61 protein-coding genes and 1 pseudogene (2 of these 62 only partly in view) are annotated in these 54,713 nt (G+C 63.0%); 43 read left to right on the top strand and 19 right to left on the bottom strand.

The window, feature by feature from the left end; genetic code table 11:
* Together WG900_RS14035 and WG900_RS14030 are read right to left on the bottom strand one after the other, a co-directional pair.
* Positions 1-674, bottom strand: the 5' portion of a protein-coding gene (locus WG900_RS14035; protein WP_339967902.1) for a MaoC/PaaZ C-terminal domain-containing protein. The gene continues 202 nt to the left of window position 1, outside the view; the window shows 674 of its 876 coding nt (coding positions 1-674); the start codon lies at positions 672-674; its stop codon lies off the left edge, out of view.
* Complete coding sequence (locus tag WG900_RS14030) at positions 671-1,603, bottom strand: alpha/beta hydrolase (protein ID WP_339967901.1); 933 nt, start codon at positions 1,601-1,603, stop codon at positions 671-673. Before WG900_RS14030 ends, WG900_RS14035 begins: the two co-directional genes overlap by 4 nt.
* A gap of 98 nt (positions 1,604-1,701) precedes the next feature.
* Here WG900_RS14030 and WG900_RS14025 point away from each other — a divergent pair, with 98 nt between their 5' ends.
* From WG900_RS14025 to WG900_RS14005, 5 genes are all read left to right on the top strand, one after another.
* Positions 1,702-2,490: a TetR/AcrR family transcriptional regulator gene (locus WG900_RS14025; RefSeq protein WP_339967899.1), complete on the top strand. Its 789-nt coding sequence runs from the start codon at positions 1,702-1,704 to the stop codon at positions 2,488-2,490.
* 78 nt (positions 2,491-2,568) lie between these two features.
* Positions 2,569-2,853, top strand: a complete 285-nt coding sequence (locus tag WG900_RS14020; protein WP_339967898.1) for a DUF1330 domain-containing protein — start codon at positions 2,569-2,571, stop codon at positions 2,851-2,853.
* Positions 2,854-2,865: 12 nt separating this feature from the next.
* The gene (locus WG900_RS14015) at positions 2,866-4,845 is read left to right on the top strand and encodes an oxidoreductase (RefSeq protein WP_339967897.1); all 1,980 of its coding nucleotides are present in this window, start codon (positions 2,866-2,868) and stop codon (positions 4,843-4,845) included.
* Between the two features lie 224 nt (positions 4,846-5,069).
* On the top strand, positions 5,070-7,625 hold the full coding sequence (locus tag WG900_RS14010) for a TonB-dependent receptor (RefSeq protein WP_339967896.1): 2,556 nt from the start codon (positions 5,070-5,072) through the stop codon (positions 7,623-7,625).
* 152 nt (positions 7,626-7,777) lie between these two features.
* Positions 7,778-8,866 carry a CaiB/BaiF CoA transferase family protein gene (locus WG900_RS14005; protein WP_339967895.1) on the top strand — a complete coding sequence of 363 codons (1,089 nt, stop codon included), beginning with the start codon at positions 7,778-7,780 and terminating at the stop codon, positions 8,864-8,866.
* A 15-nt stretch (positions 8,867-8,881) separates the two neighbouring features.
* Here the strand turns inward: WG900_RS14005 and WG900_RS14000 are convergent, their stop codons facing one another.
* Positions 8,882-10,054 carry an NADP-dependent oxidoreductase gene (locus WG900_RS14000; protein ID WP_339967894.1) on the bottom strand — a complete coding sequence of 391 codons (1,173 nt, stop codon included), beginning with the start codon at positions 10,052-10,054 and terminating at the stop codon, positions 8,882-8,884.
* Between WG900_RS14000 and WG900_RS13995 the strand changes: the two genes are divergently transcribed.
* The 5 genes and pseudogenes from WG900_RS13995 (at position 10,028) to WG900_RS13975 (ending at position 17,206) form a co-directional block, all read left to right on the top strand.
* Entirely contained in the window at positions 10,028-11,233 is a 1,206-nt protein-coding gene (locus WG900_RS13995; protein ID WP_339967893.1) for an acetyl-CoA C-acetyltransferase, read from the top strand. The two genes, WG900_RS14000 and WG900_RS13995, sit on opposite strands and share 27 nt — an antisense overlap.
* 4 nt (positions 11,234-11,237) lie before the next feature.
* Positions 11,238-13,385, top strand: a complete 2,148-nt coding sequence (locus WG900_RS13990; RefSeq protein ID WP_339967892.1) for a 3-hydroxyacyl-CoA dehydrogenase NAD-binding domain-containing protein — start codon at positions 11,238-11,240, stop codon at positions 13,383-13,385.
* 15 nt (positions 13,386-13,400) lie between these two features.
* Positions 13,401-14,558 carry an acyl-CoA dehydrogenase family protein gene (locus WG900_RS13985; RefSeq protein ID WP_339967891.1) on the top strand — a complete coding sequence of 386 codons (1,158 nt, stop codon included), beginning with the start codon at positions 13,401-13,403 and terminating at the stop codon, positions 14,556-14,558.
* Between the two features lie 110 nt (positions 14,559-14,668).
* A pseudogene (locus WG900_RS13980) lies at positions 14,669-14,986 on the top strand (transposase); the annotation flags it as partial.
* A gap of 729 nt (positions 14,987-15,715) precedes the next feature.
* Positions 15,716-17,206, top strand: a complete 1,491-nt coding sequence (locus WG900_RS13975) for a glycerol-3-phosphate dehydrogenase (protein ID WP_339967889.1) — start codon at positions 15,716-15,718, stop codon at positions 17,204-17,206.
* On the opposite strand, the gene WG900_RS13970 is transcribed toward WG900_RS13975, so the two are convergent.
* The 3 genes from WG900_RS13970 to WG900_RS13960 are packed head-to-tail and all read right to left on the bottom strand — an operon-like array spanning position 17,203 to position 19,297.
* Complete coding sequence (locus WG900_RS13970) at positions 17,203-17,634, bottom strand: acyl-CoA thioesterase (RefSeq protein ID WP_339967888.1); 432 nt, start codon at positions 17,632-17,634, stop codon at positions 17,203-17,205. The two genes, WG900_RS13975 and WG900_RS13970, sit on opposite strands and share 4 nt — an antisense overlap.
* Positions 17,631-18,755: an alcohol dehydrogenase catalytic domain-containing protein gene (locus WG900_RS13965; RefSeq protein WP_339967886.1), complete on the bottom strand. Its 1,125-nt coding sequence runs from the start codon at positions 18,753-18,755 to the stop codon at positions 17,631-17,633. The genes WG900_RS13970 and WG900_RS13965 overlap by 4 nt, the downstream gene beginning before the upstream one ends.
* Positions 18,756-18,757: 2 nt before the next feature.
* Positions 18,758-19,297: a TlpA family protein disulfide reductase gene (locus WG900_RS13960; protein ID WP_339967885.1), complete on the bottom strand. Its 540-nt coding sequence runs from the start codon at positions 19,295-19,297 to the stop codon at positions 18,758-18,760.
* A 43-nt stretch (positions 19,298-19,340) separates the two neighbouring features.
* Here WG900_RS13960 and argH point away from each other — a divergent pair, with 43 nt between their 5' ends.
* The 8 genes from argH (at position 19,341) to WG900_RS13920 (ending at position 25,163) form a co-directional block, all read left to right on the top strand.
* Positions 19,341-20,714 carry an argininosuccinate lyase gene (gene argH, locus WG900_RS13955; protein WP_339968140.1) on the top strand — a complete coding sequence of 458 codons (1,374 nt, stop codon included), beginning with the start codon at positions 19,341-19,343 and terminating at the stop codon, positions 20,712-20,714.
* 4 nt (positions 20,715-20,718) lie between these two features.
* Entirely contained in the window at positions 20,719-20,964 is a 246-nt protein-coding gene (locus tag WG900_RS13950) for a hypothetical protein (protein WP_339967883.1), read from the top strand.
* A gap of 20 nt (positions 20,965-20,984) precedes the next feature.
* Complete coding sequence (gene lysA, locus WG900_RS13945) at positions 20,985-22,247, top strand: diaminopimelate decarboxylase (RefSeq protein WP_339967882.1); 1,263 nt, start codon at positions 20,985-20,987, stop codon at positions 22,245-22,247.
* Entirely contained in the window at positions 22,244-23,008 is a 765-nt protein-coding gene (locus WG900_RS13940) for a precorrin-2 dehydrogenase/sirohydrochlorin ferrochelatase family protein (protein ID WP_339967881.1), read from the top strand. The genes lysA and WG900_RS13940 overlap by 4 nt, the downstream gene beginning before the upstream one ends.
* A gap of 98 nt (positions 23,009-23,106) precedes the next feature.
* Positions 23,107-23,286 carry a hypothetical protein gene (locus tag WG900_RS13935; RefSeq protein WP_339967879.1) on the top strand — a complete coding sequence of 60 codons (180 nt, stop codon included), beginning with the start codon at positions 23,107-23,109 and terminating at the stop codon, positions 23,284-23,286.
* 27 nt (positions 23,287-23,313) lie between these two features.
* A complete protein-coding gene (locus tag WG900_RS13930; RefSeq protein ID WP_339967878.1) occupies positions 23,314-23,913 on the top strand; it encodes a hypothetical protein in 600 nt (199 codons plus the stop codon).
* 54 nt (positions 23,914-23,967) lie between these two features.
* Positions 23,968-24,267, top strand: a complete 300-nt coding sequence (locus WG900_RS13925) for a hypothetical protein (protein WP_339967876.1) — start codon at positions 23,968-23,970, stop codon at positions 24,265-24,267.
* On the top strand, positions 24,264-25,163 hold the full coding sequence (locus tag WG900_RS13920) for a transposase (RefSeq protein WP_339967875.1): 900 nt from the start codon (positions 24,264-24,266) through the stop codon (positions 25,161-25,163). The genes WG900_RS13925 and WG900_RS13920 overlap by 4 nt, the downstream gene beginning before the upstream one ends.
* A gap of 9 nt (positions 25,164-25,172) precedes the next feature.
* Here WG900_RS13920 and ruvX read toward each other — a convergent pair whose 3' ends face one another.
* The 6 genes from ruvX to pyrE are packed head-to-tail and all read right to left on the bottom strand — an operon-like array spanning position 25,173 to position 29,465.
* Positions 25,173-25,616 (bottom strand): Holliday junction resolvase RuvX, encoded by a 444-nt coding sequence (gene ruvX, locus WG900_RS13915; protein WP_339968138.1) that lies wholly within the window; start codon positions 25,614-25,616, stop codon positions 25,173-25,175.
* Between the two features lie 20 nt (positions 25,617-25,636).
* On the bottom strand, positions 25,637-26,755 hold the full coding sequence (locus WG900_RS13910) for an AI-2E family transporter (protein WP_339967874.1): 1,119 nt from the start codon (positions 26,753-26,755) through the stop codon (positions 25,637-25,639).
* A complete protein-coding gene (lepB, locus tag WG900_RS13905; protein WP_339967873.1) occupies positions 26,752-27,678 on the bottom strand; it encodes a signal peptidase I in 927 nt (308 codons plus the stop codon). The genes WG900_RS13910 and lepB overlap by 4 nt, the downstream gene beginning before the upstream one ends.
* An 8-nt stretch (positions 27,679-27,686) precedes the next feature.
* Positions 27,687-28,091, bottom strand: coding sequence for a holo-ACP synthase (acpS, locus tag WG900_RS13900; RefSeq protein WP_339967872.1), 405 nt, complete (start codon positions 28,089-28,091; stop codon positions 27,687-27,689).
* A gap of 58 nt (positions 28,092-28,149) precedes the next feature.
* Entirely contained in the window at positions 28,150-28,881 is a 732-nt protein-coding gene (locus tag WG900_RS13895; protein ID WP_339967871.1) for a pyridoxine 5'-phosphate synthase, read from the bottom strand.
* A 2-nt stretch (positions 28,882-28,883) separates the two neighbouring features.
* Complete coding sequence (gene pyrE / locus WG900_RS13890; protein ID WP_339967870.1) at positions 28,884-29,465, bottom strand: orotate phosphoribosyltransferase; 582 nt, start codon at positions 29,463-29,465, stop codon at positions 28,884-28,886.
* Between the two features lie 199 nt (positions 29,466-29,664).
* On the opposite strand from pyrE, the gene coxB reads away from it, so the two are divergent.
* From coxB to WG900_RS13840, 10 genes are all read left to right on the top strand, one after another.
* The gene (coxB, locus tag WG900_RS13885) at positions 29,665-30,750 is read left to right on the top strand and encodes a cytochrome c oxidase subunit II (RefSeq protein ID WP_417597954.1); all 1,086 of its coding nucleotides are present in this window, start codon (positions 29,665-29,667) and stop codon (positions 30,748-30,750) included.
* A gap of 27 nt (positions 30,751-30,777) precedes the next feature.
* The gene (ctaD, locus tag WG900_RS13880; protein WP_339967868.1) at positions 30,778-32,448 is read left to right on the top strand and encodes a cytochrome c oxidase subunit I; all 1,671 of its coding nucleotides are present in this window, start codon (positions 30,778-30,780) and stop codon (positions 32,446-32,448) included.
* A 132-nt stretch (positions 32,449-32,580) separates the two neighbouring features.
* Positions 32,581-33,489, top strand: coding sequence for a heme o synthase (locus WG900_RS13875; RefSeq protein ID WP_339967867.1), 909 nt, complete (start codon positions 32,581-32,583; stop codon positions 33,487-33,489).
* A gap of 2 nt (positions 33,490-33,491) precedes the next feature.
* Positions 33,492-33,638, top strand: coding sequence for a hypothetical protein (locus WG900_RS13870; protein ID WP_339967866.1), 147 nt, complete (start codon positions 33,492-33,494; stop codon positions 33,636-33,638).
* A complete protein-coding gene (locus WG900_RS13865; protein ID WP_339967864.1) occupies positions 33,635-34,198 on the top strand; it encodes a cytochrome c oxidase assembly protein in 564 nt (187 codons plus the stop codon). The genes WG900_RS13870 and WG900_RS13865 overlap by 4 nt, the downstream gene beginning before the upstream one ends.
* A gap of 105 nt (positions 34,199-34,303) precedes the next feature.
* Positions 34,304-35,125: a cytochrome c oxidase subunit 3 gene (locus tag WG900_RS13860; protein WP_339967863.1), complete on the top strand. Its 822-nt coding sequence runs from the start codon at positions 34,304-34,306 to the stop codon at positions 35,123-35,125.
* Entirely contained in the window at positions 35,125-35,520 is a 396-nt protein-coding gene (locus WG900_RS13855; protein WP_339967862.1) for a DUF983 domain-containing protein, read from the top strand. Before WG900_RS13860 ends, WG900_RS13855 begins: the two co-directional genes overlap by 1 nt.
* A complete protein-coding gene (locus WG900_RS13850) occupies positions 35,517-36,122 on the top strand; it encodes an SURF1 family protein (RefSeq protein ID WP_339967861.1) in 606 nt (201 codons plus the stop codon). The genes WG900_RS13855 and WG900_RS13850 overlap by 4 nt, the downstream gene beginning before the upstream one ends.
* Before the next feature lie 11 nt (positions 36,123-36,133).
* Positions 36,134-37,534: a threonine synthase gene (thrC, locus tag WG900_RS13845; protein WP_339967860.1), complete on the top strand. Its 1,401-nt coding sequence runs from the start codon at positions 36,134-36,136 to the stop codon at positions 37,532-37,534.
* Entirely contained in the window at positions 37,534-38,418 is an 885-nt protein-coding gene (locus WG900_RS13840) for a class I SAM-dependent methyltransferase (protein ID WP_339967859.1), read from the top strand. The genes thrC and WG900_RS13840 overlap by 1 nt, the downstream gene beginning before the upstream one ends.
* Here WG900_RS13840 and WG900_RS13835 read toward each other — a convergent pair.
* The gene (locus WG900_RS13835; protein ID WP_339967858.1) at positions 38,415-39,146 is read right to left on the bottom strand and encodes a class I SAM-dependent methyltransferase; all 732 of its coding nucleotides are present in this window, start codon (positions 39,144-39,146) and stop codon (positions 38,415-38,417) included. The genes WG900_RS13840 and WG900_RS13835 overlap by 4 nt on opposite strands.
* A 145-nt stretch (positions 39,147-39,291) precedes the next feature.
* Here WG900_RS13835 and WG900_RS13830 point away from each other — a divergent pair, with 145 nt between their 5' ends.
* The 6 genes from WG900_RS13830 to WG900_RS13805 all read left to right on the top strand — a co-directional run bounded on the left by WG900_RS13830 (position 39,292) and on the right by WG900_RS13805 (position 42,214).
* Positions 39,292-39,663 (top strand): dihydroneopterin aldolase, encoded by a 372-nt coding sequence (locus tag WG900_RS13830; protein ID WP_339967857.1) that lies wholly within the window; start codon positions 39,292-39,294, stop codon positions 39,661-39,663.
* Positions 39,664-39,665: 2 nt separating this feature from the next.
* Complete coding sequence (locus tag WG900_RS13825) at positions 39,666-39,998, top strand: Rossmann fold domain-containing protein (protein WP_339967856.1); 333 nt, start codon at positions 39,666-39,668, stop codon at positions 39,996-39,998.
* On the top strand, positions 39,995-40,999 hold the full coding sequence (gene moaA, locus WG900_RS13820) for a GTP 3',8-cyclase MoaA (RefSeq protein ID WP_339967855.1): 1,005 nt from the start codon (positions 39,995-39,997) through the stop codon (positions 40,997-40,999). The genes WG900_RS13825 and moaA overlap by 4 nt, the downstream gene beginning before the upstream one ends.
* Positions 41,000-41,010: 11 nt before the next feature.
* Positions 41,011-41,253: a MoaD/ThiS family protein gene (locus WG900_RS13815; protein ID WP_339967854.1), complete on the top strand. Its 243-nt coding sequence runs from the start codon at positions 41,011-41,013 to the stop codon at positions 41,251-41,253.
* 2 nt (positions 41,254-41,255) lie between these two features.
* Positions 41,256-41,702, top strand: coding sequence for a molybdenum cofactor biosynthesis protein MoaE (locus WG900_RS13810; protein WP_339967853.1), 447 nt, complete (start codon positions 41,256-41,258; stop codon positions 41,700-41,702).
* 92 nt (positions 41,703-41,794) lie between these two features.
* The gene (locus WG900_RS13805; protein WP_339967851.1) at positions 41,795-42,214 is read left to right on the top strand and encodes a hypothetical protein; all 420 of its coding nucleotides are present in this window, start codon (positions 41,795-41,797) and stop codon (positions 42,212-42,214) included.
* Positions 42,215-42,250: 36 nt separating this feature from the next.
* Here the strand turns inward: WG900_RS13805 and WG900_RS13800 are convergent, their stop codons facing one another.
* The gene (locus tag WG900_RS13800; protein ID WP_339967850.1) at positions 42,251-42,781 is read right to left on the bottom strand and encodes a hypothetical protein; all 531 of its coding nucleotides are present in this window, start codon (positions 42,779-42,781) and stop codon (positions 42,251-42,253) included.
* Positions 42,782-42,979: 198 nt separating this feature from the next.
* Here WG900_RS13800 and rplU point away from each other — a divergent pair, with 198 nt between their 5' ends.
* The 3 genes from rplU to WG900_RS13785 all read left to right on the top strand — a co-directional run bounded on the left by rplU (position 42,980) and on the right by WG900_RS13785 (position 44,457).
* Complete coding sequence (gene rplU / locus WG900_RS13795) at positions 42,980-43,387, top strand: 50S ribosomal protein L21 (protein WP_310530987.1); 408 nt, start codon at positions 42,980-42,982, stop codon at positions 43,385-43,387.
* Positions 43,388-43,406: 19 nt separating this feature from the next.
* Positions 43,407-43,673 (top strand): 50S ribosomal protein L27, encoded by a 267-nt coding sequence (gene rpmA, locus WG900_RS13790; RefSeq protein ID WP_310534294.1) that lies wholly within the window; start codon positions 43,407-43,409, stop codon positions 43,671-43,673.
* A gap of 229 nt (positions 43,674-43,902) precedes the next feature.
* Complete coding sequence (locus WG900_RS13785; protein WP_339967849.1) at positions 43,903-44,457, top strand: GNAT family N-acetyltransferase; 555 nt, start codon at positions 43,903-43,905, stop codon at positions 44,455-44,457.
* 15 nt (positions 44,458-44,472) lie between these two features.
* On the opposite strand, the gene WG900_RS13780 is transcribed toward WG900_RS13785, so the two are convergent.
* Entirely contained in the window at positions 44,473-45,345 is an 873-nt protein-coding gene (locus tag WG900_RS13780) for a metal-dependent hydrolase (protein ID WP_339967848.1), read from the bottom strand.
* A gap of 30 nt (positions 45,346-45,375) precedes the next feature.
* Between WG900_RS13780 and WG900_RS13775 the strand changes: the two genes are divergently transcribed.
* Positions 45,376-45,966, top strand: coding sequence for a TetR/AcrR family transcriptional regulator (locus WG900_RS13775; RefSeq protein WP_339967847.1), 591 nt, complete (start codon positions 45,376-45,378; stop codon positions 45,964-45,966).
* Here WG900_RS13775 and ygfZ read toward each other — a convergent pair.
* Positions 45,963-46,658, bottom strand: coding sequence for a CAF17-like 4Fe-4S cluster assembly/insertion protein YgfZ (gene ygfZ, locus WG900_RS13770; protein WP_339967846.1), 696 nt, complete (start codon positions 46,656-46,658; stop codon positions 45,963-45,965). The two genes, WG900_RS13775 and ygfZ, sit on opposite strands and share 4 nt — an antisense overlap.
* Before the next feature lie 38 nt (positions 46,659-46,696).
* Here ygfZ and pyrC point away from each other — a divergent pair, with 38 nt between their 5' ends.
* Positions 46,697-47,731 (top strand): dihydroorotase, encoded by a 1,035-nt coding sequence (gene pyrC / locus WG900_RS13765; protein ID WP_339967845.1) that lies wholly within the window; start codon positions 46,697-46,699, stop codon positions 47,729-47,731.
* On the opposite strand, the gene rarD is transcribed toward pyrC, so the two are convergent.
* Positions 47,721-48,611: an EamA family transporter RarD gene (gene rarD / locus WG900_RS13760; protein ID WP_339967844.1), complete on the bottom strand. Its 891-nt coding sequence runs from the start codon at positions 48,609-48,611 to the stop codon at positions 47,721-47,723. The genes pyrC and rarD overlap by 11 nt on opposite strands.
* A gap of 200 nt (positions 48,612-48,811) precedes the next feature.
* Between rarD and WG900_RS13755 the strand changes: the two genes are divergently transcribed.
* Together WG900_RS13755 and WG900_RS13750 are read left to right on the top strand one after the other, a co-directional pair.
* Positions 48,812-49,273: a glycine zipper 2TM domain-containing protein gene (locus tag WG900_RS13755; protein WP_339967842.1), complete on the top strand. Its 462-nt coding sequence runs from the start codon at positions 48,812-48,814 to the stop codon at positions 49,271-49,273.
* 115 nt (positions 49,274-49,388) lie between these two features.
* Positions 49,389-50,090, top strand: coding sequence for a hypothetical protein (locus WG900_RS13750; protein WP_339967841.1), 702 nt, complete (start codon positions 49,389-49,391; stop codon positions 50,088-50,090).
* Positions 50,091-50,096: 6 nt separating this feature from the next.
* Here WG900_RS13750 and astD read toward each other — a convergent pair whose 3' ends face one another.
* Positions 50,097-51,509 (bottom strand): succinylglutamate-semialdehyde dehydrogenase, encoded by a 1,413-nt coding sequence (gene astD / locus WG900_RS13745; RefSeq protein WP_339967840.1) that lies wholly within the window; start codon positions 51,507-51,509, stop codon positions 50,097-50,099.
* Positions 51,510-51,543: 34 nt separating this feature from the next.
* On the bottom strand, positions 51,544-52,953 hold the full coding sequence (locus WG900_RS13740) for a protein adenylyltransferase SelO family protein (RefSeq protein WP_339967839.1): 1,410 nt from the start codon (positions 52,951-52,953) through the stop codon (positions 51,544-51,546).
* An 80-nt stretch (positions 52,954-53,033) separates the two neighbouring features.
* Between WG900_RS13740 and WG900_RS13735 the strand changes: the two genes are divergently transcribed.
* Positions 53,034-53,906: an alpha/beta fold hydrolase gene (locus WG900_RS13735; protein ID WP_339967837.1), complete on the top strand. Its 873-nt coding sequence runs from the start codon at positions 53,034-53,036 to the stop codon at positions 53,904-53,906.
* Positions 53,907-53,920: 14 nt separating this feature from the next.
* Positions 53,921-54,713 carry the 5' portion of a glycosyltransferase gene (locus WG900_RS13730; protein ID WP_339967836.1) on the top strand. 335 nt of this gene lie beyond the right edge of the window, so the window shows 793 of its 1,128 coding nt (coding positions 1-793); it begins with the start codon at positions 53,921-53,923; its stop codon lies beyond the right edge, outside the window.

Here is a 54,713-nt window from a genome sequence, read left to right as displayed (position 1 = left end):
ATCAGCGCCCGGGCAACCAGTCCCATGGTGGAAAGGCCGTGCAGGATGGGCCTTTCCCAGCCAGCGTTTCGCGCTATCTCCGGGTCGATGTGCAGCGGATTTCGATCTCCCGAAAGGCGGTAGATAGCAGCCTGGTTGACCGAGGTTGGCAAGTCGATTTGAAAATCCGGCGCGTGATCAGGCACACCGGGCAACGATTTCCCCGGTAAGTCACGTGGGCCGCCAAAGCCGCCGGCGCCGATTACAATCCACGTTTCCGTGGCTTCGGCGACCAGCGTCCCGCCCGGCGTGCGCAGCTCCTTTACCGAACGGATCAGCGCCGGTTTGCCCACGCCCTTGTCGGCCAGATCGGTTACCTTCGTTTCGCCGATGAGCGTTCCCGACGGATCCAATGGTTGGAACAAGCACAGCCGCTCCTCGCCGTGCATTACATTGGCCCAATCGATTCCGGTGGCTGGATCCATTCCCCAGAACCCCGGCGAGCCAAGTACGACTCCCATGGTGGGCAACACCTGAATCTGCCGTTCATACAGGAACGAGGTTTCATCAACTTCGTCGCTTAGCCCGGCGCCGGTGCCCAGCGCATAGAGAATGGCGTCACGCGGATCATAATCGTCGCGGGCCTTAGGGATGGTATAAGCCAGCAGTCTCGCTGTATCGAGCGGCGCCGTCATCGAGTGAAGACCCTGCGCAACGCTTCAAGGCTGTCCAGGTTGGCGCGCTGGCTGACCGCGGCGTCCTTTGCCATGCGAAAGCCATGGAAGCAGCCCGGATAGACGTTGAGCTCGGTCGGAACGCCTGCCCGGATCAGGCGGCCCGCAAAGGCAAGGCATTCATCGACGAAAAGATCCAGCGCCCCGACCATGATATAAGCCGGCGGCAATCCTTTCAGTTCCGTGGCTCGTGCTGCAGAGCCATAGGGTGAGGCAAAATTTTCACCGAGATAGGCTTCCCGGCAATAGAGGCTGTTTTCGGCGCGCCAGATGAATTCCCCTGTCGATGGGTTTGGCGGGTCGGGCAATCTGTCATCAAGCCGCGGCATTTCGAGATGCTGGAACGCAATGTCAAATTCGCCGCGATCGCGTGCCATCAGGCATAGGCAAGCCGCCATGGCCCCGCCCGCACTTTCGCCGCTGACGGCAATGCGGCTTCGGTCAATGCCCAACTCTGCCGCTGTCTCGTGCAACCAGCGCAAAGCGGCATAGCCATCATCCATTGGGCCGGGGAAGGGGGTTTCCGGGGCTAATCGGTAATCGACCGAGAGGATGAAGCAATCCAGTTCAGCCGCCCATTCCATGAGCTGGGGCTGGCTCATTTCCGGCGTGCCGATCACATGCCCGCCACCGTGAAAATGCAGGATCGCAGGGGCATTTTCCGGCATTGTATTGGGCTCTATCGCCAAGCAGCGGATTGTGCGGTCACTCTCGCCTGACGAGATATGCACCTCACGGCAGGTCACAGGCAGATCTGGCAGTGGCTGCGAAGACAGCAGGGCAATGATCCCGGTACGCATGGCCGGCAGCACCTCGTCAGAAAGATCCATCGGCGGAAAACTGTCGACCAGTGGAAGCAGTTCGGGATCGACAAGGTGTCGGGTTGTCATAGGAGATGCGTCTTTCTTGGCGGGTAGAATGGACTGCGCACGTTTGCGCCGATCAATATCGCGGCGATTTGCCTTGCAGATACCTATCGGCGGGTTGGTTGAGCATCCAGGCAGAGGACGCGCAAGTTGAACGGGCCACCAGTGCGACGCGTCGAATAATTATTGCGCTTGCGGTCAGCTGGTCATCATTGCAAAACTGTCGTCATGGCTATGGCGGACACATTTGCAGGCGCAGGTCTGTAATGACGGCAAGGCAGCGCCATTCTTCAGCTGTAACGCTGGATCGCATTTTGATGACAGCGCGTGATGCCTTTGCCGAGCACGGCTTTGATGGCGCGAAATTGGATAGTATCGCCAAGGCAGCGGGTGTGACCAAGCAGTTGGTCTATCATTATTTCAAGACCAAGGAGGAGCTTTACGGCGTGGTGCTGGACCGTGTCTCTGACGAGACGCTCGCCATGCTGGATAGCCCCGATTACGATCAGCTGCCTCCCCAGGATGCCGTCCGCTGCCTTATCGAGCGGATTATTCAGGCCTATGTCGAGCGCCCCTATATCGTCGGCATGACAGTCGATCAGGATCTCCACAAAGGCGAGCACATATCGCGCCGATCCAAATACATGCCGTCGGTACGAACCTTTGTGACAGAGCGGGTGGCGCCAATGCTGGAGCGGGGCGTGACAGAAGGCGTGTTCCGTCCAGGCGTCGATTCGCGGTTGTTCTACTGGTCGATATTCGCCTTGGCGACTGCCTGCTTCACGCAGAACTGGGCGATGTCGCAAAGTGCGGGCATCGATTTTGCCAGCGAAGACGGCATTGACCTGTGGCGTGAACATGTGACCAGCTTTGCCCTACAGGCGATCATGCTGCCCGCTTTACCGCGTTAAAAAGACCGCACTTCCTGTTTCTCCGCCTTTACCCAAGATATCCGTCAAGCCGCAAAGGCATTGGAGGAGAGGACGGAGATGGCATCCTATATCGTTGGCGTAGTGAGCAAGCACGATCTGGAGCGTTACCAGGAATATGCGATGGCCGGATTCCGGCTGATCGATGGGGTCGCTGTCGAAGTAGGTCTGACGGACCAGCCCGAAGTCCTGGAAGGGAACTTCCCCGGCAGCTCGATCATCATCATGAAATTTGCCGATAATGATGCGGCCCGCAAGTGGTACGACAGCGAGGGCTATCAGGAAGTCATTCCAATCCGGCAAGCGTCGGCAGATACGCACTTCGTCATCACGTTTCAGTCATAAGGGCGGTCGCAGATGGCTACCTTCAAGCACCTGTTCAGCCCGTTCAAGATTGGCGCGCTGGAACTTCGCAACCGCGTTTTTATGTCGCCGCATGGCATGGTGGGGCTCGGCATCGGCACCGATGCGCAGGTTGGCTATTTCGAGGCGCGCGCAAAGGGCGGCTGCGGCTTCATGGTCATCGCCAGCTGTCAGGTGGTTCCCGCGCCGCAAGTGCCGCCGGGATGGTTCATTGAAGCCTATAATCGCGATCATATCCCGGCGATTCGGCGCATCGTTGATGCCGTGCACGGCCATGACAGCAAGATTGTTGTCCAGGGCGTTTGGATGCAGGCCGATCCTGCCACCGGCCAGGCGTCGGGCATGGCCCCGCATACCGTTCTTAGCGATAGTCAGCCGCGCTCGATGACTGTGGCTGAGATACAGGCCCTGGTGGAAGCGCATATTGTGGCGGCCCGCCATGCCGAAGAGGCCGGAGCGGATGGCTTCGAATTTCCCATCGGTGGCGGTGCAGGGCTGCAGAGTTTTACCTCGTCGCTCTACAACCACCGGACCGACGAATACGGCGGCAATCTGGACAACCGGATGCGCATGGTGATGGAAATCATCGACGGCATCCGTACTCGCTGCAAACCGGATTTCGTGCTGGGCCTTGCCGTCAATGCCGATGACACGACACTGGGCGGAGAGGGATTGAGCGAAGGGCTAGCGATCTGCAAACTGCTGTCGGATAGCGGCAAGGTTGATTGGCTGCGTATCACCGCGCGTGGACAGAAGCCGCAGATGACGCACTTCCATTATCCATCGTCCTATCTCGGCGAGCAGGGCACCCATGTTTATGCCGCCGCCGAGGTGAAGAAAGTGGTCAATATCCCGGTCGTCAGTGGCGGCCGTATTCTTGATGCAGTCCATGGCGACAAGCTGATCGATGAAGGCAAGGTCGACATGATCTTTGTTGCTCGTTCAGTTATTGCCGACCCTGAATGGCCGAACAAGTCACGCAACGGCCAAAACAGTGAAATCCGCGCTTGCATCGGTGATCTGGAAGGCTGTTTTTTGCGTTCGTGCATCGGTCATCCGGTGGGCTGCACAGTCAATCCGGAAATTGGCAACGAGCATCTGCCGCCGCTGGAGCCAGCTGGGCGAATTAAGCGGGTAGTGATCGCCGGCGGCGGCCCTGCCGGGATGCAAGCGGCGCTCGTTGCTGCGCAGCGCGGCCATAGCGTTACCTTGCTGGAGAAGTCTGGTGTTCTGGGCGGCCATGTGACTTTGCAGGCGAAACTGCCCGGCCTTGAAGATCGCAGCGATATTATCCGCTGGCTGCAATTGCAGTTGGGCAAGCACGCGGTGAAGATCCGGCTCGACACCGAAGCCACGCCTGAACTGATCGCAAAGCTGGAAGCAGAGGCTGTCGTAATCGCCACCGGTGCAAACTATGCCCGCAACGGCGTGAGCAAGAGCCAGCTTGCACCGGTGCTCGGAACAGACCTTGCCCATGTCTTGACTCCGGAAGATCTGCTGCTGGGTAATGCCCGCACTGGCAAGCGCGTGGTCGTCTATGACAACACATCCTACGAGGTTGGGCCGGGTATTGCCGAGATGCTGGCCGACCAGGGCAAGGAAGTGATTTTCGTCACAGCCGACAGCGGTCTTGCCATGTCCGTGACCGAAATCGGCATCAACAAGGTAATCAGCAAGCGGTTGTTGCCCAAGGTGACTTTTATTCCGCAAACGGTGATTGCTGCAATTGATCCGGCAGATGTGACGCTGGTCCATGCTTATACAGGTGTCGCGACCGTGCTTGAGAATGTCGACAACACAATCTTAGTGACTTCAAAGCCGCCGAATGAATCGCTGTATCATGCGCTTGTGGCATCCAGTTCCTGCAAAGGCATCGACGTGCATTTGATAGGTGATGCAAGAGAGGCACGGTGGAGCACCTTTGCGACCGACGAAGCAATCAAGGATGGTAGGCGGGTAGGCCTGATCCTGTGACAATAAATTGATAAAAATATAATAATATCAATAACTAAATTCATCCGAAAAAATATTCACGTCAAAAAGAAGGCCCTGCCGATAGATAGGTGTGAAGGGGCATAGTCAGGATCAGCTACCGATCCAGCAGTAAAGCCATGCGCAGTAGCGCCGGAACAAACTGTGCCGGATCCGCCAGGGCAAAACCAAATTTGCATGGCACGAATTACTCGGGAGGGAAATGAATGGACATTCTTCTTAGCCGCAGCAAACTGCTTGCCACCACCGTTCTTTCGATCGGACTGTTGGGGAGCGCGCCTGCGTTTGCCCAGGCCACATCAGCACCACAGGCTGCACAAGCCGAAGATGATCAGAGCGGAATTGCCGACATTGTCGTCACGGCCCGTAAGTCTTCAGAAAATCTGCAGTCAGTCCCGGTGTCTGTTACTGCGCTCAGCGCCGAGGTGCTTGAGAGCAAGCAGGTCTTTGAGGTGACCGATTTGGCTCGCACCGCGCCGAGCCTGACCATCAGCACCGGCGGCACCGGCCCGGCATCGATCGTCTACCTCGCCATTCGCGGCCAGGCGCAGAACAGCCCGAACTCGCTGTCTGACTCCTCGGTCGGTATCTATGTCGATGGCGTCTATGTCGCTCGCCCGATGGTCGGCAACCTCGGCTTCCTTGACGCGGCAAGCGCCGAAGTCCTGCGCGGCCCTCAGGGCACACTGTTCGGTCGCAACACGACTGGTGGCGCGCTGAACCTGACCTCCAATCAGCCCGCGAATATCCTTGAGGGCAGCCTCAAGGTCGGGGCCGGCAACTATGACCAGCGCATGGTCGAGGGCATCCTCAACGTTCCGATGGGTGAAGAGCTCGCGGTCCGCTTTGCCGGCCGTTACAGCGAGCATTCGGGCTATTTCCGCAATCCGGTCGCCGGCTATCCGCAAGGCAGCGTGAACGGCGAATATGTTGCCCGCGCAACCCTGAAGTGGGAACCTGCCGCGCTGCCGATCAAGCTGACGATCACAGGCGAATATGTCGACTACAAGGATAATGGCAACGCGACAGCAGTTGCCGCCATTAATCCTGCGGTTCTCACACAGGCCACCAATGGTGCCTATATCAATCCGGCGTTTGCGGAATTCGTTACAGCCGCACAGCTTCCTTCGTTCACTGCGGCCAATTCCAAATGGACCGATACGTTTTCTCAGCCGCGCACCGGCGACCCGCTGATCGACCGCCTGCATAATACAAACCGGGTGAAATCGACTGCGGCTACGTTTGAATGGGACTTGGGCGGGGCCAATCTCAAGTCGATCACCGCCTATCGCACCTCGTTCACCGAGGACAGCCTTGATCTGCAGGGCGTGCCTTCCACCGTCGTTGCCGGCTCGCCGCCAATCGCTTTTGCACAAGGGTGCCTTGCTGGCGTGCCGGCACTGATCCCGGCTTGCACGGGCGCTTTCGGCCCAAACTTTGCAGTCGTCATACCCGCGGCGTTTGGTCCTTATGTTCCGGGTCTAGTGGATGCGCGTTCGGCCTTCGTCAGCACGTACAATCAGGAACAGTTCAGCCAAGAAATCCAGCTTTCCGGCAAGACTGGCAACCTTGATTGGCAGACCGGTCTCTATTACTTTGTCGAGACGGGCGACGAACAGTCGCGGTCGTGGGTCTTTGGCGGTTTGGCTCGGGCGCGAACGCTGAGTGATTTCAAGTCCAAATCGTTCGGTGCCTTTGCGCAGCTCAACTATCATCTCACCGATGCCATTCGGGTTACCGGTGGTTTCCGCTACACTTGGGACAAGCGCAGCATTAATCGCCGCAGCACCAATGACTGGTCGCTGCCTGACGATCTCGAGAAGTGCACGGTTGGCGCAAACACGGGCCTGACGGCTGCCGCTGCGCCTTGCACGGCTCCGGGAAGCGCCAGCTTCAAGTATCCGGCATGGACCTTCGGCATTGACTACCGTGTCAACGATCAGCTGTTCCTCTATGCAAAGACCAGCGGTGCATCGATGTCGGGCGGTTTCAACTCGCGTACCGTCCCCGCGCCGTTCACTCAGCAGTTCCAGCCTGAAACCGTGCGCGATATCGAAGTCGGCCTGAAGGGCGATTTCCTTGATCGCCGCTTGCGTACCAACCTTTCGGTGTTCACATCGTGGCAGGGCAACGTCCAGCGCATCGTCAACGCGCTGGTCGGAACGAGCCTCACGCAGTTTGTCACCAATGCGGGCAAGGTGCGCGCCAGTGGCGGTGAAATCGAAGTGACGGCCATTCCCTGGACGGGAATGGAACTGACGGGCAGCGCAGCCTACCTCGACGCCAAATATGTCGCAGGCAGCCGCTTCGAAAATCAGGGTACTGCTGCGGCGCCGATCCTGGTTGATCGTTCGGGTGAGCCTGTGACTCAGGCACCGAAGTGGACGCTGAATTTTGGCGCCACCCAGAAGGTGCCGACATCCTTCGGTGAGATGTCGTTCCACATCGACTATGCCTATACGACTGAAAAGGCCATGGACGCGTTCACGACGAAATCCATCGCGCAGGGCGGCACTCAGGCTAACATTGACGCAGTGGCAATTGCCAACCGGGCCTCGATCATCAAGGGCTATGGCCTGCTTAATGGCCGCATTACGTTCAATCTCGAAAATCCGAAGATTGAGCTTGCGATCTGGGGCCGTAATCTGGCCAACAAGGCATGGTTCACCAACGTGTTCAATAATTACACCGGGCTTGGTGCCACGGTGCAGTTCCAGGGTGCCCCGCGCACATTCGGCGCAACGCTTGGTTACAAGTTCTGATAGCCTAACCATCAGACTTGAAGACAAAGGAAAGGCCGCTCCGGATTTGGGGCGGCCAATCTTTTTCGGCATAGGAGTCGCGGGTTGAACGGTATTGCTTGCACGCCGTTCTGGTCATGCAAAACGCTTACGAATTGATCTGGAGACCATCCATGCCGACAGGCCCATTATCGGGAATTCGCCTCATCGAAATGGATGCGATTGGCCCGGTGCCGCTGTGCGGAATGATCCTTTCCGGTCTTGGTGCTGAAATCGTCAGAATTTGCCGGCCCGGAGGGCAGCAGGCCTGGAGCGATGTGGGCGATGCCGTCTTGCTGCGTGGCCGCACGAATGTTTCGCTCAACCTGAAATCAGAGGAAGATCGGGCGCTTCTGCTTGACCTTGTCGAGCGGGCTGACGGAATCATCGAAGGGGCACGGCCCGGAGTGATGGAGCGACTGGGCCTTGGTCCTGATGAGTGCCTCGCCCGCAATCCCCGTCTGGTCTATGGCAGGGCGACAGGCTGGGGGCAGCAAGGACCGCTGCGGCTGACTGCGGGACATGATATCAATTACATCGCGATGACCGGCGCATTGCACGCCATCGCGCAGGCCGGACAGCCGCCCACGATTCCGCTCAATCTGGTTGGGGATTATGCTGGCGGCACCATGTTTCTGGCTCTGGGGATGGTTTCGGCTATTCTTTCGGCAAAGGCTTCTGGCAAGGGCCAAGTGGTCGATGTGGCGATGGTCGATGGCGTGGCGAACCTGCTGAGCTTGTTCCATGCTTTCATCGCCACCGGCCTTTGGCAGGACCGGCCATCCGCCAATCTGCTGGATGGGTCAGCGCCATTCTATCGATGCTATACCTGCAAGGGCGGAGGCCATGTTGCTGTCGGCGCGCTAGAGCCGCAGTTCTTTGCGCAGCTGCTGGCTGGTCTCGAAATTCCCGCCGATCGCTATGACCAGAACGATCAGACGCAGTGGCCGGCAATGATTGCTCAGTTCACCGAAATCTTCCTGTCGCGACCTCGGGACGAATGGGAAGCCCTCTTTGCCGGGACCGACGCCTGTGTGTCGCCGGTCCTGTCCATGGGCGAAGCCATGGAGCATCCGGCAAATGTGTCACGACAGGTCTTTGTCACCCACGCCGGTGTCATGCAGTCCGTGCCAGCGCCAAGGTTCTCTGGAACTCCCGGCCAGATCAATGACAGTTCAAGCATGACAGCGCCTGATGTTCTTGCAGCCTGGCAGCAAGGATGAATTCGCGCTCGCCTATCAGAGCCTGACGATTCGCTTGCCCAGATTTTCCCCGCGGTAGAGCCCGGCCAAAGCGTCAAGGCAGGATTCCAGCCCGTCGGTCATGTCTTCAGCATAGTGCAATTTCCCCTCGCGGACCCAGGCCGTAAGGGTCGCTATGGCGCCGTCCCACAGGTCGAAATGGTTCAGCACAACGAACCCCTGCATTCTGGCGGATTTGACCAGGAGATGGCGTTCCACACGCGGCCCACTGGGCCAAGGGTCCCATTGCGCGATGGCGGCGGTACCACAAACCACAACGCGCGCGCCTTGGGCCAGACGGGGATAGACCGTGTCGCTGATCATGCCGGCAGTGTTGTCGAAGTAGACATTCACGCCATCAGGACAGGCAGCATCCAGCGCCTCGCCCAGGCCATCAGCCTTATAGTCCAGTGCATGGTCATAACCGAACAGATCCCTGCATTGCGCCGCTTTGACTGGACCGCCAGCAATTCCGACCGTTCTGCACCCCAGTATGCGGGCGAACTGGCCGACGGCTGAGCCGACTGATCCGGCTGCGGTGGAGACCACGACGGTATCGCCCCGCTTTGGTTCGCCTGCCAGTGTCAGGCCCAGCAAGGCAGTGACGCCATTGATTCCGAGCACTCCCAGCGCCAGCGATGCGGGCAAGTCTGTCTGATCGATCTTGCGGATAATGGCCTTCGCCGTCACCGTGGCGAAGGTCTGCCAGCCGAACCACCCGGTGACCATCTGTCCGATGGGCCAGCTGGCATCAGTGCTTTCGACGATTTCACCCACGGCGAGTGATTTCATGACCGCGCCAATTGCAACCGGCTCGGCATAATTGTTTGCATCGGCAATCCACCCGCGCATGGCCGGCTCCACCGAGAGGAACCGGTTGGCAATGCGGATTTCGCCCGAGGCAAGCGGGCTGAGCGGACTGTCCACTATCTGGAAATTTTGTGCTTGTGCGATGCCTGTCGGCCTCGAAACCAGGATTACCTGACGGTTCACGGGAAGCTCCTGAGTGTCGCGCCCAGTAAAGCCATGGCCATTCTGCGAGGTCCTATCGCAGGGTAGGTGTGAAAAGCAGGCTTGGCCAGAAAGGGAAGGCGTAAATGCCAGACTTTCTCTGGCTCGCCGGAATTCAGGAGAAGCCCGAAAATGCGCGATGTTTTCATCTACGACCATGTCCGCACCCCGCGGGGACGCGGCCGGCCCGATGGTTCGTTGCACGAAATCCCCGCAATCCAGCTGGTCACCCAGTTGCTGGAAGCGGTGCGGGATCGCAATGACCTTGACACGGCCCTGTTAGACGATGTGGTGATTGGCTGTGCCCAGCCAGTAGGCGAACAGGGCGGGGTTCTCGCTCGCGGTGCGGTGCTGAATGCCGGATATGCCGATACAGTGGGCGGTCAGCAGGTCCACCGGTTCTGCGGATCGGGGCTTGAAGCCGTGAACAACGTTGCCGGCCAGGTAGCCTCGGGCATGGCCATGGCTGGTATCGGCGGCGGCGTCGACTCGATGAGCCGCACGATCATGGGTTATGACAGCGGCGCCTGGGCTGCCGATCCCAGCGTGGCGCTGCACAATTATTACACGCCGCAGGGCATCGGCGCCGATCTGATCGCCACGCTCGAAGGCTACAGTCGTACCGACGTCGATAGCTATGCTGCCGAAAGCCAGCGCCGCGCTGCGGTCGCTTGGGACGAAGGCCGGTTTTCGCGCTCAATCGTACCTGTGCGTGACGTCATGGGCGAGGTCGTGCTCGACAATGATGAGTTCCGCCGCCCTTCCACTACGGTGGAATCGCTCGGTGCGCTCAAGCCGGCCTTTGCGGGAATGGCCGCGATGGGTTTTGGTCGCGTGGTGCGCGAACGCTATCCGCAAGTCGAGGAAATCAACCATGTCCACACCGGCGGCAATTCCAGCGGCATCGTCGATGGTTCGGGCGTCGTGCTGCTGGGCAATGCCGAGTTCGGCAAGGCAACCGGGCTGAAGCCGCGCGCCCGGATGCGCTCGTGGGCGTCGATCGGGTCTGAACAGACGATCATGCTCACCGCTCCGGTGGCCGTCGCGCACAAGGCCCTGAAAAACGCAGGGATGACGGCCGACCAGATCGACCTTTGGGAACTGAACGAGGCTTTCGCCAGCGTTGTGCTCCGCTTCATGAAATACATGGAAATCGATCATGAAAAGATCAACGTCAACGGCGGTGCGATTGCCATGGGCCATCCGCTGGGGGCAACCGGCGCAATGATCCTGGGCACCGTACTCGACGAGCTGGAACGCCGCGACCTCAATACTGCCATGACCTTGCTGTGCGTCGGCAACGGCATGGGCACTGCTGCCATCATTGAACGGGTCTGATACGATGCGACATATTGCACTTGAAACCGGCGCTGACGGCGTCGCCATCCTTACCCTGAACAATGCCGACGAAAGCATGAACGTCGTCTCCGACGACTGGCTGAGCGAAATGAACGAGGCCATCGCCCAGTTGCGCGCCAATGATGCGGTGACTGGCGTGATCATCACGTCCGGCAAGAAAGCCTTCATGGCGGGTGCCGATCTGAAGGCGTTGGTCAACGCTTATGGCAATCTGACGGTCAAGCAGGCCTATGAATTCAGCCAGAAAGCCACAGCGATGCACCGCGCGCTGGAAACGATGGGCAAGCCCGTGGCCTGCGCCATGAACGGCCTGGCGCTGGGCGGCGGTTTTGAACTGGCGCTGGCTTGCCATTACCGCGTTCTGGCTGACGATCCCAAGGCAGTGATTGGCCTGCCCGAAGTCAATGTCGGCCTGTTGCCGGGCTCGGGCGGCACCCAGCGCCTTGCGCGGATGATCGGCGTTCAGGCTGCTCTGGACCTGCTGCTGACCGGGCGTTCACTTGCTCCTGCCGATGCGCTCAAGGCAAAGGTCGTCGATGCGCTGGCCCCTGCCGGGGATGTCATTGCCGCTGCCAAGGCGTGGTTGGCGACCGGACCAAGTCCGGTGCGCAAGTGGGATGTAAAGGGTTATGCTGCACCCGAACAGCGTATGATGATCATACCGGAAGTGGCGATGGGATTTTCTAACGGCGTGGCGCAGGTCGTCGATAAGGCGGGTTACAACATGCCGGCTGCCCCGGCGATCCTGTCGGCGGTGTTTGAGGGTATCCAGTTGCCGATGGACAAGGCGCTGTCGGTTGAAAGCAAGTATTTCGCCAAGCTGCTGACCGATCCGGTCGCGCGCAACATCATCCGCACCACCTTCATCTCCAAGCAGGCCGCGGAAAAGGGCGCTCGCCGCCCTGCCGGTGTGCCCAAGACCACCTTCACCAAGGTTGGCGTGCTGGGCGCGGGCATGATGGGCGCGGGGATCGCGCTGGTTTCGGCGCAGGCCGGGATCGACGTGGTGCTGATCGACCGCGATGTTGCCACGGCCGAAAAGGGCAAGGGCTACAGCGCCAAGGTGTTCGGCAAGCTTGTGGCCAAGGGCACGATGACGCAGGATAAGGCTGATGCCATCCTGGCCCGCATCACCCCGACCGACGATTTCGCGGTGCTGGCAGGTTGCCAGATGGTGATCGAGGCGGTGTTCGAGGATATAGGCATCAAGGCTGAAACCACCCGCATGGCCGAAGCGGTCATCCCCGCTGACGCGATCTTTGCCAGCAACACGTCAACCCTGCCGATTGGCCAGCTGGCGCAGGCTTCGGCGCGTCCGGGGCAGTTCATCGGCACGCACTTCTTCTCGCCGGTTGACCGCATGGGGCTGGTCGAAGTGATCATGGGCAAGCAGACCGCGCCCGAAACGCTGGCCAAGGCGCTCGATTTCGTCGCGCAGGTGCGCAAGACGCCGATCGTCGTCAATGACAGCCGCGGCTTCTACACCAGCCGGGTGTTTCGCATGATGATCTTCGAAGGCGTTGCGATGCTGGAAGAGGGAATTGAACCCGCCCGGATCGAGAACGCGGCCAAAGCCGCCGGTTTCCCGGTCGGCCCGCTGGCGCTGCTCGATGAAGTGACGATGGAATTGCCGGTCAAGATCCTTGAAGATGCGGCTGGCGAAGCGGGTAACACCTATACCATTGAAAAGGGCATGGCCGTTCTCAAGCGCATGATCGCGCTGGGCCGGGGCAGCCGCAAGGCGGGCGGCGGTTTCTACGCCTATCCCGAAGGCGCGCCCAAGCACCTGTGGAAGGGACTGGCCGAGGAATTCCCGGTCGCCGCGCAGCAGCCCGATCAGGCCGAGCTCAAGGCGCGCCTGCTTTACGCGCAGGCCATCGAAACCGCCCGCTGCTTTGAAGAAGGCGTGATCGAAACGGCTGAGGACGGCGATCTCGGGGCGATCTATGGCTGGGGCTTCCCGGCGTGGACCGGCGGGACACTCAGCTATATCGACACGGTCGGCATTGCCGCTTTTGTGGCCGAGTGTGATCGGCTGGCCCAGCTCTATGGTGAGCGCTTCGCCCCTTCGGCCTGGCTGCGCGCCAAGGCGGCAAAGGGTGAAGGTTTCTACCCTGCTGCTGCGGCCTGAGGAGGCAATTTCAATATGCGCCGTATGATTTTCGAATCCGAACACGAACAGTTCCGCGACTCCGTCCGCCGCTTCATGCAGGCCGAAGTCGCGCCGCATACGGATCGCTGGCGCGAAGCGGGTATGGTGGACCGCGAGACTTACCTGAAGGCCGGGGCGCAGGGCCTGCTCTGCGTCGATGCCGAGGAACGGTTTGGCGGCGCGGGGATCAGCGATTTCCGCTTCAACCAGATCATCATCGAAGAAAACATGCGCCATGGCGACATCGGGTTCTACATCAATCTGCACAACGATCTGGTTGCGCCCTACATTTCCAAGCTGGGCAATGAGGAACAGAAGGCGCGCTTCATGCCGGGGATTGTCTCGGGAGAGACGATTCTCGCTGTCGCGATGACTGAGCCTTCCACCGGCAGTGATCTTGCGGGCATGAAGACCCGGGCGGTCAAAAAGGGCGATCACTGGGTGCTGAACGGCGCCAAGACCTATATCTCCAACGGAATTCTCGGCGACCTGATTGTCGTGGCCGCCCGAACCGATCCCGACCGGTCGCATGGCATCAGCCTGTTCCTTATCGAACGCGGCATGGAAGGCTTCGAACGTGGCCGCAAGCTGGAGAAGATGGGCCTCAAGAGCCAGGATACCGCCGAACTGTTCTTCAACGATGTAAAGGTGCCTGAAGCGAACCTGCTGGGCGAGGCCGGGCAGGGATTCAAGTATCTCGCGCGGATGCTCGCGCAGGAACGCCTGGTCGCGGCCATCGGCTTCACCGCCACGGCGCAGACCGCTTTCGATCTGACTCTGGAATACGTCAAGGAACGCCGGGCCTTCGGCAAACCCATCGGCGCCTTCCAGAACACCCGCTTCAAGATGGCCCAGATGCGCGCCGAACTGGACATGGCGCAGACCTATGTCGATCAGTGCGTGCTGCTGCTCAACGCCGGAGAATTGTCAGCAGAGGATGCGTCGGCGGCTAAGTTGCTGTCCAGTGAGCTGGAAGCCCGGGTCATGGACCAGTGCGTCCAGTTCCATGGCGGTGCGGGCTATATGGAGGAGTACCGTATCAGCCGGATGTACACCGATGCGCGCATCAGTCGGATTTTCGCGGGCACCAGCGAAATCATGCTGGAAATTATCGGGCGAGGGCTGGGGTTGGACGAACGCAAGATGAATTGAGCTTGGCCAGTCGCGGAATCGACTAACTCGTGTGCTAGGCTCAGGACCTATTAAATTGCTTGCGTGGCTGGCTGGGTGTTGATTCAATGGCGGCGCGAGGAGGCGTTGCGATGAGTGACCTGATCTGGTTGTCGGAGGCGCAGATGCGTCGGATCGAGCCGTATCTCCCATTGTCGCGCGGGGTGCCGCGGGTTGATGATCGTCGGATCATCAGCGGCATTATCTTCGTCATCCGCAATGGCCTGCGATGGCGTGATGCGCCTGCGGCATACGGCCCGCCCAAAACGATCTACAACCGGTTCATCCGTTGGAGCCGCATGGGCGTGTTCAACCGGATCTTCGCTGCCTTGGCAGCCAAGGGCGGCAAGCCAGACCAACTCATGATCGACGCCACCCATCTCAAGTCGCACCGCACGGCAGCCAGCCTGCTCGATCAGGTGCGGCCCCTCCACCTGAAGATGTCGTCAAAGCCGATCAGGCCATCGTACAGCGCATACAAGATCAGCGACTGACGGCAGTGAACGTCGTAGCGCTCTCGCGCGACCTTCAGGTGCTGAACGACGGTTTCCGCGCTGATCCCGAGGATAATGGCCGATTCTACAGCGCTTTTTCCCCCGCGGCCCAGAGCAGGCATTCTCGTTGGCGGCGCTGGAGCCTGGCGTGGCTACTAAGACCAATTTTCCGGATATCCTGATGAGACCCTGGTCGCCGATACGCGACGCGGGAGCGAAGCCAGCCGTGCCATGGCGCCGGCAGAGCGACTGACAGCGATGATTGAAATCGTGCAATCGGACGCACTCTATCGGCAGGAATATGAACGCTTTGTCGAAAGCATGGCATTCGGAGACGCTCAGGAAATTCCTTCATTCGAAACGGCATTCGCTGCCGTGCGGCGGCTATGTGGTCTTCTGCCCGCCAGATCCGAGACAACTGACTGGTTCAGTTAGTCTGACATCATGCCGTGACTATGCAGTCGATCGAAAGAGCGAGAGTAAGCCGTTTCCTGGCCGACGCTCATCAAGAAGATTTTCAAAGGCGACCATGGGTAGCGGCCGTAGGTCGCGAGCAAAGCGCCCCCCCGCAACCAACACAAGACCCCGCTTCGGCGGGGTTTTTGCGTTTGGCGTTAGCGCGTGGCTGGGGCACTGTTGAACGGCATGACCCTTCCGGCTGACCAGATTTACGAAATTGCCGTGATCGGCGGCGGCGTGAATGGCTGCGGCATTGCGCGAGACGCAGCGGGGCGGGGGGCGCAGGTGCTGCTGCTCGAGGCTGGAGATCTTGCCGGCGGTACATCCTCCGCCTCGACTAAGCTGATCCACGGCGGACTGCGCTATCTCGAGCATTACGAATTTGCCCTGGTGCGCGAGGCTCTGTCCGAGCGCGAGCAGCTGTGGGGCATCGCGCCGCACATTATCTGGCCGCTGCGCTTTGTCCTGCCGCACGCCAAAGGGTTGCGGCCACGCTGGTTGCTACGGCTAGGGCTGTTTATTTATGACCATATCGGCGGGCGCAAGCGGTTGCCGACGGCCGAATCCATTGACCTCTCGCGCCACCCTGCCGGCGGGCCGCTCAAGCCGGAATTCGCGCAAGGCTTTGTCTATTCGGATTGCTGGGTCGATGATGCCCGCCTTGTCGTGTTAAACGCCCGCGATGCCGCCGATCGCGGCGCGGCGATCCGCACCCATTGCCCGGTTGAACGCCTAGAACGGCATGGCGACCTGTGGCATTTGGACACGCCCGACGGACCCTTCCGTGCCCGAGCCGTGGTCAACGCCGCCGGTCCACGCGTGCTTGATGTTCTGGGGCGCGCTCATGAGCAGGCTGAATACGGCATGCGACTGGTGCGCGGCAGCCATATTGTCGTACCGAAGCTGTTCGATCATGAATTTGCCTACTTCTTCCAACTGCCGGACGGGCGCATCTTTTTCGCAATTCCCTACGAGCAGGACTTCACCCTGATTGGCACGACCGACCGCGACCACACTGGCGGTGAACCGCGCGCCAGCGAGGAGGAAATTGCCTACCTCTGCGAAGGCGCGAGCCTTTATTTCCGCAATCGGGTGGTGCCAGCCGATGTCGTCTGGACCTATTCGGGGGTCCGCCCTTTGCTCGACGATCACTCCGGCAAACCCGAGGCGGCAACGCGCGGTTATCGCTTCGACCTGTCGGAAGCGGAGGAAGGCGCGCCGATCCTCACCGTATTCGGCGGCAAGATCACAACCTATCGGCACCTGGCGCAGGAAGCTGTCGAACTGCTTGCCGAGCGCTTGCCAGTCCTCAAGGGCGAAGGGTGGACGGCGACAGCAACGCTGCCCGGTGGCGATTTTCCGCGCGAGGAAGCGGATGATTTGCTGGCTTTAATCGCGGACCGATATCCATTTCTTGAGCCGCTGTGGGCTTCGCGCTTGGCGCGTTGTTATGGAACGCTCACTACAGAGATATTGGGTGATGCGGCTTCACTGGCTGAATGCGGGGCGCACTTTGGCCACGGTCTGACCGAAGCGGAAGTGCGCTTTTTGATGAGGCGTGAGTGGGCGCGCAGTGCGGAAGACGTTCTTTGGCGCCGGACTAAGCTCGGCCTGCGGTTTTCTGCGGCTGAGCAGGACCAGTTGCGTGCCTTCATTGCAGGGCGGCCAGCGGACTAGGTCAGAGTTTCCAGAGTCCGTCGCCAAGCTTCGGGCAGCGGCACCGGGCGGCGGTTCGTCCGGTCGACATAGACATGGGTGAAATGCCCTTCGGCTGCGGGCCTGTCTGATCCGGGAGCGAACACGCCGAGCCGGTAAGTGACGCTCGACGACCCCAGTCGCTCGATCAGCAGGCCGATCTCCACCGTCATCGGATGGACCAGCGATGCGGCGTAGCGGCAGCCGGTTTCCACCACAAGGCCGATCGGATCACCGTGTTCGATATCGAGCAGGCCCACGTCGATCAACCAGTTGTTCACCACCGTATCGAACCAGCGGTACTGCACGGCATTGTTGACATGACCATAGACGTCATTGTCCGCCCATTGCGTCGGCAGGCTGTGCCAGTGGCGATAGGCGTCTCGGCCAAGCAAGGGGGCGCGGCTCATGTCGGTTCTCCCGGAATGACGACCTGACGGATTGCCGAGCCATCGGCCAGCCGGTCCATGCACAGGTTGATGTCGCTGAGCGGGCTGACTGAGGTGAGTAGGCGCTCCACGGGCAGGCGGCCTTCGCGCCACAGGGCGATATAGCGCGGAATGTCGCGCGCCGGGATGGAGGAGCCCATATAACTGCCGATCAGTGCCTTACCCTCGGCCACCAGTGAAATGGCCGGAATGGTGAGCATTTCCGCCGGGTTGGGCAGGCCGACAGTTATCACCCGCCCGCCGCGCTTGGCCTTTGCATAGGCGGCGGCGAGGACGCTGGCCTTGCCGACCGATTCAATCACGACGTCGGCAGGTTCCAGCCCGTCCGCGTCTTCCGGTGCGGCGACTTCATCCGCGCCAAGGTCCAGCGCGAGCGCTCGCTTTTCGGGGGAAGGATCGATCGCGCAGACCCACGAAGCACCCGCCGCAATCGCACCCATCAGCGCCGCCATGCCAACCCCACCGAGGCCGTAGACCAGCACGCTTTCGCCTTTGCGCAAGGACGCCGTGTTCATCACCGCGCCCACGCCGGTGAGCACGGCACAGCCGAACAGCGCGGCGATTTCGGGCGGGATGTCGCTATCGACTTTCACCGCTGAGCGCCGGTCGACAACGGCATGGCTGGCAAAGGCCGATACGCCGAGGTGATGATGCACCTCCCCGCCGCCCTCGGACAAGCGGCAGCCGCCGCCGATCAGTTCGCCTCGGCCATTCGCTGATGCCGCCACGCCGCACAGGTATCCGCGCCCGTCGCGGCACTCCGCGCAGTCACCGCAAGACGGCAGGAAGATGAGCACGACGCTGTCACCGGGTGCGAAATCCGGATCGCCCGGCGTGCCGGTGGCGATCACGGTTGCCGCCGCTTCGTGCCCCAGCGCCATCGGCATCGGGCGCGGCCGGTCGCCGTTGATCACCGAGAGATCGGAATGGCAGATTCCCGCCGCGTCGATCCGCACCAGCAGCTCGCCAGGTCCGGGTTCAGCCAGATCGAGCGCGGCCAGTTCCAGCGGGGCGGAAGCCGCATAGGGTCGGGGCTGGTCGCCGGATTGGCGCAGCACGGCGGCGGTGATGCGGCGCGGCACGCCTAGAGCACCGGCTTCAGCAGCTTCCTCGTCGCCTCATCATCCCACTCGCGCGGGCCGGTCACGCGCCAAACTTCGCGGCCCTCGGCATCGTAGAGGATCGTCGTCGGCAGGGTCTGGATTTGGTAATGCGTCGATAGCTCGTTCTTCTCGTCCAGCCACGGCTCAAGGTTCTTCACCCCGCGCTGCGTCAGGAAATCGGCGACCTTTCCAGTCTCCATGTCCTGAGACACGGTCAGCACCTTCAGTTTGCCGCCGGCCAGCTTGTCGAGCTGGGGCAGCTCGGCCACGCAAGGCGCGCACCACGTGGCCCAGAGGTTGATCAGCACCGGCTTGCCCTTTAGCGAGGCCATGGACAGCTTCTTGCCCACCGGATCGACCAGCGTGAATTCGGGCAGTTCGTTGCCCTGCTTGCTGCAGTCGGGTTCGCCGACCTTGGCGGGAATGGCGGTGCAGGCGGCTATAGCCTTAGCTTGCGCCTTTTCATCGCTTTGCCTATCGCACCCCGCGAGTAGCAGGCTGATACCCAGGCCAAGGACCACGGATTTGAGCGATCTCGATAGCAGCAAGGCAGGCTCCAACCAGATGTGGGGCGGACGGTTCGAAGGTGGACCGTCAGCGATCATGCGTGAGATAAATGCCTCGATCCCGTTCGACAAGGCGCTGTGGCGGCAAGACATAGCCGCATCGAAGGCCCATGTCGCCATGCTTGGTGCTCAGGGGATCGTTTCGGCCGGGGATGCGGCGACGATTGCCGGCGGGCTCGATCAGGTTGCCGCCGAATACGAAGCCAACGGGGTGCCCGAAAACTGGGACCTTGAAGACATTCACATGACCACGGAAAGCCGCCTTGCCGAACTGATCGGCGCCGTGGCAGGCCGTTTGCACACCGCGCGCAGCCGCAATGATCAGGTGGCGACCGATTTCCGCCTGTGGGTCCGCGATGCCTGCGATTCGGCGATAGCGGGCCTCAAGGCGCTGCAGGTCGCGCTGGTCAACCGCGCGGGCGAACATGCCGGATCGATCATGCCGGGCTTCACCCATCTGCAGACCGCGCAGCCGGTGACGCTCGGCCATCACCTCATGGCCTATTACGAGATGACCGCGCGCGACGTTTCGCGCTTTGCCGATGCCCGTGTGCGGATGAACCGCAGCCCGCTGGGCGCGGCGGCGCTTGCCGGAACCGGCTTTCCTATCGACCGAGCCATGACCGCGGCGGCGCTCGCCTTCGACGGGCCAACCGCCAACAGCCTCGATTCGGTATCGGACCGCGATTTCGCGCTCGATTACCTGATGGCCGCCAGCCAGTGCGCGCTGCACCTCAGCCGCTTGGCCGAGGAGTTCATCATCTGGGCCAGCCAGCCCTTCGGCTTCGTCTCGCTGCCTGACAGCCTGTCGACCGGCAGCTCGATCATGCCGCAGAAGAAGAACCCGGACGCCGCCGAACTGGTGCGCGGCCATTCGGGGCGGATCATCGGCAGCCTCACCAGTCTGATGATCACGATGAAGGGCCTGCCGCTCGCCTATTCAAAGGACATGCAGGACGACAAGCCACCGGTGTTCGAAGCCGCGAGCCTGCTCACCCTGTGCCTCGCCGCGATGACCGGCATGGTCGAGGGCGCGACGTTCCGCACGACACGGATGCGTGCTGCTGCCGAGCTTGGTTATGCCACTGCAACCGACCTGGCCGACTGGCTCGTCCGGCAGGCGAACATACCCTTCCGTGAGGCGCATCACATCACGGGCGCCGCCGTAAAGCTTGCTGAATCGCGCGGCATTGCGCTCGATCAGTTGCCGCTGGGCGACCTGCAGGCGATCGATCCGCGCCTTACGCAGGACGTCTATGCCGCGCTGTCGGTTGAGGCTTCGGTCGCCGCGCGCAGCAGCCATGGCGGAACTGCACCGATTGAGGTAGGAAAGCGCGTTGCTGAGGCGCGGACTGCGCTGGGGCTGGAGTGATCTGATGAAGAAGGCCGCGCTCGCACTTGCTGTCCTCACCCTGCCGCTCGCCGGCTGCGGGGTAACCGCGCCGCTCAAACCGCTGGCCGGGCGTGACCTGCCCGTCGCGCCAATGGGCCGCGACACCAAACCGACGTCTGACGAGCTGCTCAAACTGCGCCCGCAGGCAGCGCCCGAACGCTCCGTCGAACTCCGCAAGAAATCCGAGGACCGCACCGACGATCCCTACGACCTGCCCCCTGAGGGCTGAGACGCAAAGACCCAATTCCCATGGACCATTTCGAACTCAAGAACGGCGTGCTCCACGCCGAAGACGTGCCCTTGACCGCGATTGCCGATGCCGTCGGCACGCCCGTCTACGTCTATTCGCGCGCCACGCTGGAACGCCACGCGCAGGTGTTCCGCGACGCGCTGTCGATCCTGCCGCGCGTGCACATCGCCTTCGCCATCAAGGCCAATCCCAATCTGGCAGTGCTGCGCGTGATGAAGCGCGAAGGGCTGGGCGCCGATGTCGTCTCGGCCGGCGAACTGGCGCGGGCTCTCGCCGCCGGAATGCCGGCAGATGACATCGTCTTCTCGGGCGTTGGCAAGCAGCACCATGAAATGATCGCCGGGCTCAAGGCCGGTATCGGCCAGTTCAACATCGAGAGCGAGGAAGAGGGCGAGGAACTGGCGGAAATTGCTGCGAGCCTTGGCCTCACCGCCAATTGCGCGCTGCGGGTCAATCCCGATGTCGATGCCCGCACCCATGCCAAGATCTCCACCGGCAAGGCCGAGAACAAGTTCGGCGTGCCGATCGACCGTGCCGCGGGCATTTATGCACGGCTGGCTTCGCGCCCCGGGCTGAATATGCGCGGCGTTGCCGTGCACATCGGCAGCCAGCTGTCCGAACTGGAGCCTTTCGAGGAAGCCTTCGCCAAGGTCGGCGCGCTCGTCGCCGAACTGCGCGCCGCTGGCCAGAGCGTGACCCACGTCGATCTCGGCGGCGGGCTCGGCGTGCCTTATAAGGCCGGCGAGACTTTTCCGTCGCCCGAAGAATATGCCGCCATGGTCGCCCGCGCGACTGAAGGCTGGGACGTCACGCTGATGTTCGAACCCGGCCGCGTGATCTGCGGCAATGCCGGCGTGTTGCTGACCAAGGTGGTACGGGTAAAGCGCAGCTCGAACAAGGCGCCTTTCGTCATCGTCGATGCCGCGATGAACGACCTTGCCCGTCCGGCGATGTACGGCGCCTGGCACGATTTCGATGCGGTAAAGCCCAGCGGCGACCGCATGACCGCGCACATCGTCGGTCCGATCTGCGAAACCGGCGATACCTTCGCCATGGATCGTGATTGCGATGCGCTGGTGGCCGGCGATCTCGCCGTGTTCCGCACCGCCGGGGCTTATGGCGCGACGATGGCGTCGAGCTACAACAGCCGCGGCTTCGTGGCCGAGGTCATGGTCGATGGCGACAAGTTCGCCGTCGTTGCTGACCGTATCATGCCCGAAGCGATCAGCGCGTCGGAGCGCGTGCCGGACTGGCTCGAATGACGAATTCGCTTCCCCTGTTCCACCGTATCGCCGGCCAGCCGGTGATGCTGCTGGGCGAGGGGGAGGCGGGCCTTGCCAAGCGGCGCCTGATCGAGCGCGCGGGCGGGGTGATCGTTGGTGAGGATGATCCGCAGGCCCGGCTGGCTTTTGTCGCGCTCGACGATCCCGATGCCACTGCGGCGCGGCTGAAGGCGCGCGGCCTGCTGGTCAATGTCACCGACCGGCCTGATCTGTGCGATTTCACCGTCCCCAGCCTGCTCGAGCGCGGGCCAGTGCAAGTGGCGGTGGGCACGGGTGGTGTTTCGGCCGGACTAGCCAAGTCGCTGCGGCTGCGGCTCGAGGCTTTGCTGCCCCATTCGCTCGGTGATCTGGCGCAAGGGCTGGGCGCCATTCGTGCCACTCTCAAGAACCGCTTTCCCGATGCCGCTGATCGCCGCCGCGCGCTCGATGCGGCCCTGGCGCAAGGCGGCGCGCTCGATCCGCTCGATTCGGAAAGTGCGGCGCGAATCGAGGGGTGGCTGGCAAATGCGGCATCTGGCGGCGCAGCGACGGTCGAAATCCACCTGCGGAGCGCCGATCCTGATGATCTGACCCTGCGCGAGGCGCGCTTGCTGGGAAGCGCCGATTGCCTTGCAACCGAGACCGGTGTCGCCTCCGCAATTGCTCTCCGCGCCCGCGCCGATGCCGTGCGCGTTGAGATTGGAACGGGCGCGCCGCCACCGCTGGCAGACGGCCTTGTGGTGGTCCTGCGTGCGTCCTGATCCGGGGCGATTACAGGCTTTGAATTTCGGTTGAGGGGATCCTCCCGGCAAGCCGGTGCGGCAAGGCAATGGTGCCTTGCAGAGCATGGGAAATTGCCATGATCCTACCTTTGATCGATGTCGCGACGCTGCCGCATCTCGATGTGCTGACCGGCGTTTTCGGCAGCCTTCTGCCCGGCGGACAGGCGCAATCTTCAGGCGACGAGATTGTCGTCCTGATGGTCTTCCTTTACGAACTGATGCATCCCGAAGAAGGCGAAGGTGGTTCGAACGGCTGATCGGATTGGTCCCGGAAAGGCAGCGCTGTGGATATAAGCCCCCCGATCGCCGCACTTCAGGCCGACCCGGCCGAGCAGGTGCGCGCACAACATGGACTTACCGCAGCGCTGGCTTTCTGGCGTGAGAGCGCCGGGGTGCGCCGTGTTCTCGCCGGCTTTTCACGCTATGCCAAGGGCGCGTCGCTCGCTGACCAGCGGGAACTGGCCGGTCTGTTTGGCGGGGCGGAAGATGCTGCGCGGGACCTGGTTACCCCGCTGCTTTCCGGCTTTGCCTTGGCGCTTGCCCAGCAACCGCTTGGCGTGGTGCTGGTGCGCCATTTCACCGATGGCGTGATGTCGGTGCTGATGCTGGCGCGCGAAGGCGATAGCCTGCTGACCCTGACCGCGATTGACTTCGCGGGGCTGGCGGCACGCCCCGAGCCGAATTCGGCATGTTTCTCGCCCTCGGACGAATGGGAAGTCGTGCTTTCGGGCACGGGCAAGGCGCGGCTGGTTGAGCGGTGCGGTGACAGGATCGCAACGCATGGTCTCGATCTTACGCCCGGCCTGTCGCTGGGCCGCGATGGCGCGCGCGAAACGCTGATCTTTGATGCCGCCGATGGCGTGGTGCTGCTCCTGCGGCTTTAGCGGCGGCTCGATTCCTCGCAGCCCCGGCTCGAAATTTCGCTGGAGGATGGCAAGGTGCTGCACCGCGCCAGCGCTACCCCGCGCGAGAGCCGGCACGAAATGGCGGTTGCCCTGCTCGGCAAGATGGGCCGTAGCGATGCCGCCCCCGTGCTGGCGGAGATCGCCCGCGACGTATCGCACGGCGATTCGCTGCGCTGGCAGGCGCTGCGCGAATGCCTCGGTCTCGATACCCGCACCGGCTTCTGGACACTCACCGCGATTGCCAGTTCGGTCGAGGACGGCCTCGCCATTCCCGCCGGCGAGCTACGGGCGCAATTGCTCGAAGCTCACCCCCAACTCGCCGAGGTGGAATGATGCCCCGCGTAATCGATCTTGAGGACCAGTCATCCTGCTCGCTGGCCGAATGCGCCGATGCGCTCGCCGCAAACTGCTTCGACCCGATGGATGAAGAGAGCCTGCACCACGGCGCGGGCTGTCTGCGGGGGCTGGGCAACAACGCGACGTTTCTGGGCGACATTCTTGTCCGCAACCTCGCCGATCGCCACCGCGAGGAGACCGACGGGCAGTGCTATGGCCCGCAGTCGCTGATCCTGTCGGACCACCGGGGCAACTGCTTCCTGCGCGCCAATATCTGGCCGGGCGCCGAGGACCACGTGCTGCAGGCGAGCGGGCGTTCACCGTTCCTTTACGACATGCCGCACGATCATAATTTCCACTTCCTGACGCTCGGCTATTTCGGCCCGGGTTACTGGAGCGATTACTACGAGTACGAATATGCCGAGGTTGCCGGCTATCGCGGCGAGCCGGTGCGGCTGAAGCCGATGGGGCGGCAGCGGCTGGAGGAGGGCAAGCTGATGCTCTACCGCGCGTACCGCGATGTCCACCGCCAGCTGCCCGCCGATGCTCTGTCGGTTTCGATCAACATTATGCACGCCAACCCGGCGCTCGGCTGGCTCGACCAGTACCGCTTCGATATCGAGGGAGGGAAGCTGGGCGCGATCATCAGCCATGGCTCGACTGACGCCTTCCTGCGTGTGGCCGTGGCCATGGCCGATGACGAGTCGCTCAATCTGGCGGAGAGTTTTGTCGCCAGCCACCCGAGCGACCAGATGCGGCTCACCGCTTCGGATGCGCTGGCCTCGCGGTTTACCGATGTGGCCGGGCGCGATGCCTTCTGGGCGAAGATGGAGCAATCGGGCAGCCGCATGGTGGCGGCAGAAGCCACGGCGCAGCGCGCGGCGCTGGCTTGATTAGGGGGCCTAGAAACCGCCCCCGGCAAGCGCGTCAATCGCCGCTTGCAGGATCACCGCCGCTGCTGCCGAATCGATGCGTTCGGCGCGCTTGGCGCGGCTCATGTCCTGGGCGATCAAGGCGCTTGTCGCACTGGCGGTGGACCAGCGCTCGTCCCACAGCAGGATCGGCAATTCCAAGGGCTCAAGGTTGCGGGCATAGGCGCGGCTGGCTTGGCTGCGCGGGCCTTCGCTGCCATCCATGTTGATTGGCAGGCCGATCACCAGCCCCTTGATGCTGCGCTCTGCGACCAGCGCGGCGAGCTGCGCCTTGTCGGCCATGAACTTGCCGCGCGGAATGGTCTTGCCGGGGCTGGCAAAGCGCCAGCCGGCATCGCAGAACGCCGTGCCGATGGTTTTGGTGCCAAGGTCAAGCGCCAGCAGGGCGCCGCCGCCCGGCAAGGCATCGCGCATGTCCAACACGCTGGTGGTGATCACGCCGTCGCGCCTTCTTCCTCGTCGTCGTCCTCTCCGTCCGGATAAGCGGCGTGCCATTCCGCCTCATGCCGGGCGGAATGACGTTCCAATGCGATCTTGATCATCGCCACCAGCGGATCGGCGAGCGCAAGGCCGAGGATGCCGAACAGTGTCCCCATGATCAGCTGTGCGCCCAGCACCAGCGCCGGGGCAAGGTCCACCGTCTTGCGCGCGATATAGGGCGCAACCAGATTGCCATCGACCGTGTGCAGCACGAAGTAGACGATGATGCAGTAGAGCCCCGTCGACGTATCGACCGAGAAGCCGACCATGACCATGATGAGCCCGGAAATGGGGGCGCCGATGTTGGGGATGAAAGCCAGAATGCCGGTCAGCAGGCCGAGAAGCGCAGCCATCGGCACACCGTAGATCGACAAGGCGATCCAGCACAGCACCCCTTCGAGCGCCATGCCGAGCATTCTCCCCGCCATCAGACGGCGCAGCGACTTGCCCATCTGCGCGGCCGTGGCGTGGAAGTGGCCGCGCTCGGAAATCGGGAACATCCAGGCGACGCCGCGCTGGTAAAGTCGGGGTTCGGCGGAAATATAGATGCCCAGCACGAGGATCAGGAACAGCGTGGTTGCCCCGCCGATCAGCCCGCCAACCGCGTGCGTGACTTGCCCGACACCGCCGACGACTTCCTTCGTCACCGCCTGAACCGCCGCGAAATCGATGCGCACCCCGTGGCTGCGCAGCCAGTCAAGCACGCGATTGGCCTGCGATTCGACCAGTGCGGGCAATTGCGCTGCCTGATTGGCGAGCTGGGTGCCGGCGAAGGTCAGCGTCCAGATCAGGAAAGAGGCGGCGAGCAGGATGACGATGCTCACCCGCCAGCCGCGCGACAGCGGCAGCACCCGACCGAGCAGCCGCGCTCCGCCATCGATCATCGCGGCGAAGACCAGTCCGCCGAAGATCACCAGCAGCGGCTGGGCGAGGAACACAGTCAGGACAATCAGCCCCGCCAAGCCGAGCCAGACGGCGGCGCGCTTCATTTCCCAGCGCAGTTGCGGGTCGGTGAAGTCGGTCGGTCCGGCAGCGCGGGCCTTGGTGGGGTGAACTGGGTCGGTCTCGCTCACTTGCTCTTCCCGGCAGGCGCAGGGGACTGCGCGATTGCCGGACGCAGGCTGCTCCACGCGCGGCCCGAACGCAAGGCTCCCCACCAGGACAGCGGGCTCCAGCTTTGCGTGCCGTCGAGCGAGAAGGTAATGAATTCGGCCCGGCCGCCAACGTCGTGCAGCGGCACGGCGCCGCCGAGGCCATTGCTGATCGGCGCGGCGGGGGCGCGGCTGTCAGCCGAATGGTCGCGGTTGTCGCCCATCAGGAACACGTGGCCGGCGGGCACCGTGATCTCGTCCATGTCGTCGTTGGGCTCGTCGCTGGTGTCGAGCGTGAGATAGGTCGCGCCGTTGGGCAGCGTCTCGCGCCAGGTCGGCAGTTCAAGCACGAATTTCCCGTCGGGCATGCGCGAACGGTGGCGGGCCATGTCGTCGGAAGAATAGCACCACGATTTGTCCGGGCCATCGTCGCACATCAGTGCATCGTCGGCAGGCAGTCGCAGCGGCGGCTCCATCTCGCGCTTGATTGGCGCACCGTCGAGGTAAATCTGGCCGGCCTTCAGTGCGATCCGGTCTCCCGGCAGGGCAACGACGCGCTTAATAAGGTCGTCATTGCGGTCCTTCGGCACGACGATAACGATGTCGCCATATTCCGGCGTCCCGCCCAGCGCTCGCCACTTGCCGCGCGGCAGCAGGTGGAAGCTGACCGAGGACCAGTTCCAGCCATAGGGGTACTTCGACACTACCAGCCGGTCCCCAACCAGCAGGTTCGGCGTCATAGAGATTGACGGAATATAGAACGGCTTGGCGATGAACGAATGGAAGGCCAGCACCGCCAGCAGCATCCACGCCAGTCCGCGCACTTCATGAACCCAGTTGACCTTGTCCTTGGGGTCTTCGGCGGCAGGCGGCGTTATGGGATTCTCGGCATCTTCGATGGTCATGGCAGCTTTCAGGCGATGGGGCGGGCTTCGATCACGACAAAGGCCTGAGCCCAAGGGTGATCGTCGGTCAAGGTAAGGTGGACAAATGCTTCATGGCCCGCCGGGGTTATCGCCGCAAGCCGGGCAGCGGCCCCGCCGGTCAAGGCGAGAGTTGGAGCGCCGCTCTTGGCATTGACCACACCGATGTCCTTCATGAACACGCCGGCCTTGAATCCCGTTCCGACCGCCTTGGAAAAAGCCTCCTTGGCGGCAAAGCGCTTGGCGAGGGTTCCGGCCTTGGTGAACGGACGGCGAGCCGCCTTGGCGCGTTCGACCTCGGTGAAGACCCGCCGTTCAAAGCGCTCGCCAAAGCGGGCCAGCGAATTTTCTATCCGCTCGATGTTGCAGAGGTCGGAGCCGATGGCGATGATCATGCAGGTCCTCTCCACTTGTGCTTCGCGAATTTGGAGAGGATCTTCCCCCGAACTTCCATCACCGCGCCGCGTCCATCAGTTCGCGCATCCGCAACACTGCCGGCTCCAGACCGCAGAAGATCGCCTCGCCAATCAGGTAATGCCCGATGTTGAGCTCGGCGAGCTGGGGGATCGCGGCGATAGGCTGGACGTTGTCGTATGTCAGGCCGTGGCCGGCGTGCGGCTCGATGCCGTTCTTGGCGGCGAGCGCGGACATGTCGGCCAAGCGGCGCAGCTCGACCGCCACCTGATCGCCTTCTGCGTGGGCGTATTCGCCGGTGTGCAGCTCAACCACCGGCGCGCGCAGGCGCATCGCGGCTTCGATCTGGCGCTCGTCGGGGGCGATGAACAGCGAAACCCGGATACCAGCATCGGCCAGCGCCGAGACGATCGGCACCAGACGGTTGTGCTGGCCGGCCGCATCAAGCCCGCCCTCGGTCGTGCGCTCCTCGCGCCGTTCGGGGACGATGCAGGCGGCGTGCGGCTTATGGCGCAGCGCTATGGCGAGCATCTCGTCAGTCGCGGCCATTTCCAGGTTCAGTGGCAGGTCCGTCGCCGCCTGGATGCGGGCAAGGTCCTCGTCGCGGATGTGGCGGCGGTCTTCACGCAGGTGCGCTGTAATGCCGTCGCCGCCGCAAGCCGCGACGATCTGCGCCGCGCGCACCGGATCGGGATGATCGCCGCCGCGCGCGTTGCGGATTGTCGCAACGTGATCGATGTTCACGCCAAGGCGAAGGCGACCGGGAGTCATCATTACTTCGCCCGGCTCCCGGGCTTCACCGCCTCCGAATCCGCCAGTTCGGGCGGCAGTTCGGCAGGCGCATAGGTGGGGAAGTTGAGTGCCAACAGCGGATAGAATGGCACGCCGAGCTGCACCGTTCCGGCAGAGCGATCGACCAGCGCAGCCGCCGCAACGACTTCGCCGCCGGCTTCCTCGATGCACTTGATCGCTTCCTTGCTGGATAGGCCGGTCGTGACGACGTCCTCAACCATCAGCACCTTGTCCCCCGGTTCAAGCGCGAATCCGCGGCGCAATTCGAAAGTTCCGGTCGGGCGTTCGACGAACATCGCCTCCACGCCCAGCGCCCGGCCCATCTCGTGACCGATAATAACGCCGCCCATCGCTGGCGAAATCACCTTGGCGATCTGTTTGCGAAGCTCGCGCGGGAGCTTGCTGGCGAGAGCCACGGCGAGGCGGCTGGCGCGGTCCGGATCCATCAACACGCGCGCACATTGCAGGTAATGCGCGCTGTGGCGGCCGGAAGAGAGCAGGAAATGGCCTTCTAGCAGCGCCTTGCTGGCGCGAAACTCGGCCAGTACCTCTTCATCCTGCATCGCTTGGGAACCCTTTATCCTGTGAATTTTCGCCAGAAACGCCAAGCGGCTTGCATGGCGGCAAAATAATCCCCTAGAGGCGCTTGAGTGGCCCCGCAAGCGCGCGTATAGGCCCCGACAAATTCGGCCTCATCGAAGGCAAGGGTGGGCAACAGGGTACGCTCTCGCCGGCATAGGAAAGCGGAAAGCTAAAGCTGTGATGACAATTGGCGTAAAGGCAGTCGGAAGCCTCCGGCACGCAGGTTCGGCCCTCAAGGGGCTGGCCCTGTTGGCAGGGGCAACCTTGATGACGGGCATTGCCCAGGCACAGGAAGTGGCCAAGGAAGCGGTTGCTGCCGCCTCCGAAGCTCCGGCCGCGGGCAGCTATGTCCCGATGACGCCGACCGAGGGAATCGGCATGCCGACCCCGGGCGGTATCGGCTTCCAGAAACAGTTCTCCGCCGATGGCGAATATGCGGCATGGATGCACGATGCGATCCTGCTGCCGATCATCGTGGTGATCACGCTGTTCGTGCTGTTCCTGCTGCTGTGGGTCATGGCGCGCTATAACAAGCGGACCAACCCGACCCCGTCGAAGACCAGCCACAACACGCTGATCGAGATCGTGTGGACCTTGCTGCCGGTGCTGATCCTTGTGGTCATCGCGGTGCCGTCGTTCCGCCTGCTGGCCAGCCAGTACGCACCAGCCCCTGAAAAGGCGCTGACCGTCAAGGTCACCGGCAACCAGTGGTACTGGACCTATTCCTACACGGACAACGGCGGCTTCGAAGTCATTTCGAACATGCTCAACCAAAAGGGCCAGCCGGTCGTCAACGCGGGTATCCGCGAAGCCGGCAGCAAGCCCTGGGATGGTCCGGCGCAGCTTGAGGTTGATAACCGCCTCGTCCTGCCGGTTGGCGAAAAGATCCGCATTCAGGCCACTGCGGCCGACGTGATCCACGCCTTTGCCGTGCCCAGCCTGTGGTTCAAGATCGACGCCGTTCCGGGCCGCATCAACGAACGCGTGCTGCAGATCGACAAGCCGGGCGTGTACTACGGCCAGTGCTCGGAACTGTGCGGCGCGCGCCACGGCTACATGCCGATCGCCGTCGAAGCGCTGCCGCGCGACAAGTTCAACGCCTGGGTCATGACCCATGCCGGTGCGAAGATCGACGGCCAGCCTGAACCGGCTGCTGCGGCTTCCGCGCCTGCCGCTGGCGCTTCCGAACCTGCCGCCGATGCTTCGGTCACCCCTGCTGCCGACGCTTCGGCCGCCCCTTCCGCTTCCGCGGCGCCCGGCGCCTGAGCGAGCTGAGACAAGGTTAGAACTGACATGGCTCACGATCTTACGCACGACCACGGTCATCACGACGCAGACCACAAGCCGGCGTTCTTCGCCCGCTGGTTCATGTCGACCAATCACAAGGACATCGGCACACTCTACCTGATCTTCGCGATCATCGCGGGGATCGTGGGTGGTGCGTTCTCGGGCATGATGCGCCTTGAACTGGCACAGCCGGGTATCCAGTACCTTGCGACCTTCTCGCACTGGTTCGGTGTTGCCAACCCGACTTTCGACCAACAGCTCCACCTGTGGAACGTGCTGATCACTGCACACGGCCTGATCATGGTGTTCTTCATGGTTATGCCGGCGATCATCGGCGGCTTCGGCAACTGGTTCGTACCGCTCATGATCGGCGCGCCGGACATGGCCTTCCCGCGCATGAACAACATCTCGTTCTGGTTGACGGTGGCGGGCTTCATCTCGCTGCTGTGCTCGGCATTCGTTCCGGGCGGCACGGGCCAAGGCGCGGGCATCGGCTGGACCGCCTATGCTCCGCTGTCGACGCAGAGCGCGGCGGGCAACCCGGCTGTGGACTTCGCGATCTTCTCGCTCCACCTCGCTGGCGCCGCCTCGATCATGGGCGCGATCAACTTCATCACCACCATCTTCAACATGCGTGCGCCGGGCATGACCCTGCACAAGATGCCGCTGTTCGTGTGGTCGGTGCTGGTCACTGCCTTCCTGCTGCTGCTGGCCCTGCCGGTGCTCGCCGCGGCGATCACCATGCTGCTGACCGACCGTAACTTCGGCACGACCTTCTTCGATCCGGCCGGTGGCGGTGACCCGATCCTTTACCAGCACCTGTTCTGGTTCTTCGGCCACCCCGAAGTGTACATCATGATCCTGCCGGGCTTCGGCATCATCAGCCAGATCGTCTCGACCTTCTCGAAGAAGCCGGTCTTCGGTTACCTCGGCATGGCCTACGCGATGGTTGCCATCGGTGTCGTCGGCTTCATCGTCTGGGCGCACCACATGTACACCACCGGCCTGTCGGTGAACACGAAGATGTACTTCACGGCGGCCACCATGGTGATCGCGGTGCCCACCGGCATCAAGATCTTCTCGTGGATCGCAACGATGTGGGGCGGTTCGATGGAGTTCAAGAGCCCGATGATCTGGGCGATCGGCTTCATCTTCCTGTTCACCGTCGGCGGCGTGACCGGCGTGGTCCTCGCCAATGGCGGCGTCGACGACAACTTGCACGACACCTACTACGTTGTGGCGCACTTCCACTACGTTCTCAGCCTTGGTGCAGTGACGTCGCTCTTCGCGGGCTTCTATTACTGGTTCCCGAAGATGAGCGGGAAGATGCACTCCGAGTTTCTCTCGTACCTGCACTTCATCGTCTTCTTCGTCGGCGTGAACATGATCTTCTTCCCGCAGCACTTCCTGGGTCTGCAGGGGATGCCGCGCCGCTATCCGGACTATGCGGAGGCATTCGCCTACTGGAACTATATCTCTTCGGTCGGCTACGCCATCACGGCGGCTTCGATCGGCATCTTCTTCGTCAACATTGCCTATGCCTTCATTGGCGGCAAGAAGGCGGAAGACAACTACTGGGGCGAAGGCGCCACCACGCTCGAATGGACGCTGTCGAGCCCGCCGCCTTTCCACCAGTTCGAAACCCTGCCGGTCATCGAGGACGCGGCGCACCATTGATGGTGCAAAGCAACGGCAAGCTAGGAACCCCGGGAGGAAACTCCCGGGGTTTTTCGCATGTGCGAGCCAGTTTTGCGCTTCGTCGAAGACTCGCTTTCCCTTGGCCGCAGACAGGCCTATAGGCGCGGTCAAATGGCACTCACCCAGACTCAGACTCTGCCAGCCGACTGGCGCGATTTCCTCTCGCTGACAAAGCCCGGGGTGATCAGCCTCGTGATATTCACGGGGCTCTGCGGTTACCTTGCCGCGCCGACGCGCATTCACCCGATACTCGCCTTCACCGCGATCCTGTGTATCGCTATGGGCGCGGCCGGATCGGCAGCGCTCAACATGTGGTGGGAAGCTGATATTGATGCCGGGATGAAGCGCACGGCCAAGCGCCCTCTTCCCGCAGGCCGCATGGACAAGACAACGGCGCGCGATTTCGGTGTCGGACTTGCTACTGCCTCGGTGCTGATCATGGGCCTCGCGATCAACGTGTTGGCTGCCGTGATCCTTGCCGTTTCGATCTTCTACTATGCCGTGGTCTACACGATCTGGCTCAAGCCGCGGACGCCCCAGAACATCGTCATCGGCGGCGGGGCAGGGGCTTTCCCGCCGATGATCGGCTGGGTTGCGGCAACGGGGGACATTACCCTGATGCCGGTCGTGCTGTTCCTGATCATCTTCATGTGGACGCCGCCCCATTTCTGGGCGCTCGCGCTGTTCGTGCAGACCGATTACGCCAAGGTCGGCATCCCGATGATGCCGGTTGTTGCGGGTGAGAGATCCACCCGCCGCCAGATCCTCGCCTATTCGGCGATTTTGCTGCCGCTCAGCCTCGTGCCGTGGTTCATTGGCGGAACGGGCCTGATCTATGCGGCCGGCGCAGCGGTTCTCTCCGGATTGTTCCTCGCCTATTCCGTTCCCGTGGGCCTGCGCATGCGCAGTGGCGTCGACGATGCGATGAAGCCGGAAAAGCGGTTGTTCAAATATTCGATTCTCTATCTCTTCCTGCTGTTTGCCGCACTGGTCGCTGACCGGATGCTGGCCGGAGTATGACCATGACTGACCCGAAGAAGAGCATTACCGAAGAGCAGCGCCAGAAGGTGATCCGCCAGCGCAACCTCGTGCTGGCCCTGGTGCTCGGCGCGTTTGTCGTGCTGTTCTTCGCCATCACCATCGTGAAGATCCGCAACGGCACGGCATGACTTCGGTAACCCCCGATCCCAAGCGCAACCGCAAGGTCGGCCTGATGGCCGGCGGGCTTGCGCTTGCCATGCTCGGTCTCGGCTGGGCCTCGGTGCCACTGTACCGCATGTTCTGCCAGGTCACCGGTTTTGGCGGCACGACCCAGCGTATCACTGAGGAACAGGCCAGCGCGGTCAGTGTCAGCGCCCGGACGATGTCGGTGCGCTTTGATGGCAATGTCGACAGGGGCATGCCGTGGCGGTTCGGCCCCGAACAGATCACGCAGACGGTGCGGCTCGGCGCTCGGACCATGGCGGTTTATTCGGCGAAGAACACATCCGACAAACCAGTCGTCGGCCGCGCCAGTTTCAACGTCTCGCCGGACGAGGCGGGCAAATATTTCACCAAGATCGAATGCTTCTGCTTCACTGAGCAAAAGCTCGAACCGGGGCAGGATATCCGCATGCCAGTGACCTATTATGTCGATCCCGATATCCTAAAAGACCCCGAAGCGAAGGCGATCCAGCAGATCACCTTGAGCTACACTTTCCACGAGGATCGCGCGACCGCCGCGAAATAGAGGCCAAGAGGACTGGACCGCGCCGACTGGGCGCGATAAGGGGCCGGAAATTCGAATTTGGCGGGCGCGCCCGCCACTTGCTGCAACAGGGACTTGAGGACCATCATGGCCGGCGCAAAGAACCACGATTTTCACATTCTCCCGCCCGATATCGTGCCTTTGGCAACGACGATCGGCGCGCTGACCTTCACCAGCGGCATGGTGCTGTTCATGCACAAGCTGCCGGGAGGCGCTTTCGTGCCCTGGCTTGGCCTTGCCATTCTTCTGGCTTCGATGTTCCAGTGGTTCGTCAAGATCGTGAACGAGGCTCACGCTGGCGATCACAAGCCTGTCGTGCAGCTGCACCAGCGCTATGGCATGATCCTGTTCATCGCTTCCGAAGTGATGTTCTTCGTCGGCTGGTTCTGGGCGTTCTTCGACTTCTCGCTGTTCCCCAGCACGCTGACCGATGTGGTTGGCGGGCAGTGGCCGCCCAAGGCGATCGAAGCCGTGCTCGACCCGTTCGACCTGCCGTTGCTCAACACGCTGATCCTGCTGTGCTCGGGCTGCACGCTCACCTGGTCGCACCACTCGCTGATCCACGGCGACCGCGATGGCATGAAGAAGGGCCTGTGGCTGACGATCGGCCTCGGCCTGCTGTTCACCGCGATCCAGGCTTACGAATATGCCCACGCGCCGTTCGAATTCGGCAAGAACACCTATGGCTCGGCCTTCTACATGGCGACCGGTTTCCACGGCTTCCACGTGATCGTCGGCACGATCATGCTGATCGTCTGCCAGGTCCGCGCCTACAAGGGCCACTTCACCCCGCGCCAGCACTTCGGCTTTGAAGCTGCTGCCTGGTACTGGCACTTCGTTGACGTGGTGTGGCTGTTCCTGTTCGTCGCCATCTATGTATGGGGCGGCTGGGGTTACCCGGTCCACTGATGACCGACACCGGTTCCGATACAAAGGGGCAGCCCGGCCAGACCGAGGCTGCCCTTTTCGGTTTGTGCCCCCGCTGCGGGCACCGCACGCTGTTCGGCGGGCTGACCAACTTTGCCGAGACCTGCAGAAATTGCGGGCTGAATTTCGCGAGCTTCAATGTCGGTGACGGACCAGCGGCCTTCCTCACGCTGATCATCGGCGCGGTGATCGTTGCGCTGGCGCTGTGGCTCGATGCCGCTGTGCGCCCGCCGCTATGGGTGCATGCGATCCTGTGGCTGCCGCTTACTGCCGGTGCGGTTATCATGGGCCTGCGCGCTGCCAAGGCCTGGCTGCTCGGCGCTGAATACCGGCGCAAGGCCGTGGAAGCCCAGGGCAAGGATGTGAAGAGCGAATGATCCGCCGTCTGCCTGTGATCCCGACGTTGATCGTGCTCATCGCCGTGGCCATCATGATCCGGCTCGGCTTCTGGCAGCTTGACCGCCGGCATGAAAAAGAAGGCGGACTCGCCCGTCTGGCGCAAAACGTGTCCGCCGCCGCGATCGACTTTCCGGCAGACCGTTTCGACCAGTCCAACCTGTTCCGCCCAGCGCGGCTCGATTGCCGCAATCCGGGCAAGTTCTCGGTCGAGGGTGCGGGCAAAGCCGGATACCGGATTCTCGCCACCTGCGAAGGCGATACCCGGGTCCAGCTGGGCACGACACGCAATCCTTCGACAAAGGTCGAATGGGGCGGTGGGCTCGTTACCGGCTCGATCGGGCAGGTCCCTGATTCGCGTCCGATGATCGTCACTGCCTTCGATCACAGTCCGCGCGAGCTGATGCTGGTGTCTGACACGCCGGTTGCCGGTCTCACGGCCAACCCCCCGCGCTCGCTGGCAGAGGTGCCGAACAACCACCTGTCCTATGCCGTGCAGTGGTTCCTGTTCGCCGGGATTGCCCTGGTGATCTATCTGCTGGCGGTCAGGAAGCGGCTTGCCGCGAGGGACGAGCGCGGCTAACCGCCCCGTTCATGGACTACATCTCCACAAGAGGGCGCGCACCGGCGCTCGATTTTGCCGGCGCCACGCTCGCCGGTCTGGCATCCGATGGCGGGCTTTACGTGCCGCGTGAGTGGCCGCGCTTCTCGGCTGACGAGATCGCCGCGATGGCGGGCCTGCCTTACGCCCAGCTCGCGGCCAAGGTCATGGCGCCGTTCGTTGCCGGGAGCCTGACCGAAGAGCGCCTGTTCGAACTGACGACCGAGGCCTATGGCCGGTTCGCGCACAAGGCGGTGACGCCTCTGGTCCAGCTCGACGAACAGAACTGGCTTCTCGAACTGTTCCACGGCCCGACGCTGGCCTTCAAGGACGTTGCGCTGCAACTGCTTGGCCTGCTGTTCGAGGAATTCCTCGGCCGCACGGGTCAGAACCTGACGATCGTCGGTGCGACTTCGGGCGATACCGGTTCGGCGGCGATTGACGCGGTCGCCGGGCGTGACCGCATCGACATCTTCATGCTCCACCCGCACGGCCGCGTTTCGGATGTCCAGCGCCGCCAGATGACCACAGTGCTGGCGCCCAACGTCCACAATATCGCCATCGATGGTTCGTTCGACGATGCTCAGGCGATGGTGAAGCGGATGTTCAACGATTCCGCGATGACGGATCGTTTTGCCATCGGCGCGGTCAATTCGATCAACTGGGCGCGGCTGATGGCGCAGGTGGTCTATTACTTCGCTGCCGCGCTCCAGCTTGGCGCACCGCACCGCAAGGTCGCCTTCTCGGTGCCGACGGGCAACTTCGGCGATGTCTTTGCCGGCTATGTCGCGGCGCAGATGGGCCTGCCGATCGAGCGGCTGATCGTTGCCACCAACGTCAACGACATCCTCCACCGTGCATTGAGCAATGGCGATTACAGCCAGGGCGAAGTGACGCCTACCGCTGCGCCGTCGATGGACATCCAGGTGTCGTCGAACTTCGAACGCCTGCTGTTCGACCTTGGCGGTCGTGACGGCTTGGCATTGGCTGAGCAGATGGCCGGTTTCGAAGCAACCAAGGCGATGCAGCTGACCAATGCCCAGCGCGAAGGCGCCGCGGCACTGTTCTCAAGCTCGCGCACCGATGCTGCGGAAATGTCCGCGGCGATCCGCTGGGGCTGGGAGAACTGCGGGCAACTGATCGATCCGCACACCGCCTGCGGCATCCACGCCGCGCGCACCTCCGGCATCGATCCGGCGGTTCCGGTTGTCACACTGGCGACCGCGCACCCGGCAAAGTTCCGCGAGGCAGTCGAGCGGGCGACCGGCCACCGGCCCAGCATGCCCAGCCGCGTCGGTGACTTATTCGAGCGTGAGGAACGCTGCACCGAATTGCCCGGCGATTACGATGGCATTGCCGAATATGTCGCTACGCACGCGGTTCCGAAGGGCTGATGGCTGAGCTCAAGACCGCTCCGCTGGTCCTTACGGGTGAGGGCTGGGCGGACTATGGCCTCGTCGATTCGGGGCATGGCCGCAAGCTTGAGCGGTATGGCGATTACCGCTTCATCCGCCCCGAACCGCAGGCCATGTGGACGCCGCGTCTCGATGACTGGCAGGCGCACGGTGAGTTCGTGCCGGCCTCGGACGAGGACGGCGGTGGTCGCTGGCACTTCGATGCGCCGGTCCCGCGCGAGGGCTGGCCGCTGGCACGCGGTGATGTGAAGTTCACCGCCAGTTGCACGCCCTTCCGTCACCTCGGCTTTTTTCCGGACATGGCCCCGGTGTGGGACTGGATGGGTGAGCAACTCGCCGGGCGTAGCGATGCCCAGACGATGAACTTGTTCGGCTATACGGGCGTCGGCACGCTGTCGCTCAGCCAGTACGGCCCGGTCACGCATGTCGATGCCTCGAAGAAGTCGGTGGCCTCCGCGCGTGAGAATGCTGCGCTGTCAGGCATGGAATGCCGCCCGGTGCGCTGGATCGTCGACGACGCGGCGAAATTCACTGCCCGCGAAGTGCGGCGCGGGCGGCGTTACGACGGGATCATCCTTGATCCGCCAAAGTTCGGGCGCGGGCCCGAAGGCGAAGTCTGGCGGCTGGAATATGACCTGCCCGGTCTGGTAGCTGATTGCCGAGCCCTGCTTGATGCTGACAGCCGGTTCCTGTTCCTCACCGTCTATGCCGTGCGGATGTCATCGCTGGCTCTGGCTGGCCTGCTCGCCGAACACTTCGCCGACTTGCCCGGCGAGATCGAACACGGTGATCTGGCCGCACAGGAAGACGGGGAGGGCAGACTGCTGCCCACCGCCATCTTTGCCCGCTGGCGTCAGGACTAGCGCTTCACCTTCTTGAACTTCAGCAGGAACTGGTTGGTCTTGCCCCGCTCGGAATCGCGCAGCGGCTTGTTCAGGTCGTCAGCGGAGTGGCGGAGAAGGTCGCTTTTACCGGTAAGTTTGAACCCGGCGGCCTCAACTTCACGGATCACCGCCGCCGATTCGATGCGGTGGTGCGACTGTGTGACGCTGGCCCCTGCGCCCAGTGCGGCTTCGTGGTCGTTAACCACGTAGGTCCCGCCCATTTTCAGCGCGGTCCATGCTGCCGTGTTGAACTTCGCAGCGGCATCGGTGTCGCCCACCTTGTTGTTCTTGAAGTCGTGATAGTTCATCGTCGTCCAGACGACATCCACCGGCACCGGGGCGAGGGCGTCGCCCGGCTGACCAACGCCCTGCGTGACATTGGCGTGGTCCTTCGCCCAAGCCTCGACCGCCGCAGAGGGACGGCCCGCGAAGGTGTAGACGTGGCCCTTGGGCCCGACTGCGGCGGAGAGCAGGCGGGTGTAATAGCCGCCGCCGGGGGCAAGCTCGGCCACCTTCGTGCCCGCCTTGATCCCGGCAAAGGCCATGACCTCTGCCGGCTTGCGGTCGGCATCGCGCGCCTTGTCTGCATCGGGGCGTTTGCTGCTGCCGAGCAGGACTGCGAAGTTGGTGGCCAAGGCGGGGGGCAGCGCGGCAAAGCCCACCGAAGTGACGCCTGCTGCAAGTGCCAGTGCAATACGTTTGTTCATAGGTCCGCTCCCATTGGTCTCACGGCGCGAGGCTAGCAGCAGGCTATCCGCCGGCCAAATGCGCAATTGTATCGATTCGTCGCCGCGCTGATTGTCCTCGGTGCGGGGGTGGACAGCGTGTCTTCGCCAAGCCATAGCGCGCGCCATGGCCGACAGCCTGATCCTTGAAGTGGCAAACCTCGAGCATGATGTCCTCACCGGCATCTATTCGGAGGAGACTGGCCGCCCCCAGCCCTTGCGCATCACTGTGCAGGTGCAGCTGAAAGTGCCGCCCCGGTTCGATCCGGATACGCCGCTTTCCGCCAGCAAGAACTACATGGACCTGAAGTTCGCCGCGACCGAGGCTTTGCCGTCGGGCGTGCACTTCAAGCTGATCGAATCGGTTGCCGATCACATCTGCGACACGCTGTTCGTCCAGGATGACCGGGTGGAAGCAGTGACGGTGAAGATCGTCAAGCTCGCCATCAGCGAAGCCGGCGAGGAAATTGGCATGACGCTGACGAGGATCCGGCGCTGACCATGCTGGTCCGGGTCGGGGTCTTGCCGGAAGACGCGCTGGACGCCGCGAGCGCTTTTCACGTCGAAGTTCTGCCCCGCCTTAGAGCCATGCCGGATGCGGCGATAACCTGCGTTTTCCCCCCTGCCGGCCATGGACATGCCGATTGGCGGCGGGCTGCGATCCAGTCACTCGCCCGCGAAATTGCACCGCACCGAATCAACGGCATTGCGTGCGACGACGAAGCCGCGATTGCTGCTGCCGAAGCCTATCTGACGACAGCCGATGGGGTCACCGGGCAATACCTTCCTCTGGATGGCGAAGGCGCGGGCAAGGTGTTACACTCAGCCTCGTGACCGTAACCCGCCCCCTCCTTGACCAGTTCGCGCGCCGGATTTCCTACCTGCGACTGTCGGTCACCGACCGCTGTGACCTGCGCTGCGCATATTGCATGCCCGAGCGGATGACCTTCCTGCCCAAGGCCGACGTGCTCAGCCTTGAAGAACTGCACCGCATGGCACTGGGCTTCATCGATCGCGGCATCACCAAGATCCGTCTGACCGGCGGCGAACCGCTCGTGCGGCGCGACATGATCGAACTGGCCCGGGCGCTGGGCCGCAAGCTGGGTGACGGGCTGGAAGAGCTGACGCTCACCACCAATGGTACGCAACTGATCACCCATGCCGAGGCGCTGGCCGAGGCAGGCATGCGCCGCATCAACATCTCGCTCGATACGCTGGATCGCGCCGGCTTCGCCAAGCTGGCCCGCCGCGATATGCTGCCGCAGGTGCTGGAAGGCATCGACGCCGCGCTGGCTGCCGGGCTGAAGGTGAAGCTCAATACGGTCGCGCTCAAGGGCATCAACGAGGAGGAAATACCCTCGCTGATAGCATGGGCGCACGGCAAGGGCCTCGACCTGACCCTGATCGAGGTCATGCCGCTGGGCGAGGTCGAGGAAGACCGCATCGATCATTACCTGCCGCTTTCCGCCGTGCGTGACCGGCTCGATGCGGAATTCACCCTGACACCCAGCGATCACCGCACGGGCGGACCGGCGCGCTATTTTGACGTGGCCGAAACCGGCGGACGTCTTGGCCTGATCACGCCGCTGACCAGCAACTTCTGCGAAGGCTGCAACCGCATCCGCGTGACCGCGACCGGCCAGCTCTATCCCTGCCTTGGCGGCGGCGAGATGGTCGACTTGCGCGGGGCCCTGCGTTCGGTCGATCCCGAAGTGGCCATGTCCGAGGCGCTCGACACAGCGATGCGGATCAAGCCCGAAAGGCACCATTTCGAGATCGACCGCAGGGGCGCCGCACCGGCTCTGCCGCGACACATGTCGATGACCGGGGGCTGAGGCGCCGGGCGATGATCAAGCTCGTGTTTCTCGGACGGCTGGTGGACCTTGCCGGCGGAGGCGAGATCGACATTGCAATTGCCGGGCCGACCCCACTCGAAGACCTGCTACTGGGCTTGCCAGCGCCGTTGGCCGAACCGCTCGCCGATCCGCGCGTAAAGCTGGCGCTCAACGGTCGGCTGGTGCCGCGCGAATCGCTGGTCGTCGAAGCCGGGGATGAACTTGCCTTTCTCCCGCCCGTCAGCGGAGGCTGATCGTGACTGCCCATGTTCGCCTGCTGCTGGCACCTTTCGATCCGGCCCGCGAAACTTCAGAGTTCACATTGCGCTATCCCGAGGCCGGGGGCGTCGTCAGCTTCCTTGGCCAGGTCCGCGCTGGCGGCGGCTGCGAGGCGCTTGAATTGTCGCATTACGAACCGCTGACGCTTCCCGGCATGGAAGGCCTCGCAGCAAGCGCGCTCACTCGCTGGCAACTCGATGGCCTGCTGATCATTCACCGCGCCGGGGTGATGCTGCCCGGCGAACCCATCGTGCTCGTCGCTGCTGCCGCGCGGCATCGCCGCGATGCCTTTGCCGCTGCCGATTTCGCCATGGATCACCTCAAGAGCGAATCATGGTTCTGGAAGCGCGAGAAAGCGGGCGGGCAGTGGCGCTGGATCGAACCGCGCGAGGAAGACCGGCAAGACTTGTCCCGCTGGGCATGAAAATGAAGGCATGGCCGCGCCTTTGACTTCGGTCAAGGAAGCCCGATTCGCGCGGCCCTATTCGCACTCCTGAAACAAGGAGTGTTGCCGCCATGTCCCAACAGATTTCCCATGCCGACCTCGCTTCGATGGCACAGGTCAGCGATGCTCCCATCCAGACGCGGGTGAACCGCACGTTCGAGCTGCCGCCAGCGCTCTATTTCGGTACGCTGATCGGCTATTTCGGCTTCCTGACGATCATGACGGTGTGCTTCATGAACCCCGAACTGGCGCTGCCAATGGCGGTCTTCTCGTTCTCGATCATCGCTGGCTTCGGGCTTGGCTTCAAATGGGTGGCGATGAACCCCGAAAATGCGGCCAAGACGCTGTCGTGGGGCCAGTTCGCCAATCGGGGCGTGCAGACCCTCTCGGGCCGCCTCACCGCCTTTGAAGCGAGCGCACAAGTGCTCACCCTGCCGATCCTGATCGTATTCTGGGGCCTGTGCATCGCCGTGATCATGGCAACGCTCTGAATCAATCGGGCCACTAACTGAATGGACGCGCGCGAATCAGGCGCGCATCCGGCCCCGCAGTTCGGCCAGAACCGCATCCTCATCGGCGACCCATGCGGTCACCTGGTCGCGGGCGGCGGCGATGGAAACCCCATCGCCGCCGTCTACTTTTTCCCGCGCATAAAGCGAATCGAGCTCGGCCAACGAGATCATCACTTCGCTGCGGCGCGATTCGAGCTCGGCCAGCGCGACGGTGGCCACCACCCAGGCCTCGCTGGAGACGGCTGCACCGCGCGCGGCGGATGACAGGCGGTCTGCCTTGCCCTTGCCGGCAGTAAACACCGCATGGGCCGCGCGGGCGCGCCCGACCAACTGCGCGAGGCGGGCCTGCAATTCTGGGCTCAGCGGCGTGGGCGCCTGTGCTACTGGCGGCGGCGAGGCAGGCTGGGCCGTCCCGGCAATCCGTTCCGCCGGGCGTTTGGCCAGCGAAGGGTATCCCGGAGCGCTGGCGCAGGCGGAAAGGATCAGGCATGTGCCCAGTGCGACGATCTGCGCTGCGGCCAGTCTCGGGCGGAATTGGCTGTTCATATGCAGGCCATACCGCGCGGGCACGCCAAGCGAAAGTCCCGCTTCCGGCGTTGACAGCCCGGGGAGGTTGCACTAGGGGCGCTGCTTCTTGCGGACACCCCTGCGCGTTCAGGGGGATTCGGCGCGCCGGATGCGAAGGCTTCATGTGGAGCCCGGGCAACGGGGTGGAAAAGACAAACAGAATTGGATGTAGGTAACATGTTCGCAGTCGTGCGCACGGGCGGCAAGCAATATAGAGTTGCTGCCGGAGACAAGATCGCGGTGGAAAAGCTGGCTGGTGAAGCCGGTGAGACCATAACGCTGGGCGATGTCCTGCTGGCCGGTGATGGCGGCGAGGTGAAGGATGCCAAGGGCGTCGTCGTCTCGGCCGAGATCATCGCGCAGGCCAAGAGCGAAAAGGTGATCGTTTTCAAGAAGCGTCGCCGCCACAACTATCGCCGCAAGAACGGCCATCGCCAGCAGTTGACGCTTCTGCGTATCACTGCCGTCGGTGCCGAGCAGAAGAAGGCCGCTCCCAAGAAGGAAGCTGCTGAAACTCCTGCCGCCGATGCGCCCGCCAAGAAGGCACCGGCCAAGAAAGCCGCCGCTGCCTCGGCTGCTGAATAAGATTCCGGAGTAGTATTCCATGGCACATAAAAAAGCAGGCGGTTCATCGCGTAACGGTCGTGATTCGGCCGGTCGTCGCCTTGGCGTGAAGAAGTTCGGCGGTCAGGAAGTGATCGGCGGCAACATCATCATCCGTCAGCGCGGCACCCGCGTCTATCCGGGCGCCGGCGTGGGCATTGGCAAGGACCATACCCTGTTTGCTCTCGTCGAAGGCCGCGTGCGCTTTCACGATGGCAAGCTCGGCCGCAAATATGTGTCGGTCGATATGGCGCAAGCCGCCGAGTAATCGGACAGTCGATAACGGGCTGTCCTCTGACGGATAGCCCCCAGACCGGAACATTGCGATTCTGGTTTCGAAAGAGGGAGAGGGGCAACCCGTCTCCCTTTTTTCGTCTCTCCCTCAGCACATGTCCAAACCTGCACCGCGAAGGCGGCGCGGATGGACGCAAGCGTAATGCGCCTGTCATGCAGCCCGCCTAACGGGGGCTCGCGGGGCACTGAGTGGAGTTTGAAAGATGTTCATTCGCAGTGAAAGGCTGTTCCTGCGGCCCGGCTGGCCCGAGGACTGGAGCGCAATCTTTTCGGCCATCGCCGACGAGGCGGTCGTGCGTAACCTCAGCCGCGTGCCGTGGCCCTATACGCCCGAAGCCGCGCGCCAGTATGCCGCGCTGGGTCAGGACCGGCGCTGCCCGCACTTCCTGATCACCCTGCCCACCGCGCAGGGCGTGGAGCTGGTCGGTGCAATCGGCATGGCGCCAACCCATGACGGGGCGGAACTGGGCTACTGGATCGGCCGTGATCACTGGGGGCAGGGTTACGCCACCGAGGCATCGCGCGCCGTGCTCAGCCTCGCCCGTACGCTGGGTCACCGCCGAATCGAAGCAACGCACTTCCTCGATAATCCGGCATCTGGCCGCGTGCTGCGCAAGGTCGGCTTCTGCCCCACGGGCCGCGTCGAAGAACGCTACAGCCTTGCCCGCGGTAAGGTTGCGCCGTCCGCCGTGCTCACCATGACGCTGGGCGAGCCCAGCGACTGCGACGACGACATGGACGTCAAGCGCGCGGCCTGACGATTTGGCCAGGTGTCAGGCGTAACCCTCTAGTCCGGCCACGCCTGACGGAATCAGATACCGGTCGTCGTGCTTCCACGGGTGGAACCCCGGCAGGAAGTACGCCGCCCAGGCCGGGAACACCTTGCGCAGGTAGCCGGGCGAACCGAACACGTACCACAGCACCCGCACGCGGGCCTTCCAGCCGGTGATGCCGTCCTGCGCCAGCAGGTCGACCGTATCGTCTATGCGGTGCGAGACGAAGCGGCGCGTGATCGACAGCATCGAGATAGATCGCAGCAGCCAGCGGCGGCGGCGCGGCCAGTGCTTCGTCGCGTGGAGGAAGGTGTCATAGGCGACGGCCTTGTGCTCGATCTCCTCAACCGCGTGCCATTTCCACATGGTGGCGACTTCGGGATCGGCATCGTCAAGAATTTCCGGCGCGGTCAGCAGCAGGTGCGCAAGGATCGCGGTGAAATGCTCGAGCGCCATGGTCGCGGCAAGGTTGACGATCGGCGGGCGGCCCTTTGCCAGGTTGAGCATGTCGGTCACATGTGCGTCGATGCGGGTGAGATCGTAGCCGGCGTCCACCGCAGCGCGGTTGAAAGCGAGGTGTTCGCGGCTGTGGTTCACTTCTTGGCTGATGAACTTGCGGATTTCCTCGGCCAGGTGCGGCGGTGCGCTGTCGCGGAAGGCTTTCACCGATTCGATGAAGAACGCCTCGCCGCGGGGGAAGGTGGCGGACAGCGCATTGTGCCAGGCAGTGCCGACCGGGTCATCGGCCAACCACCAACGGCGGGGTTTTTCCTTGCGGTTGAAGCGCAGGTCGCGCACGACGATCTCATGGTTTTCGGGGGCGGAACCGGTCAGGGGCCGCGCGTCGATATCGATGGGCGTATGGGCGTTCATGGCCCGGTGAAGATAGGTTAACTTACAGCAATGTCAATAAGGCGCCGCCTGACCCAGGAAGAGAGCCGCACCGCCGCCATGGAGGCCGCCCGAGCGCTGCTGATCGAGGCAGGGCCGCAGGCGGTGACGCTGAAAGCCGTGGCGGCGCGAATCGGGCGCACCCATGCCAACCTGCTCCACCATTTCGGCTCGGCCTCGGGCCTGCAAAAGGCGCTGGCGAGCCACCTTGCCAAAACGATCTGCGCGACGATTGCCGAGGCCGTGCTGGCCACCCGCGCCGGCATCGGCAGCCCGCGCCGGGTCGTGGATCTGACCTTTGATGCATTCGGCAAGGAAGGCGGCGGCGCGCTTGCGAGCTGGATGCTGCTGTCGGGCAACGAAGACGCGCTCGACCCGATTGTCGAGGCCATCCACGACATGGTCGACAAGGTGAACGGCCATGACGAGGAGCCGATGCACGAAGTCACGCTGTCACTGGTGCTGATGGCGCTGGGCGATGCGATGATGGGCGAGGCATTGAGCGGTTCGCTCGGCCTGGGGCGCGAAACCGCGCGCGATCAGGCGGAAAAGATGCTGATCGAGGCAGCCGAGCGTGCCGGGATTACGCTGGCGAAGGGCTAGGCTTCGGCCATCCACACTGGTCGTTGTGCTGGCGTAATATCCTCAACCCGCCGGTGATCGACCGCGAGGCCAAGTTCGGAATAGGCCGCGCGCTGGCGGGCCGGGTCCGATTCGCCGATGGGCACTACGACCAGCCGCCGATTGATCTTCTGCCGCCAGTTCATCCGCGCGGTGTTCTCCTGCCCGACATAGCAGCCCTTTGTGAAGGACACGCCGTTCAGTTCGGCGGCGTTGCATTCCAGCCAGAGCAGGTCGGCCAGTTCGTCGTGGCCTTCGCAGACGCCGAGCGAGAGGCGGTGCGCCAGCCATGCGGCATCGGCGGGTTCACCCTCGGGCGCACCAATTGAGCGATTGCCCAGCGCGGGAAGGCGGGGGTCGTTGCCGCTTGCCTCCAGGTGCCAGTGAACCCCGAGCGCAGGATCGCGGGCAATCGTGATCGTCCGGCGCAGTCGGTAGATCGACAGGCGCTTGGCCAGTGCATCGGCGTGGTCGGCCTCGCAATCGAGCAGCAGGTCTTCTCCGTCCGCCCAGACCAGGAAATCAAACAGCACCTTGCCCTGCGGCGTCAGAAGCGCCGCCCAGACTGGCAAGTCCTTGCCCATATCATTCGTCACCAGGCCTTGCAGGAAGCCGCGTAGGTCCTCCCCTGACAGGCGGATCATGGCGCGATTGGTGAGGAGCGTTGCGGTCATGGGTGACAGATAGGGTGCGAGGTGACTAAGGGGAAGCCATGGAAACGCTGACGATCCGCCGCCCCGATGACTGGCACGTTCACTTGCGCGATGGCGCGGTGCTGGAAGGCGTTCTGCCCTATACCGCGCGCCAGTTTGCCCGGGCGATCATCATGCCGAACCTCTCCCCGCCGATGACCGACTGCGCCGGGGTTGCCGCCTATCGGGCGCGGATCATGGCGGCATTGCCGGCGGGGATGGACTTCACCCCACTGATGACGCTCTACCTGACCGACGGCACGGACCCCGACGAGGTCGAGCGCGGCTTCGCCGGCGGGGTGTTCGTCGCGGCAAAGCTCTATCCTGCTCACGCGACGACCGGATCGGCCCACGGCGTGACAGACGTAGCCAATATCCGCGCCGTGCTCGAACGCATGGCCGCGATCGGCATGCCGCTGCTCGTCCACGGCGAGGTTACTGACGCCCACGTCGATATCTTTGACCGCGAGGCCGTGTTCATCGAACGCACGCTCGCCCCGCTGGTGCGCGACTTGCCAGCGCTGAAGGTGGTGTTCGAACACGTGACGACCGAGGAGGCCGTGCGCTTTGTGACATGCGCCGGGCCGAACGTGGCGGCAACGATCACGCCGCAGCACCTCCACATCAACCGTAACGCCATGCTGGTCGGCGGTATTCGCCCGCACATGTACTGCCTGCCTGTCGCCAAGCGCGAACAGCACCGGCTGGCGCTGCGCAAGGCGGCCACTTCGGGCAGCGCGAAATTCTTCCTCGGCACTGACAGCGCCCCCCATGCCGTCGGCGCAAAGGAAGCGGCTTGCGGCTGCGCAGGCATCTTCAACGCGCCCTTCGCCATCGAAAGCTATGCTGACGTGTTCGAGGAAGAGGGCGCGCTGGACAAGTTCGAGGCCTTCGCCTCGCTCAACGGACCGGCGTTTTACGGCCTGTCGGTGAATGAGGCGACGGTGACGCTGGAAAAGGCGCCCCAGCCGGTACCGGCGAGCATCGATGCCAATGGCACGAGCATCGTCCCGTTCCATGCCGGCGATACGCTCGGCTGGCGGCTCAGGCTTTAGAGCGCCGGCGGCCAAGCAGGTCCGCCACGAACAGGCCGATCGCCGCCCAGATCAGCACGAAGCTGCCCAGTTGCACCGGGCGCAGCGGCTCGTTGAATATGAACAGGCCTTCCAGAAAGACAACGGTCGGGGTGAGGAACTGGATGAAGCCGAGCGTCGAATAGTCCATGCGGCGCGCGGCGGCGGCGAACATTACCAATGGCACGGCGGTGACCACGCCCGAAAACGCGATGAGCGCATCGGTCTGCCCGCTGATGCCAAAGGCTGAGGCTGCCGGCAGTTGGGCGTGGTAGCCGATCAAGCCCAAGGCGGGCAGGGCGAGGATCGCGCTCTCTATGGTCAAACCGGGCAGCGATTCGACCGGGGCGATCTTGCGCACCATGCCATATGTGCCGAAGCTGAGCGCCAGTGACAGGCTGATCCACAGCATGTCGAGCGCACCGAACAACAGCAATGTCACGCCGATGGCGGCCAGTGCCACGGCAAGCCACTGCGGCCGGGTCAATCGCTCCTTCAGGAACACGGTGCCGAGCAGGACATTGACCAGCGGGTTGATGTAATAGCCAAGGCTGGCGGCCAGCACGTGCCCGGTCTGCACGGCATAGACATAGACCAGCCAGTTGATCCCGATCAGCAGCGCGCTGGCCAGCATGATCAGAAGGATTCGCCCGCTGGAAATCGCCGCGCGAACCGCACTCCACTGCCGCGCAATGGTCACGCCGATCAGGCAGATCGGCAGGGTGAAGATGATGCGCCAGCCAACGAATTCGAACGGCGGCACGTGACGCAGGAACTGCAGGTAGAGCGGCAGCAGCCCCCAGATGACATAGGCGCCCAGCGCCAGCGACAGGCCGCCCTGCCGTTCCTGTGCTGCGTTCATGACTGGGTCGCGATCATGCGCGGCGACTAGACCGGCTGAATCCGCGCGGCAAGCCGCCATTCGACGGGCGGAGTCACTCGGTTCGTCGCAAAATTCGATCCTGACACTGCGGTTGCCGTCTGTTCAGGTTTGCAGGTCTAAACATGAACACATCGACCGACACCGAGTCGGCCAACAGTTCAAAAGCGAAGGAGTTCCCCATGACCAACATCTTCAAGAACGCCGCCCTGGCGCTGGTTGCCCCGGGGCTCCTCGTCACCGCCATCCCCGCCGCGCAGGCCCGTGACTATGATCAGGGCAATTATGGCTGGTCGCAGAACGACAGCTACAATCACGGCCGTGACCGCAATCGTAACTGGCGCAATCAGGGTAACTACAATGGCGGCTATGGCTATCAGAGCGGTTACAACGGTGGCTACAACAACCGCTATGACGAGCCGGTCTATCGCAACACCCGCACCTGGCGCGGTGATGATGGCCGCTACTACTGTCGCCGCTCGGACGGCACGACTGGCCTGATCATTGGCGGGGCGGTTGGCGGCCTGATCGGCAACGAAGTGGCTGGTCGCCGCGGTGACAAGACCCTTGGCGTGATCCTTGGTGCGGGCATCGGTGCTCTTGCCGGCCGCGCAATCGACCGTTCGGGCAGCAGCTGCCGCTAAGTTCTGCCCCGTCAGAACAAGCACAGGGCTCAGCCACAGACCGAAGCGCTCCCGGACCAGCCGTCCGGGGGCGCTTTCGTTCATCCTTAACCAAAACCTCCGATAAGTGCGGGCCATGGCGCTCCGCTACACTCTTGTCCCTATCGTGCTGATCCTCGCTGTTGCGGGCTGTTCGCGCGATTCGGCGCAGGACGCAAAACCGGTCGATCCGGCTGTGAGCGCCGCTCTGGCTGGCCCCCTACTGACCGAGCCTGATCTTGCCGCGATGAACGGAGCGGGCCGGGCGCTGACCGGGATGGGCGTGGCATCGGCCCTGATCCCGGCAAACCTCTACACCCCCGAAGCGATTGCTGCGGCAAAGGCAGAGGCAAAGGCGCAGCTGGGTGGGGCGATCCCCGCTGCCCCAACTGCAAGTGGTTCTGAAAAAGCCATCGGCGGCCAGACTGCTCTCGATTCGATGCGCCGCGCATATGGCAAGGTGCCGTGCGAGGGCACGGCGAACTGGTCGGCGATCTGGGCCACGCGCCTGCCGCAGCCATTTGCGCCATACCCGCGCGGCCATGTCGAGGAAGCGCTCGGTGCGGATGATGGCACCTGCCATGTCCGCGCGGTAACCTATCGCATCGGAGTTACACCGGCAGAGGCGCTCGATTTCCATGCCGCTCAGGCGATGAAGGCGGCGCTTTCAGTCGAACATCGCGCTGATGGCGATTCCCATGCGCTTATTGCGGGGAAGGGCGCGCTTTCTGCGATGATTTACGTGCGTCCGGGGCCTGAAGGCCTCACCGAAGTGCACGTAGTCACCAGCGGCGGCTGAGGCCAGTCAGGAGTTGCGCAGGCCGACGCCGATCGTCGCGCGCGGCTGTTCCATTTCCGTGCTGGTGACAGGATAGGCGCAGTAATCCGCCGCATAGAACGCCGCCGGGCGGTGGTTGCCCGAAAGCCCGACGCCGCCGAACGGGGCGGAAGAGCTGGCGCCGTTGGTCGGCCGGTTCCAGTTGATGATGCCGGCGCGGACGTTGGCCCAGAAGCGGTTGTATTCCTGAGGCGTGCCCCCGACCAGCGAAGCGGCGAGCCCGAAGCGGGTGTTGTTAGCCTCGGCAATCGCCTCGTCAAAATCGTCGACCCGAATGACCTGCAGCATCGGGCCGAACAGTTCGACGTCGGGGCGTTCCTTCATCGCCGTGGTGTCGATGATCGCCGGCGACAGGAAGGGCAGCTTGGGATCCTGCCGGACCATGTGCTTAATCGGTTTGCCGCCGTTCGACAGCAGGTAGACGAAGCTTTCGGTCAGGCCGTCGGCTGCCGCATTGTCGATCACCGGGCCCATGAACGGCGAGGGATCATCGAACGGGGCGCCGACGATAATCCGATCGGCCAGCCGCTTTACCTCGTCGATCAGAGCATCATAGAGCGCGCCTTTGACGATCAGGCGCCGCCCGGCGCTGCAGCGCTGGCCGGCAGAGGTGAAGGCGCTTTGCACCACCAGCACGGCGGCATCAGCGATCTTGGGCGTGTCCCACACCACGATCGGGTTGTTGCCGCCCATTTCCAGCGCGACGATCTTGTCCGGCCGGGTGGCGAGCTTGCGGTTGATGGCGATACCGGCATGGGCCGAGCCGGTGAACAGGACACCGTCGATTCCGTCGTGAGCGACCAGCGCCTGACCCTCTTCCGGGCCGCCGACGAGCATCTGCACCACGGCGGCGGGAATGCCCGCGCGGTTGAAGCACAGGCAGAGGAATTCGCCCACCGCCGGTGTTTTCTCGCTCGGCTTGAAGACGATGGCATTGCCGGCGATCAACGCTGGAACGATGTGGCCATTGGGCAGGTGCGCGGGAAAGTTGAACGGCCCGAGCACGGCCATCACGCCATGCGGCTTGTGGCGCACAGCCATCGTGCCCTGCATCGCGTTGTCCAGCTTGCGTTGCGACGTGCGCTCGGCATAGGCGCGGATCGAGATTTCGACCTTGGCGACCACTGTCTCAACTTCGCTACGGGATTCCCATAGCGGCTTGCCGGTCTCGCGGGAAATGAGATCGGCGAATTTGTCCGCTTCCTTACGCACTTCGTTGGCAAAGCGGCGGACCAGTTCCATGCGGGTTGCGAGCGGCTGGGCGGCCCATGCCGGCCAGGCGCGGCGCGCGCGTGCCACTACGTCATCGACGTCGCTCCGCTTGCCGCGCCACAGCTCTTCACCGGTCGCTGGTTCGTAGGAGACGATTTCGTTGCTCATGGAACTTGGAGTATCCCTCTCAATTTACGGGCTACTACGCCGAATCTGTTGCCAAATCCTCAACTTCGCGCAGCGCGGAGCCGAGGGTGCGTAGAGCGGATAGAGTGTCGGCAAGCGCTTGCCAATCGTCCTTGTCATCGATTGCGGACCAGATTCGTTCCACTTCGTCGATCACCATGGTCGGCGGGGCGGGCTGCGACCAGAACGCATGGTCCAGCGCGCCGGGCAGCGGGCGGGCCTTAGCAAGCGCTTCGCCGAGGGGGCCATCGGGGGCATTGCGGCCGCCGCGGTGCGTGAAAAAGAACGCATCCGGGCCGATTTCGCGCTCTCGCATGTGCTTTTCCGCGGCGCCAATCAGCTCGCGGGCATCCTCCGGCTTGGGGTCGGCAATACCCAGCCGCCGGCTGAAATGGCGCGCCATAGCTGCCTCATAGAGCGGGCCGAACCGGTCGAGTGCGGCGATCAGCGGCGGTGCCTCGGCCAGCATACGCAACGCCACTGCAAGCTGGCTGCAATTCCACAGCAAGGCCTCTGGCTGGCGGCCAAAGGCGTAAAGCCCGGAGTGATCGAAATATGCGGCGGTGAACGCCGGGTCCCAGCGCGGCAACCAGCGCCACGGACCATAGTCGAAACTCTCGCCCGACACGTTCATGTTGTCGGTATTGAGCACGCCGTGGACGAAGCCGGCGACCATCCAGCTGGCGGCCAGATCGGCCAGCCGCTCGACGACCTGATGGAGCAAGCGAACGGCAGGTTCGTCAGCGCCGGGTGCATCCGCCGGGGCGGGCGGTCCGGGGAATTGCGTGAGACAATAGTTTACCAGTTCCTCCATGTGGCCGCGTTCTTCGAGCATGAGCAATCGCTGGAAGGTGCCGATGCGAATGTGGCCGTGGCTGAGCCGCACCAGCACGGCGGAGCGGGTCGGCGAAGGCTCATCCCCGCGCATCAGTGATTCTCCGGTTTCGATCACCGAGAAGGTCTTGGAAGTGTTGACCCCCAGCGCCTCGAGCATTTCAGTGGCGAGGATTTCGCGCACCGCGCCTTTCAGCGTCAGCCGCCCGTCGCCGTCGCGGCTCCACGGGGTGCGGCCCGATCCCTTGGTGCCAAGGTCCAGCAACCGGCCATTTTCATCGCGCATCTGGGCGAAGAGAAATCCGCGCCCGTCGCCAAGGTCGGGGTTGTAATGGCGGAACTGGTGGCCGTGGTAACGCAGCGCCAGCGGCTGGGGCAGGTTATCGGGCAGAGGGGTGAAGCGCCCGAAGTGGGCGATCCACTCGGAGTCGCTCAGGTGATCGAGGCCCACAGACGGCGCCCAGCGGTCATTGCGGAACCGCAGCCGCGTCTCCGGAAAGTCCGCAGGCGCAACAGGATCGGCCAGCCATCCCGCCAGCGGCAGGATCGCAGGATCGGCTTTATATGCATTGGCTTGCGGTTCGTCGCGCATCACGCGATAGTGGGGGCTAGACCATCGCCGTGCAAGCGGCGCGCGATCCGGGCCGGTGCCCTGACTTGCAGAGGAACCGTGTGAGCCAGTTTGAAGACCGCTATTGGACGAGCCAGGACGGGCTCAAGCTCCATTACCGCGACTATGCAGCAACGGGGGCCAGTGCGGATGGCCGCCCGCCCGTACTGTGCATGCATGGCCTGACCCGCAATGCCCGCGATTTCGAAGTCGTCGCGCCGCGGCTGGCGGCAAACGGCTGGCGGGTGATCTGCCCCGACATGCGCGGCCGGGGTGACAGCGCCTATGCTAAGGACCCGGCGACTTACAACCCGGTGCAATATGTTCAGGATGTCACCGCTCTGCTCGACGAATTGCAGATCGACCGCTTCGTTTCCATCGGCACGTCGATGGGCGGAATCATGACGATCATCATGGGATACACCATGCCCGGCCGAGTGGCCGGATGCCTGCTCAACGATATCGGGCCAGAGGTGGAGACCGTCGGCCTTGACCGGATCATGGACTATCTCGGGCAGGGGCGCACTTTCCCCACCTGGATGCACGCCGCCCGCGCTATAGAGGAAACCCACGGAGCCGCATTTCCGGACTGGAAGATCGATGACTGGCTGGTCATGGCCAAACGTACGATGACCCTGTCGAGCAATGGCCGCATCGTGTTCGACTATGACATGAAGATCGCCGAGCCGTTCAAGGGCGTCGACTATACCAGCCAGCCGCACATGTGGCCGGGTTTTCAGGCGCTTGCCGCCAAACCGGTCACCGTGCTGCGCGCAGAACTGACCGAGCTGATCTCTGCCGAGACGTTCCGCAAGATGGGCGAATGCGGGCCGGACGTCGAACTGGTCACCGTGCCGCGCGTCGGCCATGCGCCCACGCTCGAAGAGCCGGAAGCCGCTGCCGCGATTGACCGCCTGCTCGCCCGGGCCGGCTGAAAGCAAGACCCAACATGCGCGTCCTGCATCTCCATTCCAGCTTCAACGCGGGCGGCAAGGAGCTGCGCTGCGCCAAGCTGATCAACGCCTTTGGTCCCGGCATCGAACACGACATCGTCTCGGCCATTCCCGGCGCGATGGGCGCAAAGGTCGCAATCTCGCCTCGCGCCAGGGTGAACTATCCCACGGATTTTCCATCGCTTCAGGGCAAGCCGCTGCCACGCCGGATCGAACGGATTGCCAAGGCCATGGCGGGCTATGACCTTGTCCTGACCTATAACTGGGGCGCGATGGATGCGGTGATGGCGCACACGCTGCTTGGCCCCCGTATGGGCCTGCCGCCGCTGGTCCACCACGAGGACGGCTTCAACGCGGATGAGGCGATCAAGCTCAAGACCTCGCGCAACTGGTATCGCCGGCTGGCACTGGCCCATGCCGAGGTGCTGGTCGTGCCCTCGCGCCAGCTGGAACATATCGCGCTCACTGCCTGGGCGCAGCCGCGCGGCAAGGTCCACCGCATCGCAAACGGCATCCAGACTTCGGACTATGGCCGCAAGGCCCGGCGCGATGCGCTGCCACGCGTGATCAAGCATGATGACGAATCGTGGCTCGGCACTATTGCTGGCCTGCGCGAAGTGAAAAACCTGCCACGTTTGGTCCGCGCCTTTTCGCACCTTCCTGATAACTGGCAACTGGTGATCCTGGGCGAAGGACCCGAGCGCGAGGCGATCCTGAAGCAGGCGATGGCGCTCGATGTCGGCTACCGGGTGCACATGCCCGGCTTCATCGCCGATCCTGCCAAGGTCA

The sequence above is a fragment of the Novosphingobium aquae genome (genome assembly GCF_037572715.1).
Classification (GTDB): domain Bacteria; phylum Pseudomonadota; class Alphaproteobacteria; order Sphingomonadales; family Sphingomonadaceae; genus Novosphingobium; species Novosphingobium aquae.
This window is presented reverse-complemented; position numbering and strand designations above follow the sequence as displayed.

What these genes read in the sequence shown, in the direction of transcription:
- WG900_RS13865 (WP_339967864.1), top strand. Translation starts at nt 33,635, where the DNA reads ATGACTTCGGTAACCCCCGATCCCAAGCGCAACCGCAAGGTCGGCCTG.
- ygfZ (WP_339967846.1), bottom strand. Translation starts at nt 46,658, where the DNA reads ATGACCGCAACGCTCCTCACCAATCGCGCCATGATCCGCCTGTCAGGG.
- WG900_RS13935 (WP_339967879.1), top strand. Translation starts at nt 23,107, where the DNA reads ATGATCCTACCTTTGATCGATGTCGCGACGCTGCCGCATCTCGATGTG.
- astD (WP_339967840.1), bottom strand. Translation starts at nt 51,509, where the DNA reads ATGAGCAACGAAATCGTCTCCTACGAACCAGCGACCGGTGAAGAGCTG.
- WG900_RS13815 (WP_339967854.1), top strand. Translation starts at nt 41,011, where the DNA reads ATGATCAAGCTCGTGTTTCTCGGACGGCTGGTGGACCTTGCCGGCGGA.
- rplU (WP_310530987.1), top strand. Translation starts at nt 42,980, where the DNA reads ATGTTCGCAGTCGTGCGCACGGGCGGCAAGCAATATAGAGTTGCTGCC.
- WG900_RS13840 (WP_339967859.1), top strand. Translation starts at nt 37,534, where the DNA reads ATGGCTGAGCTCAAGACCGCTCCGCTGGTCCTTACGGGTGAGGGCTGG.
- rarD (WP_339967844.1), bottom strand. Translation starts at nt 48,611, where the DNA reads ATGAACGCAGCACAGGAACGGCAGGGCGGCCTGTCGCTGGCGCTGGGC.
- WG900_RS14000 (WP_339967894.1), bottom strand. Translation starts at nt 10,054, where the DNA reads ATGGTCGTAGATGAAAACATCGCGCATTTTCGGGCTTCTCCTGAATTC.
- WG900_RS13970 (WP_339967888.1), bottom strand. Translation starts at nt 17,634, where the DNA reads ATGAGCCGCGCCCCCTTGCTTGGCCGAGACGCCTATCGCCACTGGCAC.
- WG900_RS14010 (WP_339967896.1), top strand. Translation starts at nt 5,070, where the DNA reads ATGGACATTCTTCTTAGCCGCAGCAAACTGCTTGCCACCACCGTTCTT.
- WG900_RS13895 (WP_339967871.1), bottom strand. Translation starts at nt 28,881, where the DNA reads ATGACTCCCGGTCGCCTTCGCCTTGGCGTGAACATCGATCACGTTGCG.
- thrC (WP_339967860.1), top strand. Translation starts at nt 36,134, where the DNA reads ATGGACTACATCTCCACAAGAGGGCGCGCACCGGCGCTCGATTTTGCC.
- WG900_RS13855 (WP_339967862.1), top strand. Translation starts at nt 35,125, where the DNA reads ATGACCGACACCGGTTCCGATACAAAGGGGCAGCCCGGCCAGACCGAG.
- acpS (WP_339967872.1), bottom strand. Translation starts at nt 28,091, where the DNA reads ATGATCATCGCCATCGGCTCCGACCTCTGCAACATCGAGCGGATAGAA.
- WG900_RS13750 (WP_339967841.1), top strand. Translation starts at nt 49,389, where the DNA reads ATGGCGCTCCGCTACACTCTTGTCCCTATCGTGCTGATCCTCGCTGTT.
- lysA (WP_339967882.1), top strand. Translation starts at nt 20,985, where the DNA reads ATGGACCATTTCGAACTCAAGAACGGCGTGCTCCACGCCGAAGACGTG.
- WG900_RS13985 (WP_339967891.1), top strand. Translation starts at nt 13,401, where the DNA reads ATGCGCCGTATGATTTTCGAATCCGAACACGAACAGTTCCGCGACTCC.
- coxB (WP_417597954.1), top strand. Translation starts at nt 29,665, where the DNA reads ATGACAATTGGCGTAAAGGCAGTCGGAAGCCTCCGGCACGCAGGTTCG.
- WG900_RS13920 (WP_339967875.1), top strand. Translation starts at nt 24,264, where the DNA reads ATGATGCCCCGCGTAATCGATCTTGAGGACCAGTCATCCTGCTCGCTG.
- WG900_RS13860 (WP_339967863.1), top strand. Translation starts at nt 34,304, where the DNA reads ATGGCCGGCGCAAAGAACCACGATTTTCACATTCTCCCGCCCGATATC.
- WG900_RS13800 (WP_339967850.1), bottom strand. Translation starts at nt 42,781, where the DNA reads ATGAACAGCCAATTCCGCCCGAGACTGGCCGCAGCGCAGATCGTCGCA.
- WG900_RS13975 (WP_339967889.1), top strand. Translation starts at nt 15,716, where the DNA reads ATGACCCTTCCGGCTGACCAGATTTACGAAATTGCCGTGATCGGCGGC.
- WG900_RS13775 (WP_339967847.1), top strand. Translation starts at nt 45,376, where the DNA reads ATGTCAATAAGGCGCCGCCTGACCCAGGAAGAGAGCCGCACCGCCGCC.
- WG900_RS13995 (WP_339967893.1), top strand. Translation starts at nt 10,028, where the DNA reads ATGCGCGATGTTTTCATCTACGACCATGTCCGCACCCCGCGGGGACGC.
- WG900_RS14005 (WP_339967895.1), top strand. Translation starts at nt 7,778, where the DNA reads ATGCCGACAGGCCCATTATCGGGAATTCGCCTCATCGAAATGGATGCG.
- WG900_RS13990 (WP_339967892.1), top strand. Translation starts at nt 11,238, where the DNA reads ATGCGACATATTGCACTTGAAACCGGCGCTGACGGCGTCGCCATCCTT.
- WG900_RS13785 (WP_339967849.1), top strand. Translation starts at nt 43,903, where the DNA reads ATGTTCATTCGCAGTGAAAGGCTGTTCCTGCGGCCCGGCTGGCCCGAG.
- WG900_RS13740 (WP_339967839.1), bottom strand. Translation starts at nt 52,953, where the DNA reads ATGCGCGACGAACCGCAAGCCAATGCATATAAAGCCGATCCTGCGATC.
- WG900_RS13835 (WP_339967858.1), bottom strand. Translation starts at nt 39,146, where the DNA reads ATGAACAAACGTATTGCACTGGCACTTGCAGCAGGCGTCACTTCGGTG.
- WG900_RS14015 (WP_339967897.1), top strand. Translation starts at nt 2,866, where the DNA reads ATGGCTACCTTCAAGCACCTGTTCAGCCCGTTCAAGATTGGCGCGCTG.
- WG900_RS13780 (WP_339967848.1), bottom strand. Translation starts at nt 45,345, where the DNA reads ATGAACGCCCATACGCCCATCGATATCGACGCGCGGCCCCTGACCGGT.
- WG900_RS13940 (WP_339967881.1), top strand. Translation starts at nt 22,244, where the DNA reads ATGACGAATTCGCTTCCCCTGTTCCACCGTATCGCCGGCCAGCCGGTG.
- argH (WP_339968140.1), top strand. Translation starts at nt 19,341, where the DNA reads ATGTGGGGCGGACGGTTCGAAGGTGGACCGTCAGCGATCATGCGTGAG.
- WG900_RS14030 (WP_339967901.1), bottom strand. Translation starts at nt 1,603, where the DNA reads ATGACAACCCGACACCTTGTCGATCCCGAACTGCTTCCACTGGTCGAC.
- pyrE (WP_339967870.1), bottom strand. Translation starts at nt 29,465, where the DNA reads ATGCAGGATGAAGAGGTACTGGCCGAGTTTCGCGCCAGCAAGGCGCTG.
- WG900_RS13850 (WP_339967861.1), top strand. Translation starts at nt 35,517, where the DNA reads ATGATCCGCCGTCTGCCTGTGATCCCGACGTTGATCGTGCTCATCGCC.
- WG900_RS13825 (WP_339967856.1), top strand. Translation starts at nt 39,666, where the DNA reads ATGCTGGTCCGGGTCGGGGTCTTGCCGGAAGACGCGCTGGACGCCGCG.
- WG900_RS13875 (WP_339967867.1), top strand. Translation starts at nt 32,581, where the DNA reads ATGGCACTCACCCAGACTCAGACTCTGCCAGCCGACTGGCGCGATTTC.
- WG900_RS14020 (WP_339967898.1), top strand. Translation starts at nt 2,569, where the DNA reads ATGGCATCCTATATCGTTGGCGTAGTGAGCAAGCACGATCTGGAGCGT.
- pyrC (WP_339967845.1), top strand. Translation starts at nt 46,697, where the DNA reads ATGGAAACGCTGACGATCCGCCGCCCCGATGACTGGCACGTTCACTTG.
- WG900_RS13830 (WP_339967857.1), top strand. Translation starts at nt 39,292, where the DNA reads ATGGCCGACAGCCTGATCCTTGAAGTGGCAAACCTCGAGCATGATGTC.
- WG900_RS13870 (WP_339967866.1), top strand. Translation starts at nt 33,492, where the DNA reads ATGACTGACCCGAAGAAGAGCATTACCGAAGAGCAGCGCCAGAAGGTG.
- rpmA (WP_310534294.1), top strand. Translation starts at nt 43,407, where the DNA reads ATGGCACATAAAAAAGCAGGCGGTTCATCGCGTAACGGTCGTGATTCG.
- WG900_RS13755 (WP_339967842.1), top strand. Translation starts at nt 48,812, where the DNA reads ATGACCAACATCTTCAAGAACGCCGCCCTGGCGCTGGTTGCCCCGGGG.
- ruvX (WP_339968138.1), bottom strand. Translation starts at nt 25,616, where the DNA reads ATGCGCGATGCCTTGCCGGGCGGCGGCGCCCTGCTGGCGCTTGACCTT.
- ctaD (WP_339967868.1), top strand. Translation starts at nt 30,778, where the DNA reads ATGGCTCACGATCTTACGCACGACCACGGTCATCACGACGCAGACCAC.
- lepB (WP_339967873.1), bottom strand. Translation starts at nt 27,678, where the DNA reads ATGACCATCGAAGATGCCGAGAATCCCATAACGCCGCCTGCCGCCGAA.
- WG900_RS13805 (WP_339967851.1), top strand. Translation starts at nt 41,795, where the DNA reads ATGTCCCAACAGATTTCCCATGCCGACCTCGCTTCGATGGCACAGGTC.
- WG900_RS13950 (WP_339967883.1), top strand. Translation starts at nt 20,719, where the DNA reads ATGAAGAAGGCCGCGCTCGCACTTGCTGTCCTCACCCTGCCGCTCGCC.